48 protein-coding genes and 1 pseudogene are annotated in these 55637 nt (G+C 62.3%); 14 read left to right on the forward strand and 35 right to left on the reverse strand.

Annotation, left to right across the window (positions count from 1 at the left end):
- The first annotated feature begins 77 nt into the window (after window positions 1–77).
- Window positions 78–974, forward strand: a complete 897-nt coding sequence (locus GXN74_RS08540; protein WP_162370512.1) for a UPF0236 family transposase-like protein — start codon at window positions 78–80, stop codon at window positions 972–974.
- Window positions 975–1117: 143 nt separating this feature from the next.
- Here GXN74_RS08540 and GXN74_RS08545 read toward each other — a convergent pair whose 3' ends face one another.
- The 6 genes from GXN74_RS08545 to GXN74_RS08570 all read right to left on the reverse strand — a co-directional run bounded on the left by GXN74_RS08545 (window position 1118) and on the right by GXN74_RS08570 (window position 5757).
- Entirely contained in the window at window positions 1118–1525 is a 408-nt protein-coding gene (locus GXN74_RS08545) for a protein-export chaperone SecB (RefSeq protein WP_162370513.1), read from the reverse strand.
- A gap of 27 nt (window positions 1526–1552) precedes the next feature.
- Window positions 1553–2134 (reverse strand): type II toxin-antitoxin system MqsA family antitoxin, encoded by a 582-nt coding sequence (locus tag GXN74_RS08550; protein WP_162370514.1) that lies wholly within the window; start codon window positions 2132–2134, stop codon window positions 1553–1555.
- 32 nt (window positions 2135–2166) lie between these two features.
- Window positions 2167–2496 (reverse strand): type II toxin-antitoxin system MqsR family toxin, encoded by a 330-nt coding sequence (locus GXN74_RS08555; protein ID WP_162370515.1) that lies wholly within the window; start codon window positions 2494–2496, stop codon window positions 2167–2169.
- A 229-nt stretch (window positions 2497–2725) separates the two neighbouring features.
- Window positions 2726–3616, reverse strand: coding sequence for a UTP--glucose-1-phosphate uridylyltransferase GalU (gene galU, locus GXN74_RS08560; RefSeq protein ID WP_162370516.1), 891 nt, complete (start codon window positions 3614–3616; stop codon window positions 2726–2728).
- A gap of 55 nt (window positions 3617–3671) precedes the next feature.
- Window positions 3672–4835, reverse strand: a complete 1164-nt coding sequence (locus tag GXN74_RS08565) for a zinc ribbon domain-containing protein (protein ID WP_162370517.1) — start codon at window positions 4833–4835, stop codon at window positions 3672–3674.
- Between the two features lie 4 nt (window positions 4836–4839).
- The gene (locus GXN74_RS08570; RefSeq protein ID WP_162370518.1) at window positions 4840–5757 is read right to left on the reverse strand and encodes a hypothetical protein; all 918 of its coding nucleotides are present in this window, start codon (window positions 5755–5757) and stop codon (window positions 4840–4842) included.
- Between the two features lie 174 nt (window positions 5758–5931).
- Between GXN74_RS08570 and GXN74_RS08575 the strand changes: the two genes are divergently transcribed.
- The 4 genes from GXN74_RS08575 to GXN74_RS08590 are packed head-to-tail and all read left to right on the forward strand — an operon-like array spanning window position 5932 to window position 10327.
- Complete coding sequence (locus GXN74_RS08575) at window positions 5932–6978, forward strand: extracellular solute-binding protein (protein ID WP_162370519.1); 1047 nt, start codon at window positions 5932–5934, stop codon at window positions 6976–6978.
- Window positions 6975–8504: an ABC transporter permease family protein gene (locus GXN74_RS08580; protein ID WP_162370520.1), complete on the forward strand. Its 1530-nt coding sequence runs from the start codon at window positions 6975–6977 to the stop codon at window positions 8502–8504. The genes GXN74_RS08575 and GXN74_RS08580 overlap by 4 nt, the downstream gene beginning before the upstream one ends.
- Window positions 8505–8516: 12 nt before the next feature.
- Window positions 8517–9173 carry an ATP-binding cassette domain-containing protein gene (locus GXN74_RS08585; RefSeq protein WP_162370521.1) on the forward strand — a complete coding sequence of 219 codons (657 nt, stop codon included), beginning with the start codon at window positions 8517–8519 and terminating at the stop codon, window positions 9171–9173.
- On the forward strand, window positions 9170–10327 hold the full coding sequence (locus GXN74_RS08590; RefSeq protein WP_162370522.1) for a ligand-binding sensor domain-containing protein: 1158 nt from the start codon (window positions 9170–9172) through the stop codon (window positions 10325–10327). The genes GXN74_RS08585 and GXN74_RS08590 overlap by 4 nt, the downstream gene beginning before the upstream one ends.
- A gap of 90 nt (window positions 10328–10417) precedes the next feature.
- Here GXN74_RS08590 and GXN74_RS08595 read toward each other — a convergent pair whose 3' ends face one another.
- The 11 genes and pseudogenes from GXN74_RS08595 to GXN74_RS08640 all read right to left on the reverse strand — a co-directional run bounded on the left by GXN74_RS08595 (window position 10418) and on the right by GXN74_RS08640 (window position 26247).
- Window positions 10418–13216 carry a PAS domain S-box protein gene (locus GXN74_RS08595; protein ID WP_162370523.1) on the reverse strand — a complete coding sequence of 933 codons (2799 nt, stop codon included), beginning with the start codon at window positions 13214–13216 and terminating at the stop codon, window positions 10418–10420.
- 204 nt (window positions 13217–13420) lie between these two features.
- Entirely contained in the window at window positions 13421–15949 is a 2529-nt protein-coding gene (locus GXN74_RS08600; protein WP_162370524.1) for a hypothetical protein, read from the reverse strand.
- Window positions 15950–16139: 190 nt separating this feature from the next.
- The gene (locus tag GXN74_RS08605) at window positions 16140–17612 is read right to left on the reverse strand and encodes a hypothetical protein (protein ID WP_162370525.1); all 1473 of its coding nucleotides are present in this window, start codon (window positions 17610–17612) and stop codon (window positions 16140–16142) included.
- A 69-nt stretch (window positions 17613–17681) separates the two neighbouring features.
- Window positions 17682–18422: a copper amine oxidase N-terminal domain-containing protein gene (locus tag GXN74_RS14495; RefSeq protein WP_246208645.1), complete on the reverse strand. Its 741-nt coding sequence runs from the start codon at window positions 18420–18422 to the stop codon at window positions 17682–17684.
- Window positions 18423–18452: 30 nt separating this feature from the next.
- Window positions 18453–19094: pseudogene (locus GXN74_RS14910) on the reverse strand (fibronectin type III domain-containing protein); the annotation flags it as partial.
- Between the two features lie 71 nt (window positions 19095–19165).
- Window positions 19166–21406 (reverse strand): RCC1 domain-containing protein, encoded by a 2241-nt coding sequence (locus GXN74_RS08615; protein WP_162370527.1) that lies wholly within the window; start codon window positions 21404–21406, stop codon window positions 19166–19168.
- 346 nt (window positions 21407–21752) lie between these two features.
- Complete coding sequence (locus GXN74_RS14740; protein WP_162370528.1) at window positions 21753–23501, reverse strand: SWIM zinc finger family protein; 1749 nt, start codon at window positions 23499–23501, stop codon at window positions 21753–21755.
- A gap of 150 nt (window positions 23502–23651) precedes the next feature.
- Window positions 23652–25040 carry a multicopper oxidase family protein gene (locus GXN74_RS08625; protein WP_162370529.1) on the reverse strand — a complete coding sequence of 463 codons (1389 nt, stop codon included), beginning with the start codon at window positions 25038–25040 and terminating at the stop codon, window positions 23652–23654.
- Between the two features lie 88 nt (window positions 25041–25128).
- Entirely contained in the window at window positions 25129–25335 is a 207-nt protein-coding gene (locus GXN74_RS08630) for an alpha/beta fold hydrolase (protein WP_162370530.1), read from the reverse strand.
- Window positions 25336–25399: 64 nt separating this feature from the next.
- The gene (locus GXN74_RS08635; protein WP_162370531.1) at window positions 25400–25558 is read right to left on the reverse strand and encodes an LDCC motif putative metal-binding protein; all 159 of its coding nucleotides are present in this window, start codon (window positions 25556–25558) and stop codon (window positions 25400–25402) included.
- Window positions 25559–25758: 200 nt separating this feature from the next.
- Window positions 25759–26247: a substrate-binding domain-containing protein gene (locus tag GXN74_RS08640; RefSeq protein ID WP_162370532.1), complete on the reverse strand. Its 489-nt coding sequence runs from the start codon at window positions 26245–26247 to the stop codon at window positions 25759–25761.
- A 225-nt stretch (window positions 26248–26472) separates the two neighbouring features.
- Here GXN74_RS08640 and GXN74_RS08645 point away from each other — a divergent pair, with 225 nt between their 5' ends.
- Window positions 26473–27474, forward strand: a complete 1002-nt coding sequence (locus tag GXN74_RS08645; protein WP_162370533.1) for a LacI family DNA-binding transcriptional regulator — start codon at window positions 26473–26475, stop codon at window positions 27472–27474.
- A 114-nt stretch (window positions 27475–27588) separates the two neighbouring features.
- Here GXN74_RS08645 and GXN74_RS08650 read toward each other — a convergent pair whose 3' ends face one another.
- The 7 genes from GXN74_RS08650 to GXN74_RS08680 all read right to left on the reverse strand — a co-directional run bounded on the left by GXN74_RS08650 (window position 27589) and on the right by GXN74_RS08680 (window position 33429).
- Window positions 27589–27753: a hypothetical protein gene (locus GXN74_RS08650; RefSeq protein WP_162370534.1), complete on the reverse strand. Its 165-nt coding sequence runs from the start codon at window positions 27751–27753 to the stop codon at window positions 27589–27591.
- The gene (locus GXN74_RS08655) at window positions 27746–28744 is read right to left on the reverse strand and encodes a GTP 3',8-cyclase MoaA (protein ID WP_246208646.1); all 999 of its coding nucleotides are present in this window, start codon (window positions 28742–28744) and stop codon (window positions 27746–27748) included. The genes GXN74_RS08650 and GXN74_RS08655 overlap by 8 nt, the downstream gene beginning before the upstream one ends.
- 116 nt (window positions 28745–28860) lie before the next feature.
- Window positions 28861–29193: a cupin domain-containing protein gene (locus tag GXN74_RS08660; protein WP_162370536.1), complete on the reverse strand. Its 333-nt coding sequence runs from the start codon at window positions 29191–29193 to the stop codon at window positions 28861–28863.
- Between the two features lie 34 nt (window positions 29194–29227).
- On the reverse strand, window positions 29228–30718 hold the full coding sequence (locus GXN74_RS08665) for a tripartite tricarboxylate transporter permease (protein WP_162370537.1): 1491 nt from the start codon (window positions 30716–30718) through the stop codon (window positions 29228–29230).
- Between the two features lie 13 nt (window positions 30719–30731).
- The gene (locus tag GXN74_RS08670; RefSeq protein WP_162370538.1) at window positions 30732–31184 is read right to left on the reverse strand and encodes a tripartite tricarboxylate transporter TctB family protein; all 453 of its coding nucleotides are present in this window, start codon (window positions 31182–31184) and stop codon (window positions 30732–30734) included.
- A 19-nt stretch (window positions 31185–31203) separates the two neighbouring features.
- Window positions 31204–32253 (reverse strand): tripartite tricarboxylate transporter substrate-binding protein, encoded by a 1050-nt coding sequence (locus GXN74_RS08675; protein ID WP_162370539.1) that lies wholly within the window; start codon window positions 32251–32253, stop codon window positions 31204–31206.
- A gap of 45 nt (window positions 32254–32298) precedes the next feature.
- Complete coding sequence (locus GXN74_RS08680) at window positions 32299–33429, reverse strand: enolase C-terminal domain-like protein (protein WP_162370540.1); 1131 nt, start codon at window positions 33427–33429, stop codon at window positions 32299–32301.
- Between the two features lie 252 nt (window positions 33430–33681).
- Between GXN74_RS08680 and GXN74_RS08685 the strand changes: the two genes are divergently transcribed.
- Together GXN74_RS08685 and GXN74_RS08690 are read left to right on the forward strand one after the other, a co-directional pair.
- Entirely contained in the window at window positions 33682–35592 is a 1911-nt protein-coding gene (locus tag GXN74_RS08685; protein ID WP_162370541.1) for a PrpR N-terminal domain-containing protein, read from the forward strand.
- Between the two features lie 124 nt (window positions 35593–35716).
- Entirely contained in the window at window positions 35717–36973 is a 1257-nt protein-coding gene (locus GXN74_RS08690; RefSeq protein WP_162370542.1) for a GerMN domain-containing protein, read from the forward strand.
- A gap of 203 nt (window positions 36974–37176) precedes the next feature.
- On the opposite strand, the gene GXN74_RS08695 is transcribed toward GXN74_RS08690, so the two are convergent.
- The 4 genes from GXN74_RS08695 to GXN74_RS08710 all read right to left on the reverse strand — a co-directional run bounded on the left by GXN74_RS08695 (window position 37177) and on the right by GXN74_RS08710 (window position 41862).
- Entirely contained in the window at window positions 37177–38631 is a 1455-nt protein-coding gene (locus GXN74_RS08695) for a 4Fe-4S dicluster domain-containing protein (RefSeq protein ID WP_162370543.1), read from the reverse strand.
- Window positions 38632–38697: 66 nt separating this feature from the next.
- On the reverse strand, window positions 38698–39870 hold the full coding sequence (locus GXN74_RS08700; protein ID WP_162370544.1) for a SpoIIE family protein phosphatase: 1173 nt from the start codon (window positions 39868–39870) through the stop codon (window positions 38698–38700).
- Window positions 39854–41611 (reverse strand): [Fe-Fe] hydrogenase large subunit C-terminal domain-containing protein, encoded by a 1758-nt coding sequence (locus GXN74_RS08705; RefSeq protein ID WP_162370545.1) that lies wholly within the window; start codon window positions 41609–41611, stop codon window positions 39854–39856. The genes GXN74_RS08700 and GXN74_RS08705 overlap by 17 nt, the downstream gene beginning before the upstream one ends.
- Before the next feature lie 11 nt (window positions 41612–41622).
- A complete protein-coding gene (locus GXN74_RS08710; protein ID WP_162370546.1) occupies window positions 41623–41862 on the reverse strand; it encodes a (2Fe-2S) ferredoxin domain-containing protein in 240 nt (79 codons plus the stop codon).
- A gap of 228 nt (window positions 41863–42090) precedes the next feature.
- On the opposite strand from GXN74_RS08710, the gene GXN74_RS08715 reads away from it, so the two are divergent.
- Genes GXN74_RS08715 through GXN74_RS08740 form a run of 6 tightly spaced genes read left to right on the forward strand, consistent with a single transcriptional unit; the run spans window position 42091 to window position 46607 of the window.
- Complete coding sequence (locus tag GXN74_RS08715; protein WP_162370547.1) at window positions 42091–42417, forward strand: hypothetical protein; 327 nt, start codon at window positions 42091–42093, stop codon at window positions 42415–42417.
- Window positions 42392–42874, forward strand: a complete 483-nt coding sequence (locus tag GXN74_RS08720) for a potassium channel family protein (RefSeq protein WP_162370548.1) — start codon at window positions 42392–42394, stop codon at window positions 42872–42874. Before GXN74_RS08715 ends, GXN74_RS08720 begins: the two co-directional genes overlap by 26 nt.
- Window positions 42871–43296, forward strand: a complete 426-nt coding sequence (locus GXN74_RS08725) for a potassium channel family protein (protein ID WP_162370549.1) — start codon at window positions 42871–42873, stop codon at window positions 43294–43296. Before GXN74_RS08720 ends, GXN74_RS08725 begins: the two co-directional genes overlap by 4 nt.
- The gene (locus GXN74_RS08730) at window positions 43280–44746 is read left to right on the forward strand and encodes a TrkH family potassium uptake protein (RefSeq protein WP_162370550.1); all 1467 of its coding nucleotides are present in this window, start codon (window positions 43280–43282) and stop codon (window positions 44744–44746) included. The genes GXN74_RS08725 and GXN74_RS08730 overlap by 17 nt, the downstream gene beginning before the upstream one ends.
- Window positions 44728–45891 carry a sensor histidine kinase gene (locus GXN74_RS08735; protein WP_162370551.1) on the forward strand — a complete coding sequence of 388 codons (1164 nt, stop codon included), beginning with the start codon at window positions 44728–44730 and terminating at the stop codon, window positions 45889–45891. The genes GXN74_RS08730 and GXN74_RS08735 overlap by 19 nt, the downstream gene beginning before the upstream one ends.
- Before the next feature lie 20 nt (window positions 45892–45911).
- A complete protein-coding gene (locus tag GXN74_RS08740) occupies window positions 45912–46607 on the forward strand; it encodes a response regulator (RefSeq protein WP_162370552.1) in 696 nt (231 codons plus the stop codon).
- Between the two features lie 165 nt (window positions 46608–46772).
- Here the strand turns inward: GXN74_RS08740 and GXN74_RS08745 are convergent, their stop codons facing one another.
- The 7 genes from GXN74_RS08745 to GXN74_RS08775 all read right to left on the reverse strand — a co-directional run bounded on the left by GXN74_RS08745 (window position 46773) and on the right by GXN74_RS08775 (window position 55500).
- Complete coding sequence (locus GXN74_RS08745) at window positions 46773–48284, reverse strand: PAS domain-containing protein (RefSeq protein WP_212505742.1); 1512 nt, start codon at window positions 48282–48284, stop codon at window positions 46773–46775.
- A gap of 13 nt (window positions 48285–48297) precedes the next feature.
- Complete coding sequence (locus tag GXN74_RS08750) at window positions 48298–48747, reverse strand: DUF3795 domain-containing protein (protein WP_212505743.1); 450 nt, start codon at window positions 48745–48747, stop codon at window positions 48298–48300.
- 211 nt (window positions 48748–48958) lie between these two features.
- On the reverse strand, window positions 48959–50293 hold the full coding sequence (locus GXN74_RS08755) for an APC family permease (RefSeq protein WP_162370553.1): 1335 nt from the start codon (window positions 50291–50293) through the stop codon (window positions 48959–48961).
- Window positions 50294–50420: 127 nt separating this feature from the next.
- A complete protein-coding gene (locus GXN74_RS08760) occupies window positions 50421–52151 on the reverse strand; it encodes a copper amine oxidase N-terminal domain-containing protein (RefSeq protein WP_162370554.1) in 1731 nt (576 codons plus the stop codon).
- A gap of 56 nt (window positions 52152–52207) precedes the next feature.
- A complete protein-coding gene (locus GXN74_RS08765; protein WP_162370555.1) occupies window positions 52208–53581 on the reverse strand; it encodes an anti-sigma-I factor RsgI family protein in 1374 nt (457 codons plus the stop codon).
- Entirely contained in the window at window positions 53550–54218 is a 669-nt protein-coding gene (locus GXN74_RS08770) for a sigma-70 family RNA polymerase sigma factor (protein ID WP_162370556.1), read from the reverse strand. Before GXN74_RS08770 ends, GXN74_RS08765 begins: the two co-directional genes overlap by 32 nt.
- A gap of 73 nt (window positions 54219–54291) precedes the next feature.
- Window positions 54292–55500 (reverse strand): patatin-like phospholipase family protein, encoded by a 1209-nt coding sequence (locus tag GXN74_RS08775; RefSeq protein WP_162370557.1) that lies wholly within the window; start codon window positions 55498–55500, stop codon window positions 54292–54294.
- Between the last annotated feature and the right edge of the window lie 137 nt (window positions 55501–55637).

Consider the following 55637-nt stretch of genomic DNA (forward strand, 5'->3'; position numbering starts at 1 on the left):
CTAGTTATGTATATGATAACACATAACTAGCAACAAATCAATAGCGGAGTGGCTTGAACGCCAGTAAAATCAATGGTTTGGAGCGAATTCATAGTCATATCATAGTTACGAGTTCCGGGAATCCAGGATACAAGGGCTGGACAAAACATGGCAGGAATAGGAACCGGCTGGTAGGAAAGGTGATGACGGCAGGGTTCGAGGATGCGAAAGAATTCCAGATCAGACGGGAGGCAATGATCCGCCAGAAGTATGATGTGGATGGAGTTCGCATGCGCATCTTGAACGGCGATGGAGCGGAATGGATAAGGGGAACTTGCGATCCGGAGATAATCTATCAGTTGGACAGGTTCCACATCCAGCGGGAAATCACACGGAAGATCAGACACAAGAAGGCGCAAACGCAGATAAGAGGGTTGTTGGATGCCGGGAAGGCGACAGAGTGTCTGGAGTTCATCGACGCCTATGCGACCAGCATAGAAGGTGCGGATATGGGAGACAGCTGCCGGGCACGGGAGTTGCTATCCTATCTGAAGAACAACGAGGACGGGCTCCTGCCCTATCACAAGAGAGGGCTGAAGCTTCCGGCGGCTCCGGAAGGCCTAGAGTACAGGAATCTGGGAACCCAGGAGAGCAACAACTGTTCGGCCATCACGTTGCGGATGAAGCACCGGAAAGCCAGCTGGTCCATCAAGGGAGCGACACATCTGGCGAAGATCCTTGTGCGGAAGGAAAACAGGACCCTTTACGAGGCGCTGGAACGCCATACGGATGGCGTCCTGCCGGAGGGCATGAGCAAAGAAATCCTGGAGCCTTTGAGTGCGGCCAAAGCGCCCAAGCATGACGGAGGAAAGGTCAAGGATGCGCACGTGAGAAAAGGGCATATCGGCTACAGGGAGGCGGCACGTACGGAATCACGGAACGCTTTCTTGAGGCGGTTTGATTTGAGACCCTTCAGCGAGCTGATTTACCGGTAGTGCAAACCAAAAGGATAGGGAAAGTCTTTCCCGAGTGATTATTGACACCACATGTACAATAGAAAATCCATGAAGCACCATCGAGATTAAAAAAGATGGGGGAATTGCCAACGTTTACTTGACACATACTGATGAACATAGAATTATTGCTTTTCTAGCATCTTTGATACATTGACTGTCGGAAGGATAAACGGCGGGATATTTGCGTTCATTGTAACGGAAGACACCAGCGTCCTTAGATAGGGAAACAATATTGCAGTTGTGTTCTTTTCAAGCATTCCCTTCGTCTCTGGCTGTTGGCTATTGAATTGAAATATGCCTGTCATGGATACAAAGAGTTCGAACGGAAAATCAATGTCTTTCTGCATGTTGATTCCAAGCGTTAGTGTCAATTTGTATGTGTTTTCGCCTTCATATATTGTGCTGCTCTTCAACTCGGGCTGAACATTGAACTTGCCGCCTTTTGGAACTGCATACCCCTCTGTCTTAATAAAATTGATTTCATTGACAACATATCCCCTAAATTGGAGTACACTTTCAATTATTTCCATAGTATGATCACCTCTGCAATGAATTCCTTATGACGCAAAACCACTTCCACTGTTTTGAATTCCAAAATCCCGATCCATTTCCAAGTTAGGATAGCAATATGAAATGTAACAATAATCAGTTGCTAGAAGTTGAACTCCATATGGATCCATGAATAATTCTTCAAGTTTTCTTTCAACTTTCCCAATTTCTGTAGGGGAAAGCATCTGGCTGTTTTTCTCCCACAGCATTTTGAAATTGGAGGGATCATCCATCAGCATGATCAGGTTGTTCTGGGCAGCATCCTGAATGGACCCGTTTTCATACCGTGTGATTGTCTTTTCTCCAAGTCCAAGGATTTTCGCAAAAGCGCTCTGTGACAAATCGTACTTTTTACGGATGCGCTTGATTTCTGTCGTAGCAAGCAATCCATTGCTTTGCTTATACTTGTCGTAGGCCTTCAAGAGATTATTCGAATCCAACTCCATGTCAAAAAATTCTTCCCCACATCCTGAGCAGTAGCATACTTCAGCCTCAACTGTCACTTTCTGGCCCTTTACTTCGTACTCTTCAACAACATTCTTAATCTTTGTTTCAACCTCGTTATTGCAATTGGCGCAATATTTTTTCATTATGGTTGCCTCCCACTTTATATGCTTTATTTTCAAATATAATCTATATGGCAACTAATGACCAACAATTGGGAATTGATGTTTTTGATTTTGAACTTGATATAAAACATATGTCCCATAATCATCATTTTGAAAATCCATAGCTTTTCACTTTCCGGCTTGTCCCTGTCTATCTCTGGCCCCGCAACATATTCTTTGTAGGTAAGTCCATAGATTTCGTCTATGGCATCTTTCGGCATTATACCTAAGCGAGCAAAGGATTCCATGTTCTTTCTTCTTGGCCACAGTTCAAAATTTTCAGTATCGATTGCTTGCCGCAATTTGGATAATACTTGCTCTACATCCCCTTGGCTTGACTGCATTCTTTCACCGCCTCATCGAAGAGTATCATATGATACCTTGTTTTCATTATATACCTTACAGCTCTTCTAGTCAACATTCCTTTGGAATAACCATCATTCCTTTCGACGGCCAAACCAGGACAAACAATACCCCTGTACGATTTAGGACTTTAGTCCGCAAGTACAGGGGTATTGTTTTGTCCGCTATTTAGGACTCTCGTCCGCAAGTACGGGGGTATTGCTTTGTCCGTCACTCGAACCTCAGCGTCCCTTCCATGTCCGCCATCAGCCCTTCCAGATATCCCTTCACCTCGTCCCGCAGGTCATCCCTCCTAAGGGCGAATTCCACCGTGGCGGAGATGAAGCCCAGCTGGTTCCCCACGTCGTAGCGCTTCCCCTTGAAGTTCAGGGTGTACATGGCCTCTTCCTGGGCCAGGCGCATGAGGGCGTCGGTGAGCTGGATTTCCCCCCCGGCCCCGGGGGTCTGGGACTCCAGGTAGTGGAAGATCCGGGGGGTGACGATGTAGCGGCCCAGGATGGCCAGGGTGCTGGGGGCCTCCCCCACCGGGGGCTTCTCCACCAGGCTCTTGACCTTGGTGATGCCTTCGTCCATGACCATGGACTCCACGATCCCGTACTTGCACACGTCTGCCGGGGGCACGTCCTGGACCCCCAGGATGGTGGTCTTGTACTCGTTGTAGGCTTCGATCAGCTGGAGCAGGCAGGGCTTCTTGGAGACCACGATGTCGTCCCCCAGGAGCACGGCGAAGGGCTCGTTCCCGATGAAGTTCTTGGCCGTCAGGATGGCGTGCCCCAACCCCCGGGGCTCCTTCTGGCGGATGTAGTGGATGTTGGCCAGGTTGGTGGCCTCCTGGACGATGTGCAGGAGCTCCTCCTTCCCGCCCTCCTCCAGGGCCATCTCCAGCTCGATGTTCCGGTCGAAATGGTCCTCGATGCTCCGCTTGTTCCTGCCGGTCACGATGATGATGTCCTCGATCCCGGACTTCACCGCCTCCTCCACGATGTACTGGATGGTGGGTTTGTCCACGATGGGAAGCATCTCCTTGGGCTGTGCCTTTGTGGCCGGCAGGAACCGGGTCCCCAGACCCGCCGCCGGAATGATCGCCTTCTTGATCTTCATGCTGTTTACTCTCCTCCGCAATCGAATTTGCTCTGAATGAGGGCCTGGCCCTTTCCTATTGGTTGTCCACTTTCGCTCCGCACTTCTGGCAGAACTTCTGCCCTTCCCCCAGGGGCGCCCCGCACTTGATGCAGAACCTGCCTTTGGGTGCCGGGGCCTCCACGGCCCGGGCCGGCTGTTCCTTCACTTCCGTTTCCAATGCCGCTTCCGCAGCCGGAGCCGCTGCCGCCTGCCGCCCCAGCACCTCCGCAAGCCTTGCCTGGAGCTGGTCGTAACGGAAGGCCTGGTGGTTCACCAGCAGCTTCCCGTCCTCCTCCACCAGCTCCACCAGGTGGTTGGCCGCCGCCGTGGGCAGCAGCATCCCCTTGAAGAGGACCTGTTCCCTCCCCTCCGCAATCCGGGAGACGGCCAGCCCCACGCACAGGTTCCAGCTCCGCTCGAACTCCATGCCCATGGCCCGGCCCTCTGGGGTGAAGGCGAACCGGGGGTTCCCCTGGGAGTCCTTAAGGAGCTCCACGATCCCCTTCTCCGTCAGGACCTCCAGGTCCTCCCCGGCGGTCCTGATCCTCTCCGTGGGCAGTCCCGGCAAGAGGGCCAGGAAGGCGGGCAACAGCCAGCGCACGTCCTTGGACTGCACGGAAGCCGTCAGGCCGTCCACGAACTCCTTGGGGGTGAACCCCGGCCTATGGGTGGGGGCGTGCTCCAGCAGGCTCCTGTAGTAGGCCCGCCGGTACAGGTCGACCCCCTGGAGCAGGCAGAGGAACTCCTCCACCCGCAACTTGGGGGGCAGCAGGTTGGGGACCACCGCCTCGTTCCGGGAGGCGTACTTTGCCACCAGGGCCTCCAGGGTCTGGGCCATCCCCTCGTACCGGTAGATGTCCGCCCCCTTCTGGTCGAAGAGGATCCCGAAGACCTCCCCTTGGGGCTCCCCCCTGCCACAGACCGCCTGGGTGGCCATGGGGGCCCTCCCCCCGCCGAACCGCAGGAGCAGCTCCTGGCCCGGGGCCGCCAGGACCTTCAGGGCCGCATCCAGCGTCTCGGCCGCAGGTCCCTGCACCGGCAGGCCCGTCCCGTCCGGGACCGCCTTCTCCAGCCGGGCCGCCACGTCCCTGTTCCCCAGGGGGCTCCCCGGCCCCGGGACCAGTCCCTTGGCCTTCAGGAGATGGGCCAGCCCGCCGTAGGTGAGGGTGAATTTCTGTATCGCACGTTCTTCCGCCATGGGCCTAGTCCTCCCTTTCCCCGTTTTGTCCGTCCACGGTCTCGTCCTCCATGGACATCATCTCCAGCGCCTCCAGGAGCTCCGGATCCAGCTCCCCCCCGTCCTCCAGGTCCTCCATGGACATGGCCGCCTCGCTCAGGAACGCCAGGGTGTCCCCCTGGAGGATCTGGAACATCCCCTTGGCGTCTTCCACTAGGGCCGGGTCCACCAGCCGGTCCCCCGCAAGCAGCACCGCCCTAAGGCCCAGGCTCTCGTCCCCGGGCTTGATCCAGAGGAGCTTCCCTTCCCGGACCCAGTGCTCCAGCTCGAAGTCGTAGTCCTCCTCGCTCCAGTAGTAGGAGTCGAAGTAGGCGAAGCCGTCCTCCCCCCGGACCTGGTAACGGTCGGCCCCGTAGTCGTTGATCCTGGGGACCTCATGGACCATGGGATGGGCGAAGTAGGCCACCCACCAGAGGGTGTCCTCCCCCACACGCATGGTGGAGAGCACCGCCTTCACCTCCGGCCGGGAGAGGACCTCCCCCACCACCCCGGGCCTGTCCGGACCCAGGAAGCGCACGAAGGGGGCCGCCTCCACGGGGCCGCCCACATGCAGGGCCCCGTCCAGGGCGAAAAAGGTGGACGGCCGCCGGGAGAACTCCTCGTCCTTGCGGACCGCGTTGTCCGGAAGCCACCAGAGGCCTCCCAGCCCCTGGACGTCGAAGGAGGCCTCCAGGACCTCCCCGGTGAAGGGGCAGCGGGAGACGGGCAACAGGGGGAGCGCCTGCCGGTACTCCTCCTCCAGCTCCTGCATCCGGGTCACCACCCGGGTGTAGGCCTCGTCCTGGGCCGGGTCCTCCCCGTCCTCCTCCAGGAGGATCCCCATCCGGGCCTCCGACAATTCCTTGTATTCCTCCAACAAGGCTTTCCTGCGGGTCTCTTCCATATGCGTTCTCCTCGCTCTCATCTTCCGTGGGGGCCCATGCCGGGCCTTGACCGTTGCCGTCATACCCCTAGTATATCGTCCCCTCCCCCTCCTGTCAATGAAGCGGGTTGTCCCTCCGGGCCTTCCGTGGTATAATGCACAGAGACAAAAACGACCTCAAAGGGAGGAAACAAAATGCGTATTCATAGGAAGCTTTCCAAAACCGTCCCCGGCCTGGCCGTCCTGCTGGCCCTGGCCCTGTCCCTGGGCACCGGCTGCGTGGTCCGCCAGGGGACCAACCCCGTCAAAAATTCCGTGGTGGTCTACACCAGCGTGGACCAGAACTACGCGGAGCTGGTCTTCGCGGACTTCCAGGAGAAGACGGGCATCACCGTCCTGGGGGGCTTCGACACCGAGGCCTCCAAGACCACCGGGATGGTGAACAAGCTGGTGGAGGAGTCGAAGAACCCCCGGGCGGACGTCTTCTGGAACGGGGAGTTCGCCCAGACCCTGCTCCTGGCGGAGAAGGGGGTCCTGGCCCCCTACGGGTCCCCCGCCGCGGAAGGCCTCCCCTCCAAATACAGGGACGGGGACGGCCTCTGGACCGCCTTCGGGGGACGGGCCCGGTGCATCCTGGTGAACACCGACCTGCTGGATCCGGAGGAGTACCCCACAAGCCTCCTGGACTTCACCAGCGGGGCCTATCCGGCGGAGAAGACCGCCATCGCCCTGCCCCTCTTCGGCACCACCGCCACCCAGGGGGCCGCCCTCTACGGCCTCTGGGGGCCCGAAGCCGCCCGGGACTGGTTCGCTTCGGTGAAGGATTCCGGGGTCCGGATCGTGGACGGCAACGGGGTGGTCCGGGACCTGGTGGCGGACGGGCAGCTCCTCTTCGGCCTGACGGACACCGACGACGCCCTGGGCGCCGTGGAAAAAGGGGCCCCGGTGGAGATCCTTTTTCCAGACCAGGGTCCTGGGGCCGACGGGACCCTGATGATCCCCAACACCGTGGCCCTGGTGAAGAACCCGGCCCAGAACCCCAACGCCAAGGCCTTCATCGACTACCTGCTGAGCCCGGAGACGGAGCAGTTCCTCCTGGACATCGGCTGGATCCAGGCCCCCCTGCGGGAGGGGACCCAAGGGACGGTCCCGGTGCTTGACACCTATCCCCTGGACCTGGAGGAGATCTACGGCCACCTGGAGCGCTCCAAGGAGGAGCTCTCCGAACTTTATCTCCAATGAGACGGCTGGCCGGGGGCGTCCGGGGGCTCCTGCCCGTCCTGCCCTTCTTCCTGCTGACCCTGCTTCCCCTGGCCTGGCTGCTGGGCACCGTATCCTGGGAAGGGGCGAAGGCCCCGGTCTGGGGGCGGGAGGGGCTGCTCCTGGGGCGGACTCTCCTCTACGGGACGGCGGTGGCCTCCTCGGCGGTGCTCCTGGCCTACCTGGCCCTGGTCTTCGGGGCCTTCACCCCCTGGGTGGACCGGGGACTCCTGAAGGCCTTCCTGTTCCTGGCCCTCCCGGTCCCCGGCACGGTCTTCGCCTACGCGGGCCTGAAGGCCCTGGGGCTTTTGGGCCTTCCCAGCCGGGGCTTCGCGCCCTCCTGGCTGGTCCACACCGCCTCCCTGCTGCCGGTGGCCCTCTTCATCCTGGCCACGGGGCTCCATACCCTCAAGAAGGAGCCCCTCCATGCCGCCCGGCTCCTGGGGAGCGACGCCCGGATGCTGGCCCGGATCCTGCCGGGGATGCTGGCCCCCCAGGTCCTGGCCGCCCTGGGGACGGTCTTCCTCCTCAGCGTGGGGGACTACGCCATCCCCTCCATCTTCTCCATCAACGTCTATTCCCTGGGGATCTTCGTGGAGTACAGCAGCAGCCTCTCCCTGGGGTCCACCCTGGTGAAAAGCGCCCCGCTGGTCCTCCTCCAGGCCCTGGTGCTGCTGCTCCTCCTGGGGCGGACGGAGCCCCTCTTCCTCACGGGAGGCAGGAAGGGGATGCTGACCCTGGAGCTTTCCCTCCCCGGGACGCTCCTGGCTGCCGGGGGGCTCCTCCTGGGCCTGGCCCTGCTGCTGGTGCTCCTCCCCTTCCTGCTGGTCCTCACGGACCTGGCCATGTGGCGGGGGCTGCCCCAGACCCTGGCCCGCTCGGGGAGGGACCTGGCCGCCAGCCTGGGGATCCTCTTCAGGGCGGGGATCCTGGCCCTGCCGGTCTCCTATCTGGGGGGCTGGTGGCTCCACTCCCTACGGAAAGGCCGCCGGCCGGCGCTCTTCCTGGTGCTGCTCCCGGCCTTCCTCCCCGGATCCCTGACGGGGGCCGCGCTGATCCACCTCTACAACCGGCCCTGTACCTCGGGGCTCTACGACAGCCTCTGGATGCCGGCTCTGGCCGTCCTGGCCCGGTTCCTGCCCCTCTCCCTGCTGGTGGTCCACGCGAGCTTCCGGCGGCTGGACAGGGAACTGGTGGATGCGGCCTTCCTGCTCCACCCCTCCCGCCTGAAGGCCCACCTCCAGGTGCTGCTTCCCCTGGTGCTCCCGGGCCTGGCCCTGGGCACCGCCTTCCTCCTGCTCTTCGGGCTGGGGGAGCTGGGGGCCACGGTGCTGGTGCTGCCCCCCGGCAGCTCCACCGTCACCGTCCGCCTCTACAACTACCTGCACTACGGGGCCTCCGAGGAGGTCCTGGGCCTCTCCTTCCTGCTGCTGGCGGGGATGGGGGGCATCCTGGGGGCCGCCGGACTGCTGTCCGGACTGGCCCGCCGCCTGCGCAAAATGGACTAAAGGAGAAACGACATGGACCGTACCAATGGGATCACCCTGCATGAACTGACCAAGACCTGGCCCCAACCGGGGGGCGCCGAAAGGCTCACCGTATTCTCGGGGCTGAGCCACACCTTCCCCCCCGGGAGCAGGACCGCCATCGTGGGGCCCTCGGGCTCCGGCAAAACCACCCTGCTCCAGATGGTGGCCGGCCTGGAGGCGCCGGACGGGGGCTTCGTGGAGGCCCCCAAGGCCCCGGAGCTGGGCTACGTGTTCCAGAGCCCGGCCCTCTGGCCCCACAAGACGGTGCGGTCCAACATGCGCTACGGCCTGGGGGAGCACCTTTTTTCCGGAGCGGATCCCCTGGAGGAGGCCCGGTACCGGGACATCCTCCAGGCCCTGGAGCTGGAGGACCTCCAGGGGAAGTATCCGGCCACCCTATCCGGGGGGCAGGCCAAACGGGTCTCCCTGGCCCGGACGCTGGTGACCCGGCCCTCCTGCCTGCTGCTGGACGAGCCCCTGGGGGCCCTGGACGGGGCGCTGAAGGACCGGGTGCTGGACTTCCTGCTGGAGTGGGTGCACTGGACCGAAGCCACCCTGCTGTATGTGACCCATGACCACGGGGAGGCCCGAAGGATCTGCACCCGGGTGCTGGAGGTGAGGGACCAGGGGCTGGTGGAGGTGGGATGATCCGGCGGCTGGCGTTCCTGGGGCTGGTGGGGCTGTTCGCGGCCTATGTGGCTTTCCTGGTGAACCGGCCCTCTTCCGACAGGGGTCCGGCCCCCGCGGGTGGGGCTTCCGTCGGGTCGCCGTCGGGTCCGTCCGAAGGCTACTCCCGCCTCCTGGAGGGGCGGGAGTTCTCGGACCTCCTCCTCTCCCCGGACGGGGCCACCCTCTACGGGGGCGGGGTCCAGGGGCTTCATGCGGTGGACGCCAAGACCCTGGAATGGACGGAGGTCCTCCGGGAATCCACCGGCGGATCTTTCCGCTTCGTCCGGGCCCTGGTCCTGGAGTCGGACGCCGGAGGCAGCCGGCTGCTGGTGGGGCATGCCGACGGGCTGGACGTGGTTCCCCTTGCCGGTTCCCCTCCTGTTGGCGCTTCTTCCTACCTCCTGCCTCCGCGCCTCTCCAACCTGGCCTCCTTTTTCGCCGGGAAGCCGGTGGTGGCCCTCCTCCCCGCGGCCAACGGGGACTATCTGGTCTCCACCGACCGTTCCCTTTACCGGGTCCCCGGCCCTCCTTCCCCCAGCAGCCTGGCCCCCCAGCCCGTGGCATCCGTCACCGAGCTGGACGGTGCCGTGGCCTTGGCCGGAAGCCCCCTCAACACCCTGCTGGAGGACCCCTACGGGGGGGTCTGGGCGGGGGCCTACACCGCCAAGGGCGGGGGGATCGCCTACCAGCCCGTTAACGGTGCCTGGCACCATTATGGGGTGGAGGACGGGCTGGTCCACGGGAGCATGACCTCCCTCCTGCTGGCGGACCGGGACCGGATCCTGGCCGGGGCGGGGCTCTACACCGCCGGCGGGGCCACGGTCTTTGTCCGTACCCCCGCCGGGGATTGGGTGATGGACCGGAACCTGGAGCTCTCTTCGGGCTTCCCCCTGGCCGGGGAGAAGGTGCGCCACCTCTTCAAGGACTCCCTGGACCGGATCTGGTTCTGCAGCGAGTACGACGGGGTGGCCATCTTCGACAACGCCCTCACCCGGCGGCTCCACCTGCTCACCCAGGAGACCGGGCTCTCCCACAACGAGATCAAGGCCGTGGTCGAGGACGACGGCGGCTGGTGGCTCGGGGGGCGGAGCGGGATCACCAGGATCGAACGCCGGGTGCTGTCTTTCCCGTAGCAGGTTTGGTCTTTGGGGACGGTTCTTCCGGACCATTAGTGACCAGCAGAAAAGGAAGGGTCCAGACCTCGGTCTGGACCCTTCCTTTTCTTAAATCTGCGGCCCGGAGCGATCCGGGCTTCCTTTTTGCCGGATCCGCAGGAACGCCTCCACCACTTTGGGATCGAACCGGGTGCCGGCGCAGCGCTCCAGCTCCTCCAGGGCTTCCTCCCCGGTCCTGGACTTCCCGTAGGGCTTCTGGGCGGTCATGGCCTCGTAGGCGTCCGCCACGGCGACGATCCGGGAGGGGAGGGGGATTTCCTCCCCCTGCAGCCCGGCCGGGTAACCGGTGCCGTCCCAGTTTTCATGGTGGTGGTGGACGTAATCCGCCAGGGACGCGTACTCGTCCACGTTCCTCACCAGCTGGTAGCCGATCTCTGGGTGCCGCCGGACCACCTCCCATTCCTCGGGGGTGAGTTCCCCTTCCTTGTTCAGGATCTCCCCAGGGATGACGATCTTCCCGGCGTCGTGGATGGCCCCCAGGGTCTTCAGGTCGTTCTCTTCCCGATGGCCGAGGCCCAGGGCCAGGGCGATTTCCCCGCAGTACCGGGAGACCCTTTCCGCATGGGACCGCTCCCGGTCGTGCTTCAGGTTGATGTTCCGCAGGATCAGGGACATGGACTGGCTCCGCATGGTTTTGCCGTAGCGGACCTTGTCCTCGTACATCCGTGCGTCGGTTTCCTTCTGGACCTCCAGGATGTCCTCCTCCTGGCTGGTCTTGACCCCGTAGCCCACGGCCAGGGAGACCACCACCGGCTCCAGGTCGGCCTTTGCCGCGGCCTTTAGGATCCTATTCCGGATGGACTCCGCCTGCTCTCCGGAGGTCTTGGGCAGCAGGATCACGAACTCGTCCCCACCCACCCGGGCGACGATGTCGTCCTCCCTGCACGCGTTTTTCACCAGGTCCGCCACCGCCCGGAGCAGCCGGTCCCCCATGTCGTGCCCGAAGGCGTCGTTCACCAGCTTCATGCCGTTCACGTCCAGGACCATGATGGAAAAGGGCAGGTTCCGGGGGGTGTCCAGCCGGGTCCGGGCGTCCTCCAGGTACCGGCGGTTGTAGAGGCCGGTGAGCTGGTCGTGGAAGCTCAGGTATTCGATCTGCCGTTCCCGCTGCCGTTTCAGGGTCACGTCCCGCTGGATGCCGATGTAGGCGTAGGGCGTCCCGTCCTCCCCCAGGATGGGGGTCACCTTGTACTCGCAGAGGAAGGTGGAGCCGTCCTTGCGCAGGTTCAGGGATTCCCCTTCATAGTCCATGCCTGCGGAGACCTTGCCGTAGATGTCCTCCTGGACCTCCCCCGCTTCCGGCTCGGCGTTGAGGAGGTCGGGGCGCCGGCCCAGCAGCTCCTTCCGGGTGTAGCCGTAGAGCTCCTCCATCTTCCGGTTGCAGTGGGTGATCCTGAAGTCTTCGTCCGTCACCACGATGGCGTCGGAGATGTTCATCAGGACCGTGCTGTAGAACCGCTCCTGCTCTTCCGCCCGCTTCCGCTCGGTGATGTCCCGGGAGGCTCCCTGGAATCCCACAACCTGGCCGTTCTTTAGGACGGGGCTGGATTTGGAGCTGATCCACCGGGTCTGCCCGTCCTTGGTGAAGAACCGGCATTCGAATTCGGAGCGGGTGTCCTCCAGGTCCCTTTTGAGCCGGTCCATCGCTTTCCCTCTATCGGCGGGATGGATGTGTTCCAGGAGGCTGCCTCCCACGACCTCCTCCTGGCGGTAGCCGCTGAGGGCCAGGATGTTGGGGGAGACGTACTGGAGGGTGGCGTTTCGGTCCACCCGGTAGACGACCTCCCGCAGGTTCTCCACCAGACTCCTGTACTTCTCCTCGCTCCGGGCCAGGGCCTCTTCGGTCTCCTTCTGCTCCGTCACGTCGAAGAGCACCCCGCTGATGTGGAGCAGCTCCCGCCGGTCGCCGTAGACCCCCCGGCCCCGTTCCCGGACCCACCGGACGCTCCCGTCCTTGTGGAGGATCCGGTAGTCCAGCATGTAGGGCCTGTAGGCTTCCACCGCCTGCCGGATCCGCTCCCGGACCTCCTCCCGGTCCTCCTGGTGGATGACGGCCGCAAAACCCCTTTTCCCGGTGCAGGATCCGGTGCCGGTTCCGGTGAAGCTTCCCGGGGGATGTCCCGTGATGGTCCCGATTTCCCCGCTGATGTAGTCCATGGTCCGGTCCGGGTCGTCTCCGCAACGGAATATGGCCCCCGGGACGTTGGCCACCAGGGTCCGGTACCGGGCCTCGCTCTCCTGGAGCCTTGTCTCCATGTCTTTCCGCCGGAGGGCCCCCAGCAGGATGTCCCCGAGCTTGGCCAGGATCATCTGTTCGTCTTCGGTGTAGGCATGGCGCCGCCGGATGGAGTCGAAGCCGATGAATCCGTAGAACCTGCCTTGGTCTTCCATGGGCAGGACAATCAGGCTTTTCACCTCCTGGGGATCCAGGACCATCCGGAGATAGTCGTCCGGGGGGAGGGCCCGGACGTCCGGTAGGTGGAGGGCCTTGCCTTCCTTGTGGGCGGCCACCCATTCCGGCACCCTTCCCAGGGGGATGCCCTGGAGCCCGTCCTTCTGGGAGAGGATGCCGTGGTTGCACCATTCGAAGGTGTTGTTGCAGACCCCCTGGTCGAAGCGGTATTCGAAGATGTAGCCCCGGTCGGCGGACACGTGCCGTCCGACCAGCTCCAGTGCCCGGACCACCTTTCCCGCAAAGCCGCCGTCGGCGCCGTTGCCGTCTTCCCGGACGAAGCTTTCGACAATCTGGGTGAAGGTCTCGTGCAGGGCAATCTTTTCCGCCAGAAGGCGTTTGCCGGCGTGGCCGTCCTCTCCCGTATCGTTCCCTTCCCTATTTATTCTCTCCATATGCATCCCCTCCAAACCGGTTCGCTATTGTAATGGTTCCAGCATAGCACAGGATGGGGCAGGACGCAATATCAGCCAGAACATTCCTCCCTCCCTTGAGGACGGGGTCCTGAATCGTTTAGGAGGAATGTTCTGGACTGGTTCTGGACTGGTTTTGGAGCAGTCGGAATGGTACGGAAGAACCGTCCCCTCGTACCAGGTTTTTCATTCGTTTGCCCCGGCGGTCTGCTTGATGATCTGGGATGCGCCGTAGGTGCCGGTGGTCTTGGGGTTGTAGGGGGTGTAGGTGCGCATCTGGTTGTGGCCCAGGTAGCCCTGGGTGAAGGTGCCGTCGGTGTTGACGGTGTAGACCCCTTCGGAACCGTAGCGGGTGGCTTCGGTCATCTTGGTCTTGGCCCCCGGGTTGAAGTGGGGGTCCGCCCCGTTCCATTCGCTGAGGCTCCGGTGGAGGACGTTGGAGCGCCTGTTGCCCATCATGGCGTCTTCCACCCTGCGGGCGACGGCGTCGGAGACCGGGGAGCCGTCGGCCCGGGTGATGTGGGCGATGTCGATGTCCCCCACCACGAATCTGTTGGCCTTGGCGTCGATGACCAGGCCGTGCTTGACCTTGTACTGGCCGGAGGAGACCAGCCGCTGCATGTCGTCCCCGTACTGGCTGACCTCGTTCATCCGCTGGCCGAAGCGCTGGAGCAGCTTCTTCTGGGTGCCTGCGTCAAGGGACTTGAAGTTGGCGGGGAGCTTGGGCTTGAAGAAGCCCACCACACCTTCGCTGCGCTTGGGCGCTCCCAGCAGCACGTCCAGGTTGTTGATGGTCTTGGTCTTGATGGCGCAGGGCTTGGGGACGCCCTTCCCCAGCTCCAGCCATTTGCGGGACTCGATGTTCCCGGGCCGGATGTGGATCTGGACGTCGAATTCCCGGGAAATCTGCTGGAGGGCCTTCCGGGCGTCGGGGGTCATGAATTTGGGGTCCACGTAGCCGGTCTGGATGTAGGCCCCCTTCTGCCCCAGGTTCTTGGAGAGGTTGCTTGCCATGTTCTGCTTGGCGTTGGCCGCCGCGTTCAGGGCCTGCCGGTCGGCGTTCCACTTCACCAGGTCGTCCTTCATGTTGCCCAGGCCCGCCCGGATGTCCTTGGCGGTGGTGATGGAGCCGTAGAGCTGGAGGGTGCCCAGGAGGGAGAGACCCACCCGTTCCCAGCCGCCCCTGCTGGGGTCCCAGCTGCTGCTGAAGCTGTTGATGCCGGTCATGTCCCGTATGCCCTGGTACACTTTTTCCGGATCGTTCATGGTGTCGGAGAAGCTGGTCCAGATCCGGTCGGCCGTGTTCAGGACGCTGTCCACCGCCTCCCCGGTGCCGCTGACCAGGCTGTCCCAGGTGCCGGAGGGGTCGTTCCAGGCGTTGGTGAGGCCTTCGGAGACATAGTCGATGGAGGTCTCCAGGCCGTAGCCGATGTCGTCGATGGTGCCCCCCACCAGGGTCTTGACGGCGTCCCAGTCGGAAGCCACCTCCTTGATGCCCTGGAGGGTGTCCTTGGTGTAGTCCACCACCTCCCCGACGAAGACTTCCGCCGACTCCTGCATCTGGGTTACGTCCTCGTAGACGTTGTTCCAGAAGTCCCGGTTCAGGTCCGGGTCGGTGGCCAGTTCATAGGCGCCCACCACGGTATCCTTGACGGCGCCGGCGACTTCCTCCACGCCCCGCTTGACCACATGGGCGGTGGTGCCGACGACCTGCTTGACGGTGCCTATGGTGCCGTCCACCACGATGCCGCCATAGTAGCCTACGGTGCTGACGGCGCTGGAGAGGAGTCCGCCCAAGGCGCCCAGGAGGCCGGGGCGGACCCCGGACCTGCGGACTTCGGCGGCGCCGGGGGAGTTGTACCAGGACCGCCAGGTGCCGCCGCCCTCCCATTTGCCCCCGTCATCGGCCAGGACGCTGCCCGTGAGGCCGTACGTGACCAGGTTCAGGAGGCCGAAGAGGAAGAGCCATACAGCGGCCTTCCTGGTGAGGAGCTTGAAGCGGACGGCCACCACCACAAGGAGGCTGAAGGCCGGCAGGAGGGATCCCGCCAGCTTCCGGCTGCCCAGGGGGACCAGCATGAGCAGGAGCATGGCGGCGATGCCCGCCAGGAAGAAGACGCCGATGGTGTGGGGGTTGGCCTGGACCCGTTCCTTCCTCCGGCGGAAGACCCTTTGGAAGTCGGACCAGAGGAGTCTGCCGGTGAGCTGGGCCATGCCCTCCTCCTTCTCGGCCAGGACCAGGAAGAGGCCCAGGGCCACCGCCAGGAAGAGGTAGGTGTTGACGTGGAAGTACCCCAGGACGGAAAAGACGCCCAGTCCGAAGAAAAAGGTGTAGAAGGCGATTTTGCTTTTCTGCAGGCTCACGCCCATCCAGACGGGGGCGGTGGCGATGCCCCCCAGGAAGCCCTTGATCCCCTTGTACTTGATCTGGGCCAGGGCCGTGGAGAGGACGAACATGGACACGAAGCTGAGGGCGGCGAAGCCTGCCCGGTTGCTCAGCTGGTTGATGAGGAAGTAGCGGGGGTCGCCGGGGGGGATCTGGCTGCCGAACCCGTCGTTGACCTCTGCCACCATGTAGATGTTCAGCAGGTAGATGAAGAGGAAGATGAGGACGGATTTGATGCCCAGGCGGGCGATGGTCTTGGGGAGGTTCTTCACGAAGGAGACGGCCACCAGGACCAGGAGCTGGAGGGTGCTCTCGGGGGCTTTTTGCATGGGTGACACCTGCTTTCCGGTTGTTTTGCCGCTTCTTGCGGGGGCTTATTGTTGCCGCTTCTTGCGGGGACTTCTCTTAAGGATAGTATATGTCGGTTTCGGGGTTCCTGCAAGGGGAAATGGAAAGGGACCATATGGAATACCAGCCATACGGTCCCTGCCTCACCTCTGTGTTTGCTTCCGGCATCCCTTAGGGAAGGTCCAGCCGTAAAACGGAAATCCGGTTGTTCCCTGGTTCCACCCCGAAATTTGCCGCCCACAGTACCGTCCGGCCGTCATTGGAGATGGTGGCGTGGGTTTCTTCCCAGTACTCCCCTGTGGTGTTGTGGGTCTTTGCCAAGTAGAACACATCGGGGGCGTTCCTGTCCAGGCGCACCAGGACGATGCTGCGGTCCAGCCAGTTTCGCTCAGGCGTCCCTGGAGCGTTGTATGTCGACACCACCGCCCAGCCGGGAGAGTTGCACGAGATGTGCACCCCTCCGTCGAAGGTTATGGGGGAAGACCAGTCGTAGTACAGGCGCACAAGGGGGACCCTGCCGGTACCTTCATAGCCGTCTCCTGGTTCCATGATGGGTTGCGTCGACGGGTCGATGGGCAGCAGGTCAATGTAGTCGGTCCGGGAATTCTGCATCACCAGAACTTCATTGCCCCCGGTGTCCAGCCCCACATCCGCGTGGGCGATGTCATAGTTGATGCGGTGGAATTCGGTAAGCTCGCAGTTTGCGGTCACCGTGCCGTCCAGGGGCGCCCCGTTCCCGGAGTCACTCCCGATGATGACCCGGCTTCCCTTCGGCGACATGCCCAGCCAGTCGATTTCACTCTGGTCGGGGCGCAACTCCAGCAGGCCTGGAATGCTGTCGGCAGACCGGTCCCAGGTGAAAACATACCGCAACCGGTAATCATCCCCGCTTCCTTGCAGGGCCAGGGCCCACCACCGGCCGTCCCAGGAGCTCTCCCCTTCGTCCTTCATGGTCACGCGGTACAGGTCGGGTTCTCGGGAGATGATGGGACCGATGACCGGGTCACCGGCAAAGTCTTTTACCAGGGTGGTTGTGCCTGTCTTTACGTTGTACTGCTGGATCCGAAACCCATTCAGCCCCAGAATCAGATCCGGATCCTCCCGGTGCCAGCGCGGTTCTTCCATGTCCAGGCGGGCGACAAGATTGGCGGGGGCGTCGTAGGGAATGGCTGTGCGGCATATGTCGAAGGACCCTTCGTGGATTTGGCGAAGGACCACCAGGGACTTGTCTGCATTAAATGGGTCGAATCGGGCATATTCATGGCGTATGACGGCACTTTCCGTCACCCGGGTGAAGCAGGTGCCCAGTGCGGCATCGCAGATCCGATCCCCGACCGCAGGCACACTTGTTTCCTGCTCCGGGAAGCGGGGGTTGTCCTCCGACTGCGGGTCGGGCACCCTCACAAGCCCCGATGTGTCCAACTGGATGGGGTCAGGGATTTCTGCAGGAAGGAAAGAGCCTTCCGCTTCCATTTCCCATCCTTCCACCGTCTGCTGGCCACCCTCCTGCTGGCCACCCTCCTGCGGATCCGTCCTTCCGGGCAGTACTTCCCGGAAAGGAATGGCCTTTATGAGCAACACCAATACCAGACATGCGATGGCAATTCCAATGATCAGAATCAGGCTATCCTTTCCCTTTCTCATAAGTGCGATCCCCTTTCCCACATGCGTCCGTCCCATCAGCTCCAACAAGCATTGCCTTTTCTTGCCGCCTCAGGGCGCCGGATGGATGATGGTGACCATGCGGAGCACCGCATCCCATTCCACCTGGCATCCCAGTGTTTCCGCGATGAAACGCAGGGGCAGCATGGTCCGTCCCGGAGGCATGATCAGGGGCACCACGCTGGGATTCATTTCGTCGATGGGCTGGTCCGTTCCGTTGACCCTTGCCTGGTTCTGGCCGATCCACAGTTCCACAAACCTCTGTCCCAAAGTGACGGTGGCTTTCCTCTGGACGCCTTCCCAGCCCACAGCCGCTCCCAGTGGTTCCGCCACATGCCGGATGGGCAAAAGCGTGCGCCCTTCCCGGATCACCGGCGGGGTATCCATGGTGCGCAGCTGGCCGTTGACATAGTATTCAACGCTGTCGATGTAGAGCTGGATTACGGTTGCGGTTCCTGGCGGCGTTTCCAGTGCCGGAACAGGTTCTGCCGGTGGAGGCTCCGGATCGGTGGCCGCCGAAGCCTGGTTGGAATACCCCGAGTCGCCCAGCCCGTTGTAGGCCCGCACCCGATACCCGTAGGTGGTGTCGAGGGCCAGGCCCGCATCCGTGTAGGACTGGGTGTCGGCCGGCACGGTGGCGATCCGGATGCCGTTCCGTTCAATGTGGAACCCCTGCTCGTCGGTCGCATTGTCCCGCCAGGTCAGACGTATTTCGGATTCGGATAGCGCTTCTGCCACCAAGCCGGAGGGGGCTGCTGGAGGCAGCAGGAACTCTGCCTGTAAAAAAACCATCCATGTTGTGGCGCTTCCCACGGGAGTCCAAGGCGAATCACCCGATTCATTAAAAGCTTTCATCCGGTAATCATACGTGGTATAGGGCGATAGCCCTTCATCTGCGTAATATGTCGCATTGGGTGGCGTCTTGATTGTCACGACATAAGATGGATCATCTTTCTTGCGTCGTTCAATCACAAATCCTTCTTCATTGTTCGAGTTGTCTTGCCATGATAATCCGATCATTGTGGGGGAACCGGCTGTTACAAGAAATTGCGTCGGAACCGTCGGAGCGGGTGTGTAGATCGCAAAGTCCTCGTCGCTTGTGTCATAGACTGCTATGGATTCGGTTTTGGAGGTGAAATATGTCGTCTTGATCATAATTCTTGCAGTGGTGGTGTTGGGCATGTCGAACGGAATGGTCCATTTGCAGCTTCCAAGAATGCCGCTTGCGACAGGCTGGCTTATGTCATAATTCTTGCCTGAATCCGTCGAAAGAAACACCGCAAACGTCTGGTTGTAATAGCCATCCCACCTGATCTCATAGGTGTTTCCTTTCAACCAGACTTCTCCACCGTTAGGTTTGGTCAGGTACACTTCATCCGCAGCTTCTGCGGGAACGCTTGTAAAAAGCAGTGAAAAGACAAGGCAGGTGACAAGCAAAACAATGCGCCGGCGATGCTTTTTCATGATTACCACTCCTTTTCAGAGGCTATTCCGACACCTCCGCGGTGTCGGAATGCTTGAACCCCCTTGCCGCCTCAGGGCGCCGGATGGATGATGGTGACCATTCGGGCCACCGCATCCCATTCCACCTGGCATCCCAGGGCTTCCGCGATGAAACGCAGGGGCAGCATGGTCCGTCCTGGAGGCATGATCAGGGGCACCACGCTGGGGTTCATATCGTCTATGAACTGGTCCGTTCCGTTGACCCTTGCCTGGTTCTGGCCGATCCACAGTTCCACAAACCTCTGTCCCAGAGTGACGGTGGCTTTCCTCTGGACGCCTTCCCAGCCCACAGCCGCTCCCAGGGGTTCCGCCACATGCCGGATGGGCAAAAGCGTGCGCCCCTCCCGGATCACCGGCGGGGTATCCATGGTGCGCAGCTGGCCGTTGACATAGTATTCAACGCTGTCGATGTAGAGCTGGATTACGGTTGCGGTTCCTGGCGGCGTTTCCAGTGCCGGAACAGGTTCTGCCGGTGGAGGCTCCGGATCGGTGGCCGCCGAAGCCTGGTTGGAATACCCCGAGTCGCCCAGCCCGTTGTAGGCCCGCACCCGATACCCGTAGGTGGTGTCGAGGGCCAGGCCCGCATCCGTGTAGGACTGGGTGTCGGCCGGCACGGTGGCGATCCGGATGCCGTTCCGTTCAATGTGGAACCCCTGCTCGTCGGTCGCATTGTCCCGCCAGGTCAGACGTATTTCGGATTCGGATAGCGCTTCTGCCACCAAGCCGGAGGGGGCTGCCGGAGGCAGCAGAAAAGTGGCTTGAAGCCCGATTAGCGGCTCGATGCTGAAATCCGCATCACTGGCATCTTCGGCAAATTTTGGGATGCCGAGATAATCACGTCCGGAAATTCCCCAAATTCTGATCCGGGCATTGTTTGTCGGCATGTTGGGAACTATCCACTGGAAACTGCCGCCCTTGCCCTTGCCGATCTCACTCTGGTAGGATTTACCCGAATCCGTCGACAGAAAAAGGGTAAACTCCGTATCCGGAAACCCTTCCCAGGTAATCGTGTGCGGCAGGCCGACGATGAATTTCTCTCCTCCATTGGGTTTGGTCAGGGTTACGGTTGGAACGTCTCCCAAAGCCATGCTATGGTCATCATGGCCATTGGCATGGATTTCATATAAATCCAAGGTTCCTCCAGCGGAAATCGCCTTCCAGTGCTTGTCAGCGCCGATGCGGGTGGGTTCCTTCCTAAGCCTCCAGTTTCCGTCAGCCAAACGTCCGAACGCTCTGCCCCATCCCCAAAGGCTTCCATCCATTTGCAGGGCCAGGGTATGGAGCCCTCCGGCAGAGACCGCTTTCCAGTTCTTTTCCGTGCCTATCTGGGTGGGCGCGTTCCTTTGCTTCCATGTGCCGTCCCCCAGCTGTCCGGATCCGTTGTCTCCCCAGGCCCAGAGACTGCCGTTGCTCTTCACGGCCAACGTATGGCGCCCTCCGGCTTCGACTTCCTTCCAGTCATTCTCCGTGCCAATCCGTGTAGGCATTTGTCTGTATGCGTTCGTGCCATCGCCCAGCTGTCCATGATAATTGATTCCCCAGGCCCAGAGGCTGCCGTCGGTCTTCAAGGCTGTCGTGAAGAGATATCCGGCAGATACAGTCGTCCAGTCATTCGCCTTTCCGATTCGTGTCGGAACCGACCTGGTTGTTAGGGTTCCGTCACCCAGCTGACCGTGTAGATTCATTCCCCAAGCCCATAAACTTCCATCGGTCTTGATTGCCAGCGTATGGTACCCTCCCGCAGCAATCGCCTTCCAGTCGTTGGCTGCGCCGATACGATTCGGCATGTCTGTATGCTTTCTGGTACCGTCGCCCAACTGCCCGTATAGATTTTGCCCCCAGGCCCAGAGGCTTCCATCGTTTTTCAAAGCCACGGTGTGCTGCCGTCCGGCAGCAATCGATTTCCAATCTTTGGCCGTGCCAATGGGAGTCGGCAAATTCTTCGTGATTTTTGTTCCGTCGCCCAACTGTCCATACGCATTCCCCCCCCAGGCCCAGAGGCTGCCGTCACTTTTCAGCGCTACCGTATGGTATCCACCGGCCGAGACCGTTCGCCAGCCTTCGTCGTAATAAACCCGGGTCGGCGCATCCTTGTCCAGGGTCGTGCCATCACCCAGCTGGCCGGCCTCGTTGATCCCCCAGGCCCAGAGGGTGTTACCGGGTTCAGCTGCTGACACAGTGGCGACGGGCGCCGCCAGCGTCAGGAACAACAGCATCCCCATAAGGACAGCTAATGGTCTTCGGATGTGTTTGTTCGGGGTCGTACATCTCATTCGACTCATCTCCTTTTCAATTGTTGATCTGGAAGGCCCCTTGGCTTTTCGGCAAGGGAGGCTGGTCATGGGCGGGGTTGCAGACGTTCGTTCTGTTCATGGCGGTTTTGTTCATGGAGATTTTTGGCTCGAAAAACAAAGGCGCCGTTTTTTGACAAAGGATTGCCTTTTTCTTAATTATACCACAATAGCGGCTTTCGTTCATGTTTTTTCAGAACATGCGCGCTTGGGGACAGACCCCAAGTGCGCATGGCCGGGGGCGCCTGTACGGTTGGAAAATGGCTACCAGCGGGCATTACCGGGGGTTCATGCGCAGTTGGGGTCTGTCCCCAGCTGCGCATGTGCATCAGGTCCGGGACAGCTCGTCCCGCAGGGCCCTTTTGTTTGGGTATTGGAGCAGGAGCTTCTGCTTGGTTTCCTCCGCAAGCGCCTCTCCACCTGCCTTCTTCAGGTTCCGGAGGGTGGCACAGACCCGCTGGTAGGCCTTCCTGTCGGAGGCCCCTGCGGCTTCCCCCAGGACCTTCCGGTGGAAGAGCAGGAACACTTCCTCCTGGTGGTCCGGGAGCAGGTGGCTCCAGTAGTCCTCCACCAGCCAGGGCCTGGCCTGGATGTGCTCCAGAAGCCTCGCTTTTTCCCCTTCCTCCAGCAGGATGTCCCGGTAGGAGCCTTCCTTCCACCTTTCCCCCTCCAGCTCCCGGAGGATCCGGGGGTATTCCGCCTTCCAGGCCTCCGGCTCGTAGGTGGCCTTCAGCTCCCGGTAATGTTCCATGCTTCCGTCCAGGGCCAGTTCCCGGGCGGCGCTCCGCTCCTCCTCCAGCAGGCCACCCAGCTTGGCGGCCTGGTGCCGCAGGCGCCTCCACTGGTCCACCTGCCCCCGCCATTTCTGGTCCTGGCCCTCCCCTTCCCGGGCCAACCGGATGACCTCTGGATAATCTTTCTGCCCAATGGCCAGGGCGATGGCACGCTTGCGGAATTCGGGGAACAGGACGTTCTCTGCGAGGAATTCCTTGGCCTTCTCCCAGCCGTCGAATTCCTCCACCAGGCGGTAACGGAACAGTAGGAGGCTTTCCACTTCCCGGTTCTGCTCCCATTTGTCCCGGCTGTCCCGGTCCGGGCGATCCAGCCCCTGCAGCAGGACGTCCAGCCGGTCCTCCAGGACCTTGCGCAGGTCCGGACGGCCGGCCGCCAGGGGGGCGCAGAGCTCCAGGAACTCCAGGTTCCATCCCGCCCCCGTTCCGTAGCGGCTGCCCTTGGATTCCTCCAGCAGCCGGGTGAAAAGGGCCTCCTGCAGGGCAGGTTCCAGGACCGGGGGCGGTTCCTGTTCCTCCTCCATCCCGCCGACGGCCTCCCGGATGCAGTCCAAACACTCGTAGAGGGCGGTCTCCAGTTCCTCCTCCTGGCCCCCGTCCGGGTCCTCGCATTCCCGGAGCAGGTCGACCATCTCCCGGACCGCCAGGAGCGCCAGCTCCACCCCCTGGAGAATCTGGTTCCGGCGGAGGGCCTGGCGGGCCTTCGCAAGCACCAGATGGACCCCCTCCACGGCATCCTCCGTTTTTCCGTAGGGGATCTGGCCGTACCTGTCGGTGTTCTTCCGGATGTAGCTTTGGATCAGGGCCACGGCCTGGTCCCGCTCCTCCTTGGGATCCACCTCCTGGAAATCCCAACGGAGTCGTTTCCTGACCTCCGGCTGCTCCGCCGCCAGCTCTTCCAGGAACGCTGCAAGCTCCTCCTTGGTCCTGGCGGCCAGCAGGTCCCGGATGGCCGGGGGCTCCTTCCCCTTGGCCTTTTCCATCCCCTTGGGGGCCGGGCTGTGGCGGGCGGGTCCTTCCCGCAGATTCCGCAGGGCAAGGAAGACCGCCACCTGGTGCTTGCAGTATTCCCCCATTTCATAGGGGCAGTCGCAGGCGGTCTCCAGGATCTCCCCGTCCCCGTCCAGGTCCACCCAGACGGTGTAGAGGTCGGTGCCCTCCACCTCCGCCTCGTAGGAATTCTCCTCCATTTCCTCCAGGTCAAGGACGGCGCCGCTCGTGTAGTAGTCCCGCCCCCGTTCCAGGATCCTGGGGTCGATGTGCTTCTCGAAATCGTTCAGATGCATGACGTCTTCCTTTCCCTGCGCACTTGGGGTCTGACCCCAAGTGCGCAACAAGTGGGCATTGCCGTGATGCCTTTACAGTTGGAAACCGGCTCCCGGCGGGCATTCCCGGTGGCCGATGCGCAGTTGGGGTCTGTCCCCAAGTGCGCATGCCTATTCCACCCTAAACTGCCCCATCATGCCCGCATCTTCGTGTTCCAGGATGTGGCAATGGAACATGTAGACGCCCTCATGGGTGAAACGGATCAGGATTTCCACCTCCTCGCCCACGTCCACGTGGACCGTGTCCTTGTAGCCCAGCTCCTCCGGAGGCGGGAGCTTCCCGCTCCTGGAGAGCACCCTGAACTGGGTGCCGTGGACGTGGAAGGGATGGCCACCGGCCTGCATCATGCCGCCAAGGTTGCGGACGGTCCAGATCTCCTTCTCCCCCAACCGGACCTCCTCGTCCAGCCGGTCCATGTCGAAAAACCTCCCGTTGATGGTCCCCGACACCCCCATGCTCCTGAGCTCGAACATCCTGCGAGGGATGTCCTCCCCAGGCTCTGGAGGGGTCACGGGTCCCAGGGTCGCCAGCCGGTCCGGGACCGCCGGGGAACTTTCCAGCTCCCTTGCCACCCGGAATTCCAGGACCTTCCTGTTCCCACTGTCCAGGGAGAGGGTCCTTCCCCGGGCCTTGGAGAAGTCCAGGACTACCTCCGCCCTCTCCCCCGGGGAAAGGAACAGGGAGCTTCTGGACAAGGGGGCCTCCAGGAAGCCGCCGTCCGACGCGACCTGCACCAGAGGGCTTTTGTCGCTCATCCTGAACCTGAAGTTCTGGGAATTGGACGCGTTCAGAATCCGCAGGCGCAACCTCTCCCGGACCACCTCCAGATGGGGGGAGGCGGTGCCGTTTACCAGGAGGACTTGGCCGGCCGGAACCCCCATCATGGAGGTGCTGTAGAGAAGGTTCCCCTCCCGGTTGAAGTTCCTGTCCTGGACCACCAGGGGAATGTCGTCCACCCCGTACTCCCTGGGGAGCTCCAGGTTGTCCGAGACCCCGTCTTCGATGTAGATCAGGCCCGCCAGCCCGTAATAGACCTGCCAGGCGGTGTTGCCCGCCATATGGGGGTGGTACCAGAGGGTGGCTGCGGGCTGGTCCACCTGGAAGCGTGGGGTCCAGCTGTCCCCTTGCCGTATGACCTGATGGGGACCTCCGTCCTGGTCGCCGTCCACCACCAGTCCGTGCCAGTGGACCGTGGTGGGGAAGTCCAGGCCGTTCTCCACCCGGATCTCTACCTGCTCCCCCTGGCGCAGGCGCAGGACAGGTCCCAGATAGCTTCCGTTGTAGCCCAGGGTGTCCGCAGGGACCCCCGTAAAGAACTCCGTGATGCCCGGGGCCGCCTGCAGGACATATTCCGCCGCCTCCGGAGAGGGGTCCAGGTCCTCCAGGAGTGGGGGAATCCGCAAGGGGTTGCCCTCCCCGGGGGTCCTTGCGCACGCCGTGGCGGACGCCAGCAGCAGGGCCAGGGATAGCATAATCAGAGCCGCAAGTTTCCTGTTCATCCTTCCAACCTCCTTCCGGTGCCAGGCACTGTGAACGGTGTTCACAGTGCCTGGCACCGCTTCAGACAAAAGGCGGCGAACCTCCGTACTACGAACCCACCGCTGGACGCCCCAGCACGACTGCTCTCCCGATCTGCAGCGCGTCCATGAACATAAGGAGGTCCTGCTCGAAATTTTTGGTCCCATAACCGGCCTTCGGGAGATGCGGCACCACCAGGTCGAAGGAATGCAGGGAGTCCGCAATTCCGTGCAACAGGATCAGGGACGCTCCTTTCCAGTCTTCCCCAATCGACAACTTCCCTACCTCCATTTTACCGCATTTTACGGGAATGCACCATCCTTGCCGGCGCCCTTCGACCTTATTTCGGGTCTTCTCCTGTCTTGTGTGTGTTGCCGCCGTCCTTGGGCTTTGCCAGGTCGCAGCAGTTCAGCTTGGTACCCTGGCCGAACTGTTCCGCGTTGCTCTTGGCGATCCTGTCCAGGAAATCCTTCCACCGCTGTTTGATTCCTATCTTCATTGGTCTTCCTCCTTTTCGTGGCCGGTTTCTTCGTCCTCACCAAATTCGTCCGCACCCCTCCGCCCCCCACCCCGGGGGATGGGGCCCACCTTCATTATACCATAGTTATGTGATATGTCATATTTAGATTAGACTAAAAAAAAGGTGCCAGGCACTGTGAACGTCCGTTCACAGTGCCTGGCACCTGCCCTTCCCCCTTCTCATTCGAACGCTTCCCGGATCCCCAGGCTGTTGGCCCTGGTATCGATGAAGCCGTAGGTGTAGGCCCCCAGGAGCACCATCGCATCCTCCTCCAGCCCCCTGTCCAGGACCACCACCGGGATGTTCCGGTCGTTGGCTTTCCTCACCGTTACGACCAGCGTGTCGGGGTCTGTAGGGGCCACCAGCAGCCGGTCCACCCCCGCCTCAATCATCCGGTCCATGACCTCCAGCTGTTCTTGGCCGTCAAAGGGGAGTTCCGGCCCCTCCACCAGCAGCTCCACGCCCATCTCCGCCGCCTTGGCCCTGGCCGCGTACGCCATGGACACGCAGTGGGGGTCCGTCCGGGAGGCCAGCACCAGGCCCACCCGCTCCATCCGGGTCTCCTGCTGCCCCTGCATCCCCTGCATCCCCAGGGCGGCTCCCGCCACCAGCAGCAACCCTACCACCATTGCAACCCCTGCCACGACAATTTTCCTTCCCTCTCTCATCCCAAACGCCTCCTTTAATAGATTGCTTATTTTTTTATTAAACTTGCTATGATTTTATTAAAACACATCTGCGGGGGATTGTCAAGGCTGGGCCATCCAATTTTTATTAAATATCTTCTAAATTTTAAATTATTTTAAATATTCTTCTGGACAGGCACCTCCAAATCTTTTATGATGATTCCATGATCAACAGATAGAATCCGAACAAGCAAAGGAGTTTGCCCCATGACCATCAAAGAAATCGCGGAACAGACCGGTTTTTCCCTATCCACCGTCTCCCTGGTGCTGAACAACAAGCCTGGCGTCCGGGAGGAGACCCGGAACCGGATCGCCCGGCTGCTGGTGGAGAACGGTTACACCCTCCGGACAGAATCCCAGGGCCCTGAACAAAAAGGGGAGCTCACCCTGCTCCGCTACAAGGCCGTGGGCCACAAGCGGGAGCGGAACGAGGACTTCTTCGTGGGGCTCCTGAACGGGGCCGAGCCCAAGGCCCGGCAGCTGGGCTACAGCCTGGGGCTGGTTCAGGTGGACGACGGGGACCTGGTCCAGGTCCTGGAACGGCTGGAGGCCCAGGACCATGTGGCCGGGGTGCTTTTCCTGGGCACCGAATTCGACACCCGGCGCCATCCCCTCCTGGAAGGCTTCTCCAAACCCCTAGTCTGCCTGGACAACCGGTTCGAGAACCTTCCGGTGAACACCGTCTGCGCGGACAGCCTGGAGGGGATCCACCAGGCCCTCTCCCACCTGAAGGCCCTGGGCCACCGGGAAGTGGGCTACCTCCGGGGGTCGGTCCCCATCGGGGGCCTTGCCGACAGGCAGGCGGGCTTCTCCCGGGCCGTGGAGGACCTGGGACTCTCCCTTTGTCCGGAGCATGTGGTGGAGGTGGACCTCCTCTTCGACGCCGCCACGCAGCAGATGCTGGCCCATCTGGACAGGAAGCCCTCCCTCCCCACCGCCTTCTTCGCGGACAACGACATCATCGCCGCCGGTTGCCAGCGGGCCTTGCAGCAGCGGGGCTACCGGGTCCCGGAAGACGTGGCCCTGGTGGGCTTCGACGATGGGAGCATGAGCACCGTCCTTACCCCCGCCCTCACCACCATGCGCAGCGACAAGCCCCGCCTGGGGGAGATGGCCGTGGAGCGGCTGGTGGACATGGCAGAAAATGGGCGTCGGGATGTGGTCAAGAGCTTCCTGGGCGTCACTTTGGTGAAAAGGGGGACGACCTGATCGGCACAAGGGGACGGTTCTTCCGTACCAGCTTGTTTTCCCGGACCATCCGCGAACAGACAAAAGGGCATGGAAAAGGCCGCTCACCTGGAGCGGCCTTTTCCATGCAATGAACTAGACCTTTCGGACCTGTTTCAGTCCTACGACGACAAAAACCAAACCCATGACCGTGAAGGCCGGGTTCCTGCTTTCCCAACCCAGCAGGTATCCAAGCGCGTTGAACAGCAGAAACAGGAAACCGATGAGGGCCATCCCGTAGCCTTGGACCTTCCTATCCACACCAGTCCTCCCCCTTTGCGGCACTTTTTCCGGACCAACCGGACCAATGGGAGGAAACTGGTACATAAGAACCGTCCCCTCGTACCAGTTGGGCCTGGATGGCCTCCTGAAGCCGCCTGCTCCGCTCCGCGGGGGCGACCCCGGACGCCGTCATGGACCGGAGCAGGCTCCCCAAGTCCAGCCCCCCATCCGCATGGTGGAGGAGCTCCAGATGGCCCCGGGCGGTCAGCCGGACCCGGTCGCTGCGGGTGGGGTCGATCAGCCCCACCCGTCCCTGGCCGTCGGGCAGCCGGTAATAGCTGGCGGGGGAGGCGGGGTCCAGGAACCGGTCCTCCACGGGGACCAGGGACGGCACCCGCTCCAGGACGACGCTGTTGCTCAGGAAGCGGTCCCCGGGCCAGCCCGTTGCCTCCCCGACGGGGACCAGTTCGATGAACCGCACGTCCATCACATACTCCCGGGTCAGGTCCACGAAATCCTCGATCTCCTCCTCGTTCAAGCCCCCGATCAGGACCACGTTCAGCTTCACCGGCCCCAGGCCGGCCTTCCGTGCCTCCCGGATCCCCCGGAGCACGTTCACCAGGGAGCCGCCCCCGCTCATCTCCTGGTATTTGGCCGGATCCAGGGAGTCGATGCGGATGTCCACCCGGTCCAGCCCCGCCTCCGCCAGCTCCCTGGCCATGGGGGCCAGCAGCTGCCCGTTGGTGGTCAGGGCAATCTGCTCCAGGTCCGGAAGGGCGTCCAATGCCTTGACCAGTTCCACCACCCCGGACCGGACCAGTGGATCGCCGCCCGCAATCCTCACCTTTGCGACCCCCAGGTCCACGAAGGCCCGGACCAGCTCCTCCATCTCCTCCATCCCAAGGACGCCTTCGTCCTCCGGCTCCACGCTTTTTCCCCGGGGCATGCAGTATCCGCAACGCAGATTGCACCGGTCGGTGACGGAGACCCGCAGGGAGTCGATTTTCCTTCCATTTTCATCCAGCATCATACGCACCTTTGTCCTTCCCATCCTGCCGATTGTAAGAAACATTATACCACAACAGGACCGGCCAAAAAAGCCCCTTGTGGCACGGGCAAAAATCACGCGTGCCGCAAAGGGGCTTTTTACAGGAAATCCTCCCGCATGGGTGTGAAGATGTCCAGCAGGACGCCTGCCTCCAGGCATCTGCATCCGTGGACCACATCGTCCGTCTTCAGCATCGTGTCGCCTGCCCGGACGACTTTTCTTTCGCCTTCGATTTCGAATTCGAACGCGCCGCTGACGACATAGGTGATCTGGGTATGGGGATGGTGGTGGAGGCTGCCGATGGCACCCTCCGCAAACGTGTTTTCCACACACATCAGTTCCTTGGTGTAGGCCAGGACCCGCCGCACCACACCCTCGGCTGCCTCACAAGGTTCGGTTTCGCAATGGAACACCCATCTTTGGTCGATCATGGGTTCACCTCCTTTCGATGTTCCGGTTTGTGCATCATGCGTTTTTCGTCTTCCTTACCACGTTCCGCAGGAACAGCGGCCACAGGATGCTGCCCACGCCGATCAGCAGGAACAGCAGCGACAGCGGCCTCGTCAGGAAGACGGTGTAGTCCCCGCTGGCGTAGCTGATGCCCTTCCTGAAATAGGACTCCAGACTGCCGCTCAGGATGAACGCCAGCAGGAACGGACTTGTGGGGATGTGCGCCATGTGCATGACGATGCCCAGCACGGCGCAGGCGAGCATGGCATAGATGCTGTACATGTTGTTGCCGGTGCCGTAGGCGCCGATGAACGTGATGATCAAGATGACGCTGTACAGGTAACGGTAGGGTATCTTCAGGATCAGCGGAAACCACCGCTTGGCGAAAAGCTGGAAAACCAGCACCAGGATGCAGCACAGCATGATTCCCGCAAACACCAGGTAGGACACCTCCGGATTGGACGTGATCATCAGGGGGCCAGGCTGCAAGCCATGGATCATCAGGCCGGTCAGCAGCATGGCGGTGATGCTGTCCCCGGGGATCCCCAGGGCCATCATCGGGATGATCGCGCCGCCGATGGCGGCGTTGTTCGATGTCTCCGAGGCCCAGATGCCCCCGGGGTATCCGGTCCCGAACTTCTCGGAATGCTTGCTGCTGGATTTGGAATGGGCGTAGGCGATCAGATTGGAAACCCCCGACCCCATCCCCGGCAGGAAGCCGATCCACATGCCCAGGCTGAAGGAGCGCAGGATGGTTCCGATATGCTCCGTGATGTCCTTGAAGCCGATGCCCAAACCGCGGATCTCGGTCTTCTCCACCTTCGGAAGCGTCTGGGTCCCCTTGGCGTAGTTCGACGCCACCTGCTGGCAGGCGAACACACCCAGGGTGATGGCGATGACGCTGATGCCGCTGTTCAGGTTGAAGTTGCCGAAGGTGAACCGCGTGACGCCGGTCACCTGGTCCATGCCCACGGAACCCAGCAGAAGCCCCAGGGCCGTCGCCAGAAGGCATTTGTAGACGCTCCCTTTGGACAGGGCCGCCACAAGGGTCAGGGCACAGAAGCACAGGCTCGCATATTCCCACGGACCCAGCTTCAAGGCGAAATCCGCAATCACGGGGCTCAGGAACGTCGCGATCAGGATGGACCCGAAGGTCCCGACGAAGGAGGCCAGGATGCCGATCGTCAGCGCTTTGGAGGCTTCCCCCCTCTGCGTCATCGGAAATGCGTCGAAGGTCGTCGCGATGGAGGAGGAGCTTCCCGGAATGCCGATCAAGGTCGCTCCGATGAAGGAGCCGGAGACCCCTCCGATGTACATGGCCAACAACATGGCGAAGCTGGTTTCTATGGACATCCCGATGGTGATGGGCAGCAGCAGGGCGATGCCGATTGCGCCGCTCAGTCCCGGGATGGCTCCGAATACGGTGCCGATTACGATCACCGCCAGAATCAGCAGCAGATTCAACGGCTCCAACAATGTCAACAAACTTGCTATGTATAGACTCATCCCATTCCCCCTCTTAAAACATGCCCGCAGGCAATCCGACGCTGAATCCCTTTGCGAAAACGAAGTACAATGCGAACGTCACGGCCACAGAGATGACGGCCTTCTTGACCCGCGGAACCTTCTGCTCTCCGCTGAGCATGCCGATCAGGACGAACAGCATGAAGGGCGTGACCCACAGGAATCCCAGGACAACCAGTCCCATCGTATAGGCGGACAGCACCCCGAAGATGATCCCCAGGCGCTTCCATCCCTCCTTCGTCAGATAGGGCTTGTCTTCTTCCTTCTTCATTTCCGATTCAACGATCATACCGATGCCGCAAAGCGCCATCAGCGCCTCTGCCAGGTAAGGCATGAGGCGCGGCCCGGGCTCCGCAAGGTTCACCGGAATCCGGATGGCGGTGGTATGGTAGAAGAAGAAGACTGCGGTCAAAACGGCTCCGATCCCTACAATCTTGTCTCTTTTCAATCTTCCATCCTCCTGCAGGTTATTGTTGGGCGTTGTAGAGGCCGAGGTTCTTGCCCACTTCGATCATCGATGCGAGCTCCTCTTCATACATCCTCCTGGAGTCTTCAACGCCATGCCATCCGCCGACCTGTCCCATATCCGACATGCCGTCGATGAACGTACTTCCGGTTGCAGCGATTTCTTTCATGGACCCGTTGATCGCTTCGACCAGGGCATCGTCCATGCCTTTGGGGCCGATCACGTAATAGCTGGTCACCGCGGCGACGTCGTATCCCATTTCCTGGACCGTGCGGTAGTTTTCCGGCGCGTCCGGAAGGAAATCCACGATCTTGACCCCGTCCGCTCCGACGGTGCCCAGCACCTTCAGCTTGCCCGCCGCTTCATATTCCATGCCGTTGCTCAAGGAAATGGTGCCGATGTCGATGAAGCCGCCTGCAAGGTTGACCAGCCTGTCCGTTTCCTGGGACGCCTCCACATAGTTGAAGGTGATCCCGAATCCCTGCTCGATCTTGCCCATCAGGAACTTTACGGTGCCGCTGGGGGAGGACCCCACCTTGATGGTTCCGGGATTCTCTTTGGCGTAGGCGACCATTTCATCGATGGTGTCATAGGGCGCGTCCGAGCGGGCGGCGATGCAGCGCAGTCCGTTGTTGCCCACGGCGGCGATGACCGTAAGGTCCTCCACAGGATTGACCGGCGAGGAACCCGCCACGTATTCCGTCATGATTGCGGAGTGGGCAAGTCCGATGTTCCTGCCGTCCGGCTTCTGGTTGGCTACGTCCTGGAAGCAGGCGGTCGTCGAATCGAAGTTCTTGACGGAAAAATTCACATCGGCCACTTCCGACCACCCGGAAGTCAGGTATCTGGCGGTCATGTCGGAACCGCCCCCCGCCTTGCCCGGAACGGAGAAGTTGACCGCCCCCTCCGGCCAGACGACCTGTCCGGCTCCCGCTTCCGCTTGCGCGTTCCCTCCGCTTGCCGCCTGGGTCCCTTCCTCTTTCTTGCCGCAACCCGTGAACAATGCCGCCGCCGTACATAGTGCCATCAAAACAACCATCACCTTTTTCATCTCTTCAGTCTCCTTTTATCTTTGGATTTATAGTATACTTCATTGTCACACGGAATAAAACACCTGTTTTCCGTCCAGCAGCCGGTCTTTTTCCAGCTTTTCCACGTTCATCCTTTGGGGGTTGCCGCTGATGTCCGTCTGGCAATGGAACCTTCCCCGCCTCTCTTCCGGCTGGTGGAGCGTGTATTCGCCTACGGGTTTGCTGATCGGCTCGTGGTATTCGATCATTTCGTCTTCGCTGTAGAGGCAGCCGAAGATGGCGTTCAGATAGGTCCTGCCTCCGGAGGAGAATCGGACGTTGTTTGCACGGGCCATGTCCCGGATGCGGATCAGGTCGTCCATCCTCGTCATCCTGCCTACCGAGGGTTGCAGGTGGTCCACCCCCTTTTCGATGTAGGTTTCGTAGGCATAGGAGAGCCGCATGGATTCCCCGAAGGCGATGGGAACCGAAACGCCCATTTCCTTCAGCCTCTTGATCCCGTTCATGTCGTGGGCATGGATGGGTTCCTCCAGCCAGGCCAGCCGGTAGGGTTTCGCCAGTTCCGAGAACCGGAAGGCCGTCTCCACGTCCCATTTCTGGTTCGCGTCCACGGCGATGCCGATGCCGCCCCCCAGGGCGCTCCGGACCTTTCCAATCCTGTTCAGGTCCCGCTCCAGGTCGTCGCTTCCCACCTTGAATTTGACGGTGGTGTAGCCCTCCTCCACGTACCGGAGCATGTCCTCCACCAGTTCGTCGTCTTCCAGCAGGATCGACCCGCCTCCCTTGTAGGCGGCGGCCCAGTCCTTTTCGGCCCCCAGGAACCTGTGGAGCGGCTGTTCCGCCCTCTGGGCCAGGATGTCCAGCATCATCAGGTCCACCGTGCCCACATCCACGGCCTGTGCGCTTTGGAAACCGCTGTTCCTGACCTTCCAATAGAGGGAAGTCCTCCAATCGTTGTAGCTTTTCCTCTCCCCGCTCAAGATCATCGGAAGCATGTCCCTGACGAAGCTCCTCCCAACGGAGAGGTGGGCGCATGCCCCTTCCTCGTCATAAAGCTCGATGCATCCCTGTTCCGGCGCAAACTTGCCCAAACCGCCCGTCCCGTCCTTGAACAGCTTTGGCAGCGGGATTGGCTTGAAACTGTAGTACACCGCCTTTGTGAACCGGATCTTATCCTCAAAATCAAACGCAAACATCTTGACCTCCTGTAAACCTTCAGTGTTGACTGCTGGCTTGAGTATAGCCATTTTCCCCTTGGACATCAATGCGTATAATCGCCAAATATGGACGGCTTTTCTATGGATAACCTCCATTCGTTTCATTTTGAAGTCTTTTGATTTCACTTTCATTTCATTCGCGTCCGTTTTTGAAATGTTTCCATTGATGGATCCGGGATCCGATGCTATAATTGGTTAAAATGCTGCAAAGCATCCAATCGGGAGGTAAGAATGTCTGGAATCGCAGTGTTTGTCCCTGACCGGGAAATGCATCTTCACGTGGAAAACCACATCAAAGCTTCAGAGGAGAGCCGGATCGAATTGTTGAAACTCGTGCCCACGGAGGACGTCCTGGGGGAAGCCCAGACCGCCATCGACCAGGGGACGAACATCTTCATCGCCCGAGGACGGCATGCGGAAATCATCAGGAAGAACACCAACGCCCAAGTCATCGACATCGTCATGACCGCGCAGGAGCTGGGGCTGCTGGTCCAAAAAGCCAAGGGCCTCATCGACAGGCCACGCATCACCATCGGCCTTTTCGGCTGGGGAAACATGTTCTGCGACACGTCCCATTTCGACCAGCTGTTCGGCGTCACGCTGCAACGGTACACCCTGGACATCGACGGGGAGTGGCGCAACATGATCCTGGATGCGGCAGGCGACCAGCTGGATGTGATCATCGGAAGCAAGTCCGTCATCGATTGCGCCAATCAGATCGACATTCCCGGAATCCGCCTTTCCGGTACAGGGGAGTCCCTGGACATCGCCCTCAAAGCGGGGGAGGCACTGTACCGGAGGATGGAAATGGAAAAGCACAACCATGCGCAGTTTTCGACGGTCTTGGACAGCTCCTCCAACGGCATCCTCAAATTGAGCCCCAACGGCAAGATATTGATCATGAACCGGATCATGGAGGACATCCTCGGCCAGAAATCCGATGCGCTTGTGGGCATGCCCGTCGACCGGTTTTTCACGGAGATCCGCGCGGACAAGGTAGCCGCGGTCCTGGAAGGCACGATCGACAACTACTCCCTGCTTTTGACCTACAAGGGGCAGGAGCTGGTGCTGATCGTCGAGCCCATCGTCGTCGACGGCAACATTTCGGGCGCGATCATGACCTTCAACCGGCTGCACCGCCGCAAGGCAACCGACCGGTCGGTTAGGGACAAGCACTTCACCAACGGCCATGTGGCCCAAGCGACCTTCGACGTGATCAGCAAGAACATGAAGGGACTGCAGAAGGTCATCGAACTGGCGCAGCTGTACGCCTTTTCCTCCAGCCCCATGCTGGTCGAAGCGTTGTCCGGTCCCGAACTGGAAACCATCACCCAGGGCATCCACAACTACGGCATGCGAAAAAACGGGCCTTTCCTCGCGGTCAACATGGCCGGCATGACCGAGGACCAGCAGTTCAAGTCGCTGTTCGGGAATCCCCAGACCAAGGACCCGGGAGCCCTCCTGAGTGCGGACGACGGGACCTTGGTCATCCAGAGCATCGACAAGCTCAGCCTGCCCCTCCAGTACAACCTGATCAAGGCGATCCGCTCCAAAAGGATTTCACCGGACAACACGCCTTCCAGCGCCAAAATGTTCGACACCCGGATCATCGCCTGCACTTCGAAGAACCTTGGGGAACTGCGCAAGAACTTCCTGTTCCGCTCCGACCTGTACTTCACCCTGAACTCCCTGCGCCTGCGCATCCCCAATCTGAAGGACCGGCCGGAGGACGTGGAGCATCTCCTGGACACGTATTTCAGGCAGTACATGAAGCAGTATTCCAGATACCACGTCCTGTCGGCGGGAGCCAGGAAGGTCCTTCTGGAATATCCCTGGGAGGGGAACAGCATCCAGCTGCAGTCCTTCTGCGAGCGGATGGTCCTGACCGCCCAGCGCCGGACGCTCACAGACGACTATGTCCTTTCCCTGCTGGAGGAGCTCTACGAATCCAGCTTCACCCTCTACGGAAGCCCTGCGGGGAGCCCGGAAGGCGGCGGCGCAGGGGCGGCGGCCTCCGACCCCCTCCAGGAGCTGATCCACAGGACGCTGAAGAAGAACGGCGGGAACAGGAAGCTGACCGCCCAAGAGCTGGGGATGAGCACCACCACCCTGTGGCGGAAGATGAAGAAATACGGGATGTGACGGACCGCGGGGACGGTTCTTCCGGGCCAGAAATGGTAGGGAAGAACCGTCCCCGCGGCCCGTTTTTGTGGTATAATATCCCTATAGGCAACCCTTCGTTTTGCTTGAAAAGGAGGTAGATCGCATGCGTACGAGGAAACCAATCCAGAAGGCGGCCGCCTTGGCCCTTGCAACCCTGCTGCTCCTGGCCGTGGGGGCTTCTTCCGTCTCTTCCAGGGACGGGAGCGAGTCCATCCTGGTCCACCGGAACCTGATCCAGCTGTTCGTGGACGGGCAGAAGGTGGCAGTGGACAACTTCCTGTACAACGGCACCACCTATGTGCCCATCCGGGTGGTTAGCGAGATGCTGGGCCAGGTGGTGGGCTACAACATCTATGACCAGACGGCGTCCATCACCAAGCCCTCCTTCGACGTGGAGGACCTGGGGGCCCTGCTGCCCACCCGGCTGGGGACCAGCTGGAACTACAACGGATTCGCCGAGTACGGGCACACCATGATGCTTGCCAGCATCCTGGACACCGTGGACGCAAGGACCTACGGCATCACCGGCACGGTCCATGACCCCAGCGGCGGGGAATCCGGACGGGACCTGTCCCTGGAGATGCGCTACGTCATCCAAGGGAACGCCCTGGTCCAGGAGAAATCCGAGTCGTCCATGCTGGATTCCAAGTTCGACCGGCTGACCCTGATCCAGACCCCGCTGGTGGCCGGCACCTACTGGAACGACCCCGTGGTGGACAAGGAAGGCAATTCCACGGTGCTCCAATCCTACATCAAGCGGGTGGAGGTCCTGGGGGACGGCCGCAGGCAGTTCACGGTCCGCTACGACGACAGGGGCAGCGCCTACTACGAGGAGCGGAAGCTCGTCGAGGGCTTGGGGCTCTACTCCTTCGAGAAGCTTCTGGAACTTGCGGACATGTCCTTCCCCGTGGGCTACTACCTCTACAATCCCCAGGACCAGAAGGAAGTGGAGCTCGTCCTCTACTTCCCCGACAGCCAAGGCATGAAGGTCCATCCGGAGACCAGGAAGGTCACCAGCGACGGATTGAACTTCAACACGGAGCGGATGGCCTTCTGGGCCCTCACCGAGGGTTCCGTGTCCCCCGAGACCTACAAGCCCATTCCTGAGGGCACCCAGCTGCTGGGACTCACCGTCGTGGACGGCCTCTGCACGCTGGACCTCTCCCAGGAATTCATCGACAACCACGGGGGCGGCAGCGCCGGGGAGCTCATGACCCTCTATTCCATCGTCAACACCCTGACCGAATTCCCCCACATCCAAAGCGTCCAGTTCCTGGTGGAAGGCCGCAGCGACGCAACCCTGGGCAACATCCTGCTGGACGAGCCCCTGGAACGCAGCCAGGACATCATCGGGGAATGAAGACGGGGACGTTCCCCCTTGAACACCTCCAAAGCGGGCCACAGGCATCCCCCTTCACTTGCGGACGAGCGTCCTAAATCGTTCAGGGGGATGCCTGTGGCCGGCAAACCAAAGCGCAAAGGGGGAGCCTTTCCTCTCATGGAAACAAGAAGGTGCCAGGCACCGTGAACGGACGTTCACGGTGCCTGGCACCTTCTCATGCCCTACTTCCCCTGGAGACAGCCGAAGACCCGCACCGCCGCAGCCACGTCCTCCTCCATGGACAGCCGGGCGTACTTGTCCACCTCGTTCTTGTCCTTTTTCCCGTGGGAGAGGGAGGCGGGGCCGCAGATGCAGCCCCCCTTGCAGGCCATGCCCTCCAGGAAATCGTAGGGGAGCCGGCCCATTTTCCCCAGGGTGAGCATCTTCCCGCATTCCTCCAGGCCGTCGCAGGCGTAGGCGGCCAGCTCCCGGCCGGGCTCCAGGGTGGCGGCCACGTGGAGGACGGCCTCGGTGACGCCCCCGCTCCGGGCGAAGATCCGGCCGTAGTAGGAGGCGTTGTCCAGGAGGCCCTCGCCGCATTCCTCCACCCGGATGTCCAGGGCGTCCAGCAGGGCCTGGAGCTCCTCGAAGGTGATCACATGGTCCACCGCGTCCCCCAGGGATTCCTGGGCCGCCTCGGCCTTCTTGGCGGTGCAGGGTCCGATGAAGACCACCCGGGCCTGGGGGTCCGTGGACTTGACCAGCCGCGCCGTGGCCACCATGGGGGAGGCCACCGTGGAGATCCGGTCGGCCAGCTCCGGGAATTCCTTGCGGATATGGTCCACGAAGGCGGGGCAGCAGGAGGTGGTGACGAAGTCCTTGTGCGCAAGCTCCGAAAGCACCCCCCGGGTCTCCTCCCAGGCCACGATGTCCGCCCCCAGGGCCGCCTCCACCACGCTGTGGAATCCCAGCCGGCCGATCCCCTCCACCACCTGCCCGATCTTGGCGTAGGTGAACTGGCTGGAGATGGCGGGGGCGATGACGGCGTACATCCGGGGATACCCCCCGGGGGCCGCCCGCCGCTTCCCAAGCTCCAGGGCCACCTCCAGGATCTGGGACTTGTCCATGATGGCCCCGAAGGGGCACTGGTAGACGCAGGCCCCGCACTGGACGCACTTCTCCTCCAGGATGGAGGCCTTCTTGGTCTCCCCGTCGATGCGGATGGCCCCGGCCTTGCAGGCCCGCATGCAGGGCCGCTGGTTCTCCCCGATGGCCCCGTAGGGGCAGGCTTCAGCGCACTTCCCGCACTCCCGGCACAGCCCCGGGTCGATGACCGCCTTCTTGTCGATGATCCGGATGGCCCCGAAGGGGCAGGCGGCCAGGCACTTGTGGGCCAGGCAGCCCCGGCAGGCGTCGGTGACCTTGTACCGGTCCACGGGACAGTCGTCGCAGGCGATGTCGATGACCTGGATGTTGTTCTTCCGGTCCCCGTCCCCTCCCAGGGCCAGCTTCACCCGCTCGTTGACGATGGCCCGCTCCTTGTAGATGCAGCAGCGGGTCTCGGCCTCAGGTCCCTGGATGATCCGCTCCGGGATCGAGGGCAGGTCCCTCTCCAGGGTGCCCTGGAAGGCGGACCGGGCCACCTCCTTCAGGACCTTGTGTTTCAGCAGCTGCACGTTGTTCTCGAATACCCTCATTTGAACACCTCTTTTTCCATTTCCATTTCAATGGGGTTGCGGATCCGGGGACTGCGGATGGAAGCCCTACAGGTAGGAGACCTCCACCTTTTTCCCCAGGGCCTGGAGTTCCCGGACGATCTCCCTGATGATCCGCAGCTTGATGTGCAGGTCGATGGGCAGGTCCGGGCTCTGGTGGGCGGGGTTCACCGCCCTCCCCACCCACATCCTCAGGTGGGTGCACTCCTCCAGCAGCATGTGGGCCAGCAGGGTGGAGCCGTTCCACTCCCGGGCCAGGATGTCCTCCCCGTCCCGAAAGCGCGCCTCCCGGCAGAGCCGGATGAGCTCCAGGGTCTTCTGGAGGGTCAGGACCCCCTCGGTGACCAGGTCGAAGCCCTCCAGCCGGGCGAAGGGGGGCACCTCCGGGGTCATGGAATCCAGCTGGACGTCCAGGGTCCTCCCCAGGGCCCGGGACACGATGTTGGCGGAGGTGCCTCCGCAGATGACCTTCCGCCCCTTGGCCGCAAGCAGCTCCCGGACCAACTCCGGATCCCGGTCCGGGTCCCTGGGGGGGCCGGTGAACAGGTTCACCGTCTCCTTGTCCCGGACTTTCAGGGTGAGTATGGTGGTGTCGTCCCCCGGCTGGTCGCCGTACAAGTTGTTGCAGACGCCGAGGAAATCGGTGGCGATGCTGTCGGCGGTCTTTTTCACCCGGTTCAGCTCCAGAAGGTAGAGGTTGATCTCCTCCCAGGTCCAGCCCAGGTTCAGCAGGGCCCCCACCCCCGCGTGGACCGCCCCGTCGCTGACCACGCTGACCATGTCCCCCCGCTTGAGCTTGAAGCGGCTCTCATGGATGGTCTTCCCGTGGACCAGCTTCTCCGTCTTCTCCAGGGGGAGGATGAAGCCGTCCCGGTAGACCAGGACCGGCGGGTTGTCGTATTCCACGATGTAGGTCTGCAGGTCCCGGTCCACCTGGAGTATGGTGAAGGTGGAGTAGGCCAGCTTCCGGACCTGGCATTCGGGGAGGGTGTTCATGATGGTGTCCACCGTCTCCTCGATGTCGGCCCCCTCCCGGAGCATGGTCACGGCGATCTTGGAGGTGAGTGTGGCCAGGATGTTGGCCTTCACCCCGCTGCCCAGGCCGTCGCTGAGCACGGCGATGATCCGGTCCCCCCGGTCGATGACCTCCACATGGTCCCCGCAGAGCTCCTCCCCCTTCTTGTTGATGCTCCGGGTTGCGATGTCAACGAAGGTTTCCATGGCCGCCCTCCCCTCCCCGGACCAGCTTCTGGAGCTTGGTCAGGGCCACCTTGGTCTCGGCGGTGGTCTCCCCCAGGAGGCTGGCGATCTCCTGGGCCACCCGCATCTGCTTGTCGATGACCTTCTGGGCGGTCTCCAGGGTGTTCTCCTGGAGGATCCCCATTTTTACGGACCGCTCCTCCTCCTGGGTGGTGTCGGCCATGATCAGGATGTGGATCCCCTGCTGGTGGAGGTGGACGCTGGTCTGCTGCACCGCCACCCCGAACTTGCGGTAGAAGACCTTCCGCCGCCGCAGGATGTCCTCCTCCTCCAGCCACTCCCCGATGTGCCGGCCCTTGGCCAGGAGCACGTCCGTGTGGAAGGTCCGGGCGGCGATGGGGTTCAGGTCCAGGATCCTGCCGCTGTTGTCCAGGATGAAGACCATGTTGGGGGTGAACTCGAAGAGCATGTTGCTGACCCGCTCCGCCTTGCTGCGCATGTTGGGGACGCACATCTCCGGATGGGACATCCCCTCGGCCACGGACCGGGCCTTGTCCCGGCAGGTGTCGTAGCCGCAGGCCCCGCAGTTCAGCTCGTCCCGGGGGGAGAACTTGCCCATCTGCTCCAGGGCTCCGGCCAGGTCCTCTTCGGAAAACCGCCTCCGGAAAAAGGGTTTCGGCAGGAAGTTCCTTTCCAGCGCCCCCGGGGGGATGGCCGGGATCCCTCCGGCCAGGGCCGTTTTCTTCCCGGCCGTCTCATCGGCCGCTTCCATCCGTTGGGTTCCTTCCACCGCCAGGGCCAGGCGCATCTTGTTGGCGGCGGTCCGGGGGCAGTCCGGGTTCCCCGCAGGGCCTCCCACGCAGCCGTCGACGCAGGCGTTGGCCTCCACCACCCGGAGCACCTTGCCCCACCCGTCGGGGTCCTCCCCCCGCTCCAGGTCCAGGGTCTCGAAGAGCTCCTTGCACTGGTCCAGGCCGGAAACCCGGATGGGCATCCAGGTCGTCCCTTGGGGGGGCGCCAGTCCGGAGAGGATCCCCATCTCCCCGGGAAAGCGCCTGCCCGCCGCCCCGGCGGTCCTACGCCGGGCACCGTCGGCAACCGGCTCCAGCCCCCCCAGCCAGCCGTGGATCTCCTCGAAGGTCAGGACCCCGTCCAGGACCCCGTTCTCCTTGTAGTACTGGGCCTCGCTTTTTTTGGAGACGCAGGGGCCGATGAACACCACCCGCACCTCCCGGCCCAGCTCCTCCTTGATCTGGAGGGCATGGGCCACCATGGGGGAGACCACCGGGAAAAGGGTGCCGATGTGCTGGGGATGGTACTTCTCCACGTACAGGTTCACCGTGGGGCAGCAGGAGGTGACCAGCACGCCCCCCTCCCGGCCGTCCAACAGCCTCTGGTACTCCCCGAGGACCCGCTCCGCCCCCGCGGCGGTCTCCTGGACCGTCTCGAAACCGGCCGCCAGGAGCTGGCCGACGAAGCGGTCCGGATCCGGGTAGCTGGCCAGGTGGGAGGGCGCCACCGAGGCCGCCACCCGTTCCCCCCGCTCCAGCCATCCCCGGACCTCCTCCAGGTCGGAAACGATGTTCCTGGCGTTCTGGGGACAGACGATCAGGCACTGCCCGCAGGCCACGCAGCGCTCCACGTCGATGGTGGCCTGGTCGTCCACCACCTTGATGGCCTTCACGGCGCAGTGGCGCACGCATTTGTAGCAGTTGCGGCAATCCGCCGCGGAAAAATCCATCAAACGCAGTCTCGTGTTCATGCGCCCGCCCCCTATGCCTTGGAAAAACGGGCGGCGCAGAAGGCCCGGACGTTTTCGGGCTGGACGCTTTCCACCGGGCCTTCGTCCACCCGGACGGAGACGCCCCGGGTGCATTCCCCCAGGCAGAAGGCGGCCTTGATCTGGACCGCCTCCTCCAGACCGTTCTCCTTCACATGCCGCTGCATTGCCTCGATGACCTTGTAGGACCCCTTCAAATGGCAGGAACTGCCGATGCAGATTTGTACAACCATACTCCTTACCTCCCGCTTCGTCTCCGGCATCTGGCGGCCGGCTTTGGTTCTCTTGTTCGTCTGCTCCACACTATCGTTAATATTTTAACACTAATGCACATTGCATACAAGGGGGGCGGGGGATGTTCCCCATAAAGAACCGTCCCCGCGGTCCAGGATCCTCACAGGATTTTAACGCCTGTGCCCTTTTTCCGGGTGTACGATGGTTGTAGGAAAGGAGTGATCCCCATGATGAAGAAGCACATCCCCCCCGCCACCCCACTCCAGCAGCATCTGGACAGGACAGCCCAGGCCCTCCGGGAGCGGGACTTGGACCAGGCCCTCTACCACCTCCAGCAGGCCATGGTGGAGGACATCCACTCCCCCCAGGTCCAGAACCTGATCGGCATCCTGGCCGAACTGGACAACGACATCCTCCTGGCGGAGAAGCACTACCGGGCCGCCTACGCACTGGACCCCACCTTCCGGGCCGCCGGCTTCAACCTGGACCGGGTGGAGGGCTACCCCATCCACTACGACCGGGAGAAGATTGACTACGGCCTGGACCATCCCTAGGCAGGCCCCGGACACCCCCGAAAGCGAGCGGGACCGGTTCGTCTTGATCGCCGGCTGCGGCGGCTTCGGCAGGAAGCTGGCCCAGGTCCTCTCCGGCGGGGACCGGAGCATCACCCTCATCGACCTCTCCCCCGAGGCCTTCGTGGCCCTCCCCCCGGAATTCGAGGGACGGCTGCTGGCCGGGGACGCCACCGACGTGGCCCTCCTGGAGCAGGCGGGCATCGCCACGGCGGACATGCTGGTGGCCGCCACCGACAACGACAACACCAACATCTTCCTGGCGGAGATCGCCAAAACCATCTACGGGGTCAAGGACGTGGCCTCCCGGCTCTACGACGGGGACAAGACCCGGGCCTACAAGGACCTGGGGATCCGCATCCTGAACCCCGTGGAGCTGGCCACCCTGGAGTTCGAGAAGCTTTTCGACATCCCGGAGAAAGGGGAGGAACCCGCATGAAGATCCTGATTGCAGGGGGCGGTCGCAAGATCGAGTACCTGGTGAAGAGCTTCCTGGAAAAGGGCCACGAACTGGTGGTGGTGGCCCGGGACCTGGACCAGTGCAAGGCCCTGGCCCGGAGCTTCGACATCACCGTCATCCACGGGGACGCCAGCGTCCCGGCCATCCTGGACGAGGCCGGGGCCGGGACCTGCGACCTGGTGGCCGCCCTCACCCCCCGGGACCCGGACAACCTGGTCATCTGCCAGCTGGCCCGTAAGGTCTACGGGGTCCCCCACGTGTTCGCCACCGTCTCCAACCCCCACAACGTGGAGGTCTTCCGGAAGCTGGGGGTGGACAACGTGGTCAGCGCAACCTACATCCTGGCAAAAATAATCGGCCGCATGGCCTTGAGGAGTGGGGAAGATGAAGAACACCTTTGACAGCTACCGTGCCGTCCTGCGGCATGTGGGCCACATCACCATGGCCACGGGCATCTTGATGGCCACCCCCCTGCTCCTGGTCCCCTTCGACCCGGCATCCGGCAGGTGGCTGCTGCCCTTCCTGGGGCCCTCCCTGGGGGCCTTGGGGCTGGGCTTTGCCCTCTCCCGGATCCCTCCGGGCCAGGCCCGCCGCCTCTCCGTGGGCCAGGACGCGGTCATCGTCTCCCTGGTCTGGACCCTGGCGGTCCTCCTCTCTGCCCTGCCATTCTACCTGGGAGGGCTTTTGGACTTCACCGGCTCCGTCTTCGAGTCCGTCAGCGGCTGGTCAACCACCGGCCTCACCGTCCTGGACGTGGAGGAGACCCCCAGGATCTACCTCCTCTTCCGGAGCATGCTCCAGTTCTACGGAGGGGTGGGCCTGGTCCTGATCCTGGTCTCCGCCCTCTCGGAGACCTTCGGCCTGAACCTCTACAGCGCCGAGGGGCACCCGGACCGGCTCCTCCCCAACCTCCTGGCCTCCTCCCGGCTGATCCTGACCATCTACCTGGGCTACATGGCCGCCGGCACCCTGCTTTTCCGGGTGCTGGGCATGGACACCTTCGACGCCCTGAACCACTCCATGACCTCCCTCTCCACCGGTGGCTTCACCACCCGGGCCGCCAGCCTGGGGCATTTCAACAGCCTTCCCCTGGAGCTGGCCTGCATCCTCCTGATGGTCCTGGGTGCCACCGCCTTCCCCGCCCACCTGCTGCTGCTGACGGGGCGGGTCCGGACCTTCCTCCAGCTGGGGGAGACCCGGCTCTTCCTCTTCCTCCTGGCCCTTTCCGTCCCGGCCATGGGCTTCGCCGCCCTGAAGGACGCCTACGCGGGCACCGGCCCCTGGGTCCGGGCAGCCCTCTTCCAGACCGTCTCCGCCCTGACCACCACGGGATTCTCCACCGTGGACCTGACCCGCTGGCATCCTTTCCCGATATTTGTTATAATCCTATTGATGGTTGTAGGCGGAGGGGCCGGCTCCACGGCGGGGGGCATCAAGCTCTTTCGGGTCCACCTGCTCCTGATGAGCCTGCTTTGGACCCTGAAGGGGCGCTTCAGCCCTCCCCACGGGGTGGTCCAACACAAGGTCCGGCGGCCGGAAGGCCCCGTCCCCGCGGACGCCCCCCTGGTGGAGCACGCCGGCGCCTATGCCCTCTGCTACCTGCTCCTGCTGGCGGGAGGCACCGGGGTCCTCCTGGCCTACGGCTACCCCCTCCAGGAGGCCCTCTTCGAATACGCATCGGCCCTGGGCACCGTGGGCCTCTCCCTGGGCGTCACCGCTCCCGGGGCCCCGGCGCCCGTCCTCTGGGCGGAGACTCTGGGCATGCTCTTCGGCCGTCTGGAAATCTTCGTCTTCTTCATCGCCGCCCTGCGGCTGACCAAGGATGTGCGCGCATGGAACAAACGAGAATGAACGGCTTGAACGAAACCCTCCTTGGCCCCCGCTTCCTCCGGGACCTGGGAAAAACCCTCCTGGCCATGGCCCTTGCGGCGGGGGCCGGCCTCCTTTTTAGGCAGTTCCGGCTCTTCGAGGCGGAGATCATCCTCCTCTTCCTGCTGGGGGTCCTGGCCGTGGCCCGGATCACCGAAGGCTACCTCTGCGGCATCCTGGCCGCCTTCCTGGGGGTGGGCCTCTTCAACTTCCTTTTTACGGAGCCCTACCTTTCCCTGGCGGTCTACCGCACCGAATACTTCGCCACCTTCCTGGTGATGCTGGCCACCGCCCTCCTCACCAGCACCTCCACCAGCCGGATCCGCAAGGAGGCCCGGCAGGCCGAACAGCGGGAGCGGACCATCCAGGAGCTCTACGCCCGGCAGCGGGAGGCCACCCTCCTGGCCGAAAGCGAGCGCCTCCGGGGCAACCTCCTGCGCTCCATCTCCCACGACCTGCGGACCCCCCTGGCCGGCATCCTGGGCTCCGTCTCCACCATCCTGGAGAACTACCAAAACCTCCCCGACTCCGTAAAAAAGGAGCTGCTCCAGGATGTTTTCCAGGATACGGGCTGGCTCTCCCAGACCATGGACAACATCCTGTCCATGACCCGGCTGGAGGAGGGGGAGCTCCTGCTGAACCGGAAGGAGGAGCTGGCGGAGGAGGTCATCGCCGCCTCCATCGCCCGGGTGAACCGCTTCCTGGGGCCCCACACCTTCCGGATCCTGCTTCCCGAGGAGATGCTCACCGTCTGGGCCGACCCCCAGCTGCTGGAGCAGGTCCTGGGCAACCTCCTGGAGAACGCCCTCCGCCATTCCGGTCCCCGCAGCCGGATCCTTCTCCTGGCCCGGAAGCAGGGGCAGGACATCCTCTTCCGGGTGGAGGACGACGGACCGGGCTTCCCCCCGGAGGACCTCTCCCGGGTCTTCGACCGGTTCTACTCCAACCCCAGGACCGGCAGCCCCGAGCACCGGGGCATCGGCCTGGGGCTCTCCATCTGCAGGTCCATCGTCCTGGCCCACGGGGGGACCATCGACGCCGGCAACCGGCGGTCAGGGGGGGCCTGGGTAGCCTTCACCATCCCCCCGGCTTCCCCCGTCCCGCAGCCTCCCCCGTTCCCCAGCTGACCGCAAAGGAGGTGTGACCCATGGATGACAAGCCCACCATCCTGGTGGTGGAAGACGACCGGCAGATCCGGCGCTTCATCCGCCTCTCCCTGGAGACCCAGGGCTACGGCTGCCTGGAGACCTCCACAGGTACGGAAGGCCTCTCCCTGGCCCTCTCCAAAGGCCCCCAGGTCGTCCTCCTGGACCTGGGCCTCCCCGACATGGACGGCCAGGAGCTCATCGGCCGGCTCAAGTCCCTCTCCCCGGCCAAGGTCATCATCGTCTCCGCCCGGGGCCATGAGCGGGACAAGGTGGCCGCCCTGGACGCCGGTGCCGACGACTACCTGACCAAGCCCTTCTCCGTCCCCGAGCTCCTGGCCCGAATCCGGGTGGCCCTGCGCAACCGGGCCACCCCCGAAGGGGAAGCCCTCCCGGACACCTACGCCGTCCGGGGGCTCTCCATCGACACCACCCGCCGCCAGGTCCTCCTGGACGGGGAGGAAGTCCACCTCACCCCCCTGGAATTCCGGCTCCTGGAGCTTTTGGCCCGCTACGCCGGCCGGGTCCTCACCCACAAGTTCCTCATGGACAACGTCTGGGGCGGGGCCTTCGAGGGGGACAACCAGTCCCTGCGGGTCTGCATGGCCGGCCTCCGGCGGAAGCTGGAAAAGGACCCCGCCCAGCCCGAATACCTGCTAACGGAAATCGGGGTCGGGTACCGGCTGGTGAGCGAATGAATTTAGGGAAACAAGAACACCCCCTCACTTGCGGACAGGGGTCCTGAATCGTTCGGGGGGCTTTTGTTTCCCTTCTCCTTGGAACGGAAATGGGGGACAGTTCGCAAACAAAAAGGTGCCAGGTACTGTGAACGCCGTTCACAGTGCCTGGCACCTTTTTATCCCTTAGGACCCCTTCTTCCTCCCGATCTCCTCCACCAGCTTCCCGATGAGCTCTTCCGGGGTGAATCCGCCCCGGGCGCTGACCATCTCCAAGGTGGCCACGCTTGCCATGGTCTTGAAGAGCAGGGGGTTCTTCAGCTTGCTGTACTTGGGGGAGAGGTTGAAGAGGAACTCCTTCAGATGGGGGTACTCCTTCAGCAGGTCCCCCAGGACCGTGTCCGGGGTCAGGCCGTAGGGGTTCCCCTCCCGGCCCTGTTCCGTCGCCTTATCCGCTTCCTCCGATTGCTCCCCCTTGCTTCCCCAGCTAAGGAGCCGCTGGCTTCCCGTCAGGCTGCGGATGCGGGTGGCGTCCTGCATCGTCTCCAGCACCCCCCGGAACTTCCCTTCCCCGTCCCGGACGGCCACGTAGGTGATGTAGATGAACTTGCCGCCCATCTCCAGCCAGAACTCCGCCTCGTCCTGCTCCCCTTCCCGGAAGGCCCGGATGATCTCCTCCACCGTGGCCACGCTCTCCCGGGGATGGCAGTTCCGCACTTCCCGGCCGATGACCCCGGGGCTCCTGGGAAAAACCCGGTGCTTCGTGTCGCTGTAGAACCGGACGATCTCCTCCTCGTCCACGTAGGAGAGGTCCACCTGCAGGTGCCTGAAGATCAGGTTCACCTGCTCCAGGGTCAGCCGGCCCTGGTTCACCGGAAGGACGCCCTCGGGATGGGCCGTCTTCTCCTCCACCTCTCCCCAGGCGGCCCCCACATAGGGCGGCGGGGTTTCCACCAGGCAGTAGCCGATCTCGTCGTCCCCCTGGCGCATGCGCACGAATTCCTCGTCGGTGACCAGCTCCAGGGCGGTGGGATAGAGGATCTCCTCCTCCTTGCCCATCATGTCCTCCACCAGGGTGATGACCTCCTCCTGGAGGTCCAGGAACTCCCGCTCCCGTCCGGCCTCCAGGTGGCCCCGGGACTCCTTCAGCAGGTTCCGGATCCGGTTCTCCAGCGTCCACATGACCTTGGAAGGCTTGTCGAAGCCCTTGCCCTCCAGCGCTGGGAACAGCTGGTTCTGCTTCCGGGCGAAGTGGGTCCCGATCCGCTCCAGCCTGTCGTAGGCCTCCTTCCATGCGTCGGGGAGGAACTTCCCGGCCAGCAGCCCCTCCATCTCCCCCAGCACCTGGCGCAGGGCGGCCACCTCCTCCAGATAGGTGTGGATGGGATGGCCCGGCGGCACATCCGGGGGCGCGCTTTCCAGCAGGTCCCCGAAAATCTCCAGGATCTCCTCCATCCGGTCCGCCAGCTCGTCATCGGTGATACCGAACTGCTGGAGATGCTGCTCGCAGATGGCGAACTCCTGGGCGGTGACCTTGTCCACCGCCTCCCGCATCCTGGCCTGGGCCTCCTCCATGGGCATCTCCCCCCGCAGGTAGAGCAGCTTGATGGTCATGATCCGCTTGACCTTCTCCTGGTCCAGATGCAGGTGCTTCCCCATGGGGATCTGCGCCAGCTCCAGTTCCGGCAAAGGTTTCATTGAAATCCCTCCTTTAGTCGTCCCAACGGTAGGTTTGTTTCCGGCGCAGCTTGTCCAGGTCGCAGTGCAGGCACAACCCGTTGTGGCAGGAGATCGTCCCCCCGCATCCGGGGCAGCGCCACTTCTCCTCTTCCTTCTCCAGGAAAGCCTCCATGCCGTGCTCCCGGATGCATTCCAGGTTCTCCAGCATGCTCATGTGGTACTTGGTCCTGTACCGCTTGTCCAGGGCTTTCAGCCGCCTGCAGGGGTAGTCCGGGCACTCGGTGCAGAACCGCACGAGCCCCTTCCCCAGCAGGTCGCAGCTGTCCTTCATGAAGGTGCAGTTCTCCCCCCGGGGCAGGCAGCCGGGGCAGTACTTCCTCCTGAACCCCTGCTTCCGGATGTCGTTCACCATCGCCAGATGGTTGACGCAGACGCCGCAATTCATCCCGCAGGGCGCGATCAGCTTCTCTTCCATCTCCATCGTCACCTCCCATACATCCATGGTGCACCTGTTCCCGGACTTTGTCAAGAACCTGGTTGGGCCGCTGATGCATGGGGACGGTTCTTCCGCATCATTTCCCCAAATCAAAAAGGAGCGGTCCCCCGCTCCTTTCCATGCCCTCCGGGCACAACAATGCCCCCGAACGATTTAGGACCCCCGTCCGCAAGTGAGGGGGCATTCGTTCGTACCCTCACCTTTTTTTGTACAGCGCCTGCCCCGCCAGCAGCACCACCACCGAAATCAACAGGTACATGCCGATGCTGGGGTTGGTGGCCCCCCCGTAGAGGATGACCAGGGACCCGGCGATGGCCAGACTCGGCAGCACGAACCGCCGGATGAAGCCCAGGTCCTTGAAGTTGCCCATGTACCAGACGTACAGGAAGATGTACAATCCGTAGATCAGCACGATGGGGATCTCGTCCAGCCCGATGTAGCGGCCGAACCAGTCGTTCAGGCTCCCGTACCAGATCACCGTGTACACCACCGAAAGGGCGAAGGCCGTCAGGGTTGCGTAGGGCGGCATCCCCGTCTTCTTGTTCACGCTGCCCACCTTGTCGGGGAACAGCCCGTGTCCCCGGACGGCCAGGGCGAAGGGCATCCGGATGTTGGAGATGACCAGACCGTTCAAGGTCCCCAGGCAGGACACCACCACGAAGGCGGTCAGGAGGGTGGCTGCGGTGCTCCCGAACAGGGCGTTGGCCGTGATGCTCACCGCATTGTTCCCCTCCGCCACAATCCGGTCGGTGGCCAGCACCCCTGCGATTCCCAGGAAGTAGGTGATGTACACCCCGAAAACGATGAACGCCCCGATGGTCAGCGCCCTGGGCAGGTTCTTCTTGGAATCCTTGATCTCGTTGTTGATGGTGATCGCCACGATCCAGCCCTCGAAGGCGAATGCGGTGGCCACCACCGCCGAAGCCAGGGTCCCCTTGGTGCTGCCGATGGACTTGGCCGCCTCCGTGAAGTTCTCCACCATGATGCCGTTGGACAGGCCCGAAACGATGCCCACCAGGGCAATCAGGAACAGGGGGACCAGCTTCACCACGGTAGTGGTGACCTGGAGCCGCCCCGCAAAAATGGGGGAAAAATAGTTGAGCAGGTACATGGCCACCAGGTACACCGAGGCCAGCACCCAGGTCATGGGGGCGTTCTCCGGGTTCTCCGCCCCGAAGAGGATCATGGTGTACATGGCCGACACCCAGGTCAGGATCGCCGACAAAGGGGTGTAGTAGAGCACCCCCTTGAACCATCCCACCAGGTAGCCTAACCGCTCCCCGTAGGCCTCCTCCGCATAATCCACGATCCCGTTGGCCCGCTCGATCCGGTGGGCAAACTCCGCGAAAACCAGCGATCCGAAGATCATGGAGGCCGCCCCCAGGACCCAGGCCAGCAAGGCGTTGATCAGGTTCCCCTGGGTCAGGGTCAGCACGTCATCCGCCTTGAAGAACACCCCCGAACCGATGACCACCCCCACCACCATGGCGATGGACGTGAACAACCCGTACTTCTTTTCCAAAGTCTGCATATAATCTCCTATCCTCCCATATGACATGTCGGAAAAGAACATTATAGCACAATGGAAGGGAAGAAAAAAGGTGCCAGGCACTGTGAACGGATGTTCACAGTGCCTGGCACCTTTTTTCAATGGATTGCTATTTCGTCAGTCCCTTGCCTTTTCCCGGATGGGTGGAAGGCTTTCCTCTGTCGTCATCGTCGTCATCCCGGTCCTGCAGGAGCACGGTCTGGGTCCTCTCTTCCCAGGAGACCTTCAGCCCCATGGTTTCCCCGAAGAAGCGGATGGGTACGTAGGTCCTGTTGCCGATCAGCTGGCTGGACACGTCCAGGGTGATGGTCTCGTCGTTGCTGGTGCCCGGCAGGTCCCGCTTGATGGTCACCTTGTCGTCGCCGATTTTCATGGTGATGGTGGTGCCGTCCAGGGTGATGGTGACGGTGTGTTTTGCGGGGTCATACTCCACAAGCGCACCGTAGGCCGCCGACAGGGCCCGTACGGGGATCAGCACCCGGCCGTCCTTGATCACCGGAGGCGTGTCGAATTTGATTGTGCGGCCGGGGGCCAACACGGATTCGAAGGGCAGGACCTTCACGCCGTGCTGGTAGAACTTGTGCCACCGCATGCGCAGGGCCTTCTGCTCTTCCTTGTCGTAGCGGTTCCAGACGTCCCCCCGCAGGGCCTGCAGGGCCTCCAGGTAGTCTTCCCTGGCTTCCTCCAGGTCTTCCTTCTCCGCGTCAAGGACCTTCTTGGCGTCCTCATAGGCTTTCTTCAGGCTGTCCAGCTTCAGGTCGGCCCACAGGTCTTCCAGGTCCTCTGCCAGTTCCTTCTCCAGCTTCTCCTTCAGCGCCTTCAGTTGGGCGGAGGTCAGGTCGTCTTCCTTCTCCTCCAGCTCGTCCTCGATGTCCTCTTCGGCCTGCTCCTTGAAGTCCTCGTACTCCTCCAGGGCCTCCTCGTAAGCGTCCTTGGCGTCCTCATAGTCTGCCAGGGCTTCCTTGTAGTCTGCAAGGGCGTCCTCATAAGCCTTCTTGGCCTCTTCCAGCGCCTTCTCCAAGGTGGTCTGGGTGGGCTCCGTCACTGCGCCCAGCGCCTTCAGGGCCGCCTGGTAGTCCTTGTTGGCTTCCTCGTAGAATTCCAGTTCCGCGTCGTAGAAGGTCTTCGCGTCGTCCCTGGCCTTCTTCAGGCTGTCCAGCTTCAGCTCTACCTTCAGTTCGTCCAAGTCCTCTTCACCGGCCTTCTTGGCGTCCTCGTACTTCTTCAGGGCGGCGTCGTAGGCGGCTTTGGCGTCCTCATAGGCTTCCTTTGCTTCCAGCTGGTCTGCCCGGGCGTCGTCCCGGATGGTCTTGGCATGGGCCAGGGCCTTCTCCAGGTTCGCCTGGGTGAGGTTCGTCAATGCGCGGAAGGCCCTCAGGGCGTCCTGGTAGTCCTCCCTTTCTTCCCGGTAGGTCTTCAGCTTTGCGTCGTGGACCTTCTTGGCGTCGTCCATGGTTTTTTTCAGGCTGGTCAGCTTCAGGTCGGCCCACAGGTCTTCCAGGTCCTCTTCCAGTTCCTTCTCCAGCTTCACCTTCAGCGCCTTCAGTTGGGCAACTGTCAGGTCGTCCTCCTTGTCCTCCAGCTCCTCTGCGATGTCCTCTTCGCCGGCCTTCTTGAAGTCCTCGTACTTCTTCAGGGCAGCCTCATAGGCGGCCTTGGCCTTCTCATGGTCTTCCTTGGCGTCCAGATACTCTTCCCGGGCGTCCTCGTAGTCTTCCTCGGCCTCGTCGAGCGCCTTTTCCAGCTCCGCCTTGGTGGGCGCTGTGGCCGCCGATACAGGGAACGCGCCCAGGATCAGCGTGAACGCCAGCACCAGGGAAAGCAGTTTGAATCGTTTCATAGGGAATCCTCCTTTGCCGTTGATGATTCGCTTTCATGGTATTTCATTTCCACGGCCTACCGGCCCTTGTTGCCTTTGCCGCCGCTTTGGCCGTTTCCTTTGTTGCCGTCTTCCTTCTCATGGGCTTGCCGTTCCACTTCCTTCTGCTCCCGGGCTTCCCTCTCGGCGGCTTCCTTCGCCGCCTCCCTGGCCGCCTTCTCGGCCTGGATCTCCAGTCCCGACCGGATGGGCTGCCGGTCCTTGGCCGCCTGTCCCGGGGGAAGCGTTGGCTTGTTGCCGTTCCGGACCTCCGGTGCCAGCTTGCCTTCGGCTTCCTGTCCTGCACTGTCCTTGCCAGCCGGAGTTTCTTCCCTTCTGGCGTCGTCCTTGTCCGCCGGGGTCTCCTCCCGGTTCAGCTGTCCGGGAGCGGCATCCCTGCCCTCCCCTTCGGAAGCGCTTTCTGTCGGGTCTTCCGGGTTTTCTTCCCCCACCCTTTCAGACGAAGCGTCCGGGGCTCCGGTTCCCTGGGAGTCGCCGGTGGTGTCCCGGTCTTGTCCTTCCTTCTTCCCCCGGACGGCCGCATAGCTGCGGGCCAACTCGGAGATGGACATCTCCAGGGTCTCCTCCAGGGTCAGGCTGTCCTCCAGGGCCCGGGCCATCTTGTACCTGCCCAGGGAGATCTCCAGGGCCTTGGCCTCTTCCCTTTCCACCTTGTTGCCCCTGCTGTAGTAGATCCGTGCGGCGTCCTGGCGGGAGGCCACATAGTCGGTGACCCGCTCCTCCAGCAACCCGTCCGGATCCGCTTCCGCGACGGCCTTGCCGGTAGCTTCCGGTAAAACAGCCTCCGGTAAAACGGCGTCCGTGACCATGTCCGGAGCAATCTCCAGGATCGTGGAGGTGACCAGCACCGCCCCCTCCTCCAGCAGGTAGCCCTGTTCCTCAGCCGCATCCAGCAGCAGGTCCATGGCTTCCTCCAGCTCCAACCCCTTCAACACTCCTGTCAGGGAGCCGGCCTTGTGGCGGCCGGGGGTCAAGGCGGGCGGCATGGAAGCCAGCAGCGCTTCCCCGTCCCCGTTCAGGGCCCTGGCCTCCAGCACCCGGCATTCCCTGTCCAGAAGCAGTTCCAGGCTGGGGTTGATGTCCACCGTCACCACCGCGAAGGCGGGGGTGGTCCTGAAGGTCCCCGCAGGTCCCTCCAGTCCCGGCAGGGCAAGCACGCCTAGGAGCGCAAGCCCCAGGACCAGGACACCCAGCAATCCCAGGGCCCCCGCCTTCCGGTGGCCTGGGGACCGCCGGAACAGTCCCGGACGGCCGGCCAGGTCCTCCTCCGACCAGACCACCCTTTTTCCGGGGGCGTGGCCCGGTTGGGTCTTGATTTTCTTGTATTCCATCTCTTCCGTCAGTATCGTGGCATGCCGCTCATCCACGGCCAGCACCAGTCCCTTTTTCATCGTGCGCACCCCCTTCCATTTCCGCGATCCAGTCCATCACTGGCGCCACCCCATGGTGGTAGGCCAGCAGGATGCTGGCGATGTAATGCCGGTGCACGGAAAGCACTTTTATCGAAACGCCGTAGTCCCTGGCGATCCTGCCGTAGGGCAGCCTGCCCTTCTCCAGATACGCCTCCACCACCTCCCGGTCCAGGCAGAGCCTGCGCCCCAGGGCGACCAGCATCCGCCGTGTGTCCTTGTGCCGGGGACCGCCTGCCGCCAGCTTGTGGAAGGTCAGGCCGTGGGCCTTCAGGATCTCCCCGTAGCGGGCGAGCTCCAGGGCGTCCACCCGCTCCTGGGTCCGGTCCCGGTCGGCCAGGCTGCCCTCGTGGTATTCCAGCGGGTCCGCCTGGGCCTGCCACCGGTTCTCCTGGCGGAGGACGTCCACCACCCGGTTGTGGATGATCCGGCCGGCATAGCTGTAGAATCCGCCCAGCTCCTCCCGGTAGCTCTCGATCGCGTCATTGAAGGCCAGCATGGCGGAGGTCACCAGGTCGCTGTTTTCCCGCTCCACATGGCGGCCGCTGGTCCGGGCGGCCACGGCGATGATGAACGGCATGTTATCCTCTATGAATCTGTTCCTGTCCTGGATGTCCATGGTGTTCCTCCATCCCCTTCACCCTATCATACGGTCCGGCGGCGGGATTTGGGGGGTGATTTCCGGATTTTTTTCATTTGTTTCCGTAAAAAGCGCGTTCGAACCAGCTCCAGAATTGGGGAAGCAGCTCCTGGACCCCGTTTTCCAAGGCGCCGGCCTTCCTCGTCCCTTCCCGGCCCGCCTTCCTGATGGCGCGCACCAGCTCCTCCACCTCCAGCACCTGGAAGCGGGGGATTCCCGCGGAGAGGGCCAGGGCCTCCAGGACGGCGATCCCCAGGTCCCGGTAGTCCCACTCCTTCTCCAGCTTCAGGCGCTTGGCCCAGTAGGGCAGGACCCCCTCGAAAAGGAGGCGCCCCCGGCTCCTGTAGAAGAGCTTCCCTTCCTCCCGGGCCAGCCGCAGGGTCTGGTTCCCCGTCCGCAGGAAGCGGTTCAGGAACCAGGCCTCTGACTTTCCGTTCTGGATGTAGTAGGTGCTGCCTTCCAGGTCCCGGAGCACCCGCAGGGCGTCGTGGTAGCCCAGGTCCATGTTGTAGCCGATCCGCTCCGGGTCGAACTCCAGGATCATCCCCAGGTCCTCCCGGGGCTCGATTTCGATGATGTTCAGGTCCTTGGTGTCCACCTTTTTCTGGAGGCCGAAGGAGCCCAGGCGGATGACGATGATGTCCCGGATGCCCTTGCGCACCAGCATGGTCAGGGGCAGGTTGTTGTGGAAGGCCCCGTCCAGGTAGGTCTTCCCGCCGATCTTCTCGGACTTGAAGGCCGGCAGGTAGCTGCTGGCCAGGAGCATGCTCCCCAACTCCCCTTGCCCGATGTCCTCCAGGAATATCTCCAGGGGCTTCATGTCCGTGAGGGAGACGGTGACCAGCCCGAATTCCATGGGACTTTCGCGCACCTTCCCTTCGTCCATCTCCTGGTCTATGAGCCGCTTCAGGGGGGTGATGTCCAGACCCCCGTCCTTCACCCACTTCTTGATGGGCTTCAGGATCTTCTGGAGGTCCAGGTCCATCAGGTTGAACTCCTTCAGGTTGAAGTTGCGGATCTCGTCGATGAGGGAGTCCTCCACCTGGAAAACGGTCTGGTAGTCGATGTTCCTCCAGATCCGCAGGGTCCGTTCCATGTCCCCCTGGACGAAAAGGGCCCCGTTCAGGGCCCCTACGGAGGTCCCCACCACGGTACGGACCTGGATCCCCTCCTCCATCAGGGCTTTCCAGGCCCCCACCTGGTAGGCGCCCCGGGCGCCCCCGCCCTCCAGGGCCACGCCGTATTGTTTGGTTTTGTCCACCAACTTTCCCACCTCCTTGTAAGATATTGTTACGGGACAGATTAAGAAATCATCCCGAATGTTCCTTGAAAATGCAACTTTAATATTCGAATGAATCAACAGACACCACGTATTGAATTTCAACCATCTCATAGGTA

This window comes from Anaerotalea alkaliphila (assembly GCF_010179735.1).
Classification (GTDB): Bacteria; Bacillota; Clostridia; order Lachnospirales; family Vallitaleaceae; genus Anaerotalea; species Anaerotalea alkaliphila.

Excerpts from the sequence above, each read along its gene's own strand:
- GXN74_RS08545 (WP_162370513.1), bottom strand. The coding sequence starts at position 1,525 with ATGGAAATAATTGAAAGTGTACTCCAATTTAGGGGATATGTTGTCAAT.
- GXN74_RS08705 (WP_162370545.1), bottom strand. The coding sequence starts at position 41,611 with ATGAACACGAGACTGCGTTTGATGGATTTTTCCGCGGCGGATTGCCGC.
- GXN74_RS08765 (WP_162370555.1), bottom strand. The coding sequence starts at position 53,581 with ATGAAAAAGGGACTGGTGCTGGCCGTGGATGAGCGGCATGCCACGATA.
- GXN74_RS08725 (WP_162370549.1), top strand. The coding sequence starts at position 42,871 with ATGAAGATCCTGATTGCAGGGGGCGGTCGCAAGATCGAGTACCTGGTG.
- GXN74_RS08580 (WP_162370520.1), top strand. The coding sequence starts at position 6,975 with ATGAGACGGCTGGCCGGGGGCGTCCGGGGGCTCCTGCCCGTCCTGCCC.
- GXN74_RS08600 (WP_162370524.1), bottom strand. The coding sequence starts at position 15,949 with ATGCAAAAAGCCCCCGAGAGCACCCTCCAGCTCCTGGTCCTGGTGGCC.
- GXN74_RS08760 (WP_162370554.1), bottom strand. The coding sequence starts at position 52,151 with ATGAAACGATTCAAACTGCTTTCCCTGGTGCTGGCGTTCACGCTGATC.
- GXN74_RS08625 (WP_162370529.1), bottom strand. The coding sequence starts at position 25,040 with ATGAACAGGAAACTTGCGGCTCTGATTATGCTATCCCTGGCCCTGCTG.
- GXN74_RS08640 (WP_162370532.1), bottom strand. The coding sequence starts at position 26,247 with ATGAGAGAGGGAAGGAAAATTGTCGTGGCAGGGGTTGCAATGGTGGTA.
- GXN74_RS08615 (WP_162370527.1), bottom strand. The coding sequence starts at position 21,406 with ATGAGATGTACGACCCCGAACAAACACATCCGAAGACCATTAGCTGTC.
- GXN74_RS14495 (WP_246208645.1), bottom strand. The coding sequence starts at position 18,422 with ATGGTTTTTTTACAGGCAGAGTTCCTGCTGCCTCCAGCAGCCCCCTCC.
- GXN74_RS08750 (WP_212505743.1), bottom strand. The coding sequence starts at position 48,747 with ATGGAGATGGAAGAGAAGCTGATCGCGCCCTGCGGGATGAATTGCGGC.
- GXN74_RS08695 (WP_162370543.1), bottom strand. The coding sequence starts at position 38,631 with ATGAGGGTATTCGAGAACAACGTGCAGCTGCTGAAACACAAGGTCCTG.
- GXN74_RS08700 (WP_162370544.1), bottom strand. The coding sequence starts at position 39,870 with ATGGAAACCTTCGTTGACATCGCAACCCGGAGCATCAACAAGAAGGGG.
- GXN74_RS08730 (WP_162370550.1), top strand. The coding sequence starts at position 43,280 with ATGAAGAACACCTTTGACAGCTACCGTGCCGTCCTGCGGCATGTGGGC.
- GXN74_RS08605 (WP_162370525.1), bottom strand. The coding sequence starts at position 17,612 with ATGAGAAAGGGAAAGGATAGCCTGATTCTGATCATTGGAATTGCCATC.
- GXN74_RS08710 (WP_162370546.1), bottom strand. The coding sequence starts at position 41,862 with ATGGTTGTACAAATCTGCATCGGCAGTTCCTGCCATTTGAAGGGGTCC.
- GXN74_RS08675 (WP_162370539.1), bottom strand. The coding sequence starts at position 32,253 with ATGAAAAAGGTGATGGTTGTTTTGATGGCACTATGTACGGCGGCGGCA.
- GXN74_RS08685 (WP_162370541.1), top strand. The coding sequence starts at position 33,682 with ATGTCTGGAATCGCAGTGTTTGTCCCTGACCGGGAAATGCATCTTCAC.
- GXN74_RS08595 (WP_162370523.1), bottom strand. The coding sequence starts at position 13,216 with ATGGAGAGAATAAATAGGGAAGGGAACGATACGGGAGAGGACGGCCAC.
- GXN74_RS08740 (WP_162370552.1), top strand. The coding sequence starts at position 45,912 with ATGGATGACAAGCCCACCATCCTGGTGGTGGAAGACGACCGGCAGATC.
- GXN74_RS08635 (WP_162370531.1), bottom strand. The coding sequence starts at position 25,558 with ATGAAGATAGGAATCAAACAGCGGTGGAAGGATTTCCTGGACAGGATC.
- GXN74_RS08550 (WP_162370514.1), bottom strand. The coding sequence starts at position 2,134 with ATGAAAAAATATTGCGCCAATTGCAATAACGAGGTTGAAACAAAGATT.
- GXN74_RS08770 (WP_162370556.1), bottom strand. The coding sequence starts at position 54,218 with ATGGACATCCAGGACAGGAACAGATTCATAGAGGATAACATGCCGTTC.
- galU (WP_162370516.1), bottom strand. The coding sequence starts at position 3,616 with ATGAAGATCAAGAAGGCGATCATTCCGGCGGCGGGTCTGGGGACCCGG.
- GXN74_RS08715 (WP_162370547.1), top strand. The coding sequence starts at position 42,091 with ATGATGAAGAAGCACATCCCCCCCGCCACCCCACTCCAGCAGCATCTG.
- GXN74_RS08745 (WP_212505742.1), bottom strand. The coding sequence starts at position 48,284 with ATGAAACCTTTGCCGGAACTGGAGCTGGCGCAGATCCCCATGGGGAAG.
- GXN74_RS08585 (WP_162370521.1), top strand. The coding sequence starts at position 8,517 with ATGGACCGTACCAATGGGATCACCCTGCATGAACTGACCAAGACCTGG.
- GXN74_RS08755 (WP_162370553.1), bottom strand. The coding sequence starts at position 50,293 with ATGCAGACTTTGGAAAAGAAGTACGGGTTGTTCACGTCCATCGCCATG.
- GXN74_RS08590 (WP_162370522.1), top strand. The coding sequence starts at position 9,170 with ATGATCCGGCGGCTGGCGTTCCTGGGGCTGGTGGGGCTGTTCGCGGCC.
- GXN74_RS08565 (WP_162370517.1), bottom strand. The coding sequence starts at position 4,835 with ATGGCGGAAGAACGTGCGATACAGAAATTCACCCTCACCTACGGCGGG.
- GXN74_RS08690 (WP_162370542.1), top strand. The coding sequence starts at position 35,717 with ATGCGTACGAGGAAACCAATCCAGAAGGCGGCCGCCTTGGCCCTTGCA.
- GXN74_RS08735 (WP_162370551.1), top strand. The coding sequence starts at position 44,728 with ATGGAACAAACGAGAATGAACGGCTTGAACGAAACCCTCCTTGGCCCC.
- GXN74_RS08555 (WP_162370515.1), bottom strand. The coding sequence starts at position 2,496 with ATGCAGTCAAGCCAAGGGGATGTAGAGCAAGTATTATCCAAATTGCGG.
- GXN74_RS14740 (WP_162370528.1), bottom strand. The coding sequence starts at position 23,501 with ATGCATCTGAACGATTTCGAGAAGCACATCGACCCCAGGATCCTGGAA.
- GXN74_RS08645 (WP_162370533.1), top strand. The coding sequence starts at position 26,473 with ATGACCATCAAAGAAATCGCGGAACAGACCGGTTTTTCCCTATCCACC.
- GXN74_RS08680 (WP_162370540.1), bottom strand. The coding sequence starts at position 33,429 with ATGTTTGCGTTTGATTTTGAGGATAAGATCCGGTTCACAAAGGCGGTG.
- GXN74_RS08660 (WP_162370536.1), bottom strand. The coding sequence starts at position 29,193 with ATGATCGACCAAAGATGGGTGTTCCATTGCGAAACCGAACCTTGTGAG.
- GXN74_RS08665 (WP_162370537.1), bottom strand. The coding sequence starts at position 30,718 with ATGAGTCTATACATAGCAAGTTTGTTGACATTGTTGGAGCCGTTGAAT.
- GXN74_RS08570 (WP_162370518.1), bottom strand. The coding sequence starts at position 5,757 with ATGGAAGAGACCCGCAGGAAAGCCTTGTTGGAGGAATACAAGGAATTG.
- GXN74_RS08655 (WP_246208646.1), bottom strand. The coding sequence starts at position 28,744 with ATGATGCTGGATGAAAATGGAAGGAAAATCGACTCCCTGCGGGTCTCC.
- GXN74_RS08575 (WP_162370519.1), top strand. The coding sequence starts at position 5,932 with ATGCGTATTCATAGGAAGCTTTCCAAAACCGTCCCCGGCCTGGCCGTC.